Genomic DNA, 57,671 nt, shown 5'->3' with positions numbered 1-57,671 from the left:
ATCGGAGGGGCGCAGGGGCAGGCCCAGGATGTGCACATCCAGGCCCGCGAGATCATGCGCATGAAAGACCGGCTCAACGAGATCATTTCGCATCACAGCGGACAGGACGTGGAGCGGGTGGCCAAAGACACCGATCGCGATTTCTTCATGTCCGCCACCGAGTCGGTCGACTACGGGCTGGTCGACGAGGTGATCGAAGCCAAGACGGGCTCGGCGTAAGCCGGGTCCCGGGAGGTCCGAATGACCGAAGACAAGCCGACACGCTGCTCTTTCTGCGGAAAGGGCGAAGAGGAAGTGGACCGACTTATCGCCGGTCCGGGCGTATTCATCTGCAGCGACTGTGTCGAACTGTGCGAGGCCGTACTGCAGAATGAACAGGCCGCGGAACCGGGAGAGGGAGGGGAAGGAACGGAGCAGAAGGACGCCTTCTCCCTAATGAAGCCGCAGGAAATCAAGGCCGCGCTCGACGAATATGTCGTCGGCCAGGAAGAGGCCAAGCGGGTGCTCTCCGTGGCCGTCCACAACCACTACAAGCGGATGCTCCAGCGCAGGCGCGGAGGCGACGGGGTCGAACTCGAGAAGAGCAACATCCTGCTCGCCGGTCCCACCGGCTGCGGCAAGACCCTGCTCGCGCGCACGCTGGCCAACGTGCTCGACGTGCCCTACGCGGTCACCGACGCCACCACGCTCACGGAGGCCGGGTACGTCGGCGAGGACGTCGAGAATATCCTGCTGACGCTGCTGCAGGCGGCCGATTACAACGCGGAGCGCGCCCAGCGCGGCATCATCTACATCGACGAAATCGATAAGATCGGCCGCCGCACCGAGAACGTCTCGATCACGCGCGATGTGTCCGGCGAGGGCGTCCAGCAGGCGCTGCTGAAGATGCTCGAGGGCACGACCGCCCGCATCCCGCCCAAGGGCGGGCGCAAGCATCCCCACCAGGAGTACATCAAGCTCGACACGACCAACATCCTGTTCATCTGCGGCGGTGCGTTTGTCGGGATCGACGACATCATTCGTCGCCGCAGCCAGGACCGGAGCATCGGATTCACGTCCGGCGCGTCCGCGGACGGCGCGTGGAAACCGGCCAGTATGCGCATCGAACCGGAAGACCTGATCAAGTACGGCCTGATCCCCGAGTTCGTCGGCCGCATCCCCGTGACCACGCTCCTGCATCCGCTGCGCGAAGAGGAGCTGGTCCGCATCCTGACCGAGCCCCGCAACGCCATGACGCGCCAGTACCAGCACCTTCTCGAGATGGACCACATCGATCTGGAGTTCTCGGAGGACGGCCTGCACGCCCTCGCGCGCCAGGCCATACGGCGCAACACCGGCGCGCGCGGGCTGCGCGCGATTCTCGAACACCTGATGCTCGATCTGATGTACGAGGCCCCCTCCCGCGAGGATCTCGAACGGATCGTCATCGACGGCGATGTCGTGGAAGGGCGGTCCAATCCGCTCGACGGCGCATCCGGCGAGCGAAAGTCGGCATGACCCTCCGGCTGTACAACACGATGTCCCGGAGCAGGGAGGCCTTCGAGCCCCTTGAAGAGGGCGTGGTGCGCATGTACACCTGCGGCCCCACGGTCTACGACTTTGCCCACATCGGCAATTTTCGCGCGTATGTCTTCGAGGACCTGTTGCGCCGCTACCTCCGCTACCTCGGCTACCGGGTCATCCAGGTGCAGAACCTGACGGACGTCGACGACAAAACCATCCGCGGCGCGCGCGAAAAAGGCGTCCCGCTGAAGGAGTACACAAAGCCCTACATCGACGCCTTTTTCGAAGACCTGCACACCCTCAACGTCGAGCCGGCGGAGTTCTATCCCGCCGCCACCGATCACGTGCAGGACATGATCGATCTCGTGCAGACGCTCATGGATAAGGGCTACGCGTACCGCGCCGAGGACGGCTCGATTTATTTCAGCATCGACCGGTTCGAGGAGTACGGAAAACTGGCGCGGCTCGACCGCGAGGGGATGCGCAGCGGAGCCCGCGTGGCCCACGACGAGTACGAGAAGGAGAACGTCGCCGACTTCGCGCTCTGGAAGGCGTGGACCCCGGAGGACGGGGACGTGGCGTGGGAGGCCCCGTGGGGACGCGGCCGGCCGGGCTGGCATATCGAGTGTTCGGCCATGAGCATGCACTACCTCGGGCCTACGCTGGATATCCATACCGGCGGCGTAGACAACATATTTCCGCACCACGAGGACGAGACCGCCCAGAGCGAGGCGGCCACCGGCGAGCCGTTCGTCCGCTACTGGATGCACTGCGGATATCTCGTGGTCGAAGACAAGAAGATGTCGAAGTCGCTCGGCAATTTCTTCACGTTGCGCGACCTGCGCGACCGGGGTTTTTCGGGGCGCGAGATCCGGTGCGAACTGGCCTCGGCCCACTATCGCCAGTCGCTCAATTTCACCCTCCGCTCGCTCGAGGCCGGACGCAGCGCGCTCCGGCGCCTCGATGAATTCTACCGGCGCCTGGAGGAGACGGCCTCGGGCGCGTCGCCGGGCGAACTCCCCGCATGGGCGCGGGATACCGAGCCGCGGTTCCGGGAGGCGATGGACGACGATCTGAACGTGTCGGGCGCCTCGGCGGCCGTATTCGATGCCGTGCACGAGGGCAACCGCGCCCTGGATGCGGGGGAGGTGGACGAGTCCGCGGCCGCCGCGGTGCTCGACCTCTGGCGGCGTCTCGACACCGTGTTCGGCTATCTGGTGCCGCCCCGGCTGGAGGTTCCGGAGGAGATCGAGCGCATGGCGCACGAGCGTCAGGAGGCGCGCCGGAGGCGCGATTTCGACGCGGCCGACCGGATCCGCGACGAACTAGCCGCTCGGGGCTGGGTCGTGAAGGACACGCCGGAGGGGCCCAAACTGACGCGGAGCTGACATGGGTCCATTTCCCTGCTACGGTTCATCCCGCCCATGAAAACAGGTCGCTTCATCACATTCGAGGGGCCGGAGGGCGGCGGTAAGACCACGCAGGCCCGCCGGCTGGTCGCTTCGCTTCAGGATCGGGGCCTTACCGTGCGCCACGTGCGCGAACCGGGCGGGACGGAGATCGGCGAGGCCATTCGCGAACTCCTCCAGCACCGGGAGACGGAAGAGGCCATGACGGCGCGCTGCGAGGTGCTGCTCTTCGCCGCCAGTCGGGCGCAGCTGGCCGCCCGGGTGATCGGACCCGCCCTGGAGCGCGGCGAATGGGTGGTCGGCGACCGCTACCTGGATTCCACCACCGTCTATCAGGGTCCGGGGCGCGGACTCTCTGCCGATGCGCTGGACGGACTGAACCGGTTCGCCGTCGCGGGCGTGATGCCCGATCTCACCCTGCTGCTGGATCTGCCGGCGGAGACCGGTATGGCGCGGCTGGAGCCGCTGTTCGCGGACGGATCGAGCGCGCCGGACCGGATCGAGCGCGAGCCGATCGAGTTCCACCGCCGCATCCGGGAGGGATACCTCGACCTCGCCCGCGGGGAACCGGGCCGGTTTCGGGTCATCGACGCATCCGCGCCGCCGGAGGAGGTGTTCGCGACGTTGTGGCGGGAAATTTCAGACACGGGATGGCTGCCATGACCCCGGGGGCGGAGGTGACCCGACCGGATACGGCCGGTTACGATCAGGCCTGGGAGGGCGTGCTTCGGAGCCGGGAACGGGGGCGCCTCGCCCACGCCTATCTGATCGCCGGCGCACCCCGCGGCGCCGCGCTGCGTCTGGCCGAGTCCATGATTCAGATCCTCTACTGCACTGCGGACTCGCCGCCCTGCGGCGTCTGCAGCCCGTGTGTCAGGGTTGCGGAACTCGCGCACCCCGACGTGCACCGGGTCGAGCCGAAAAGCAAGTCGCGTCAGATCAGGGTGGAAGACCTCCGCGAACAGGTCCTCACCCCGATCTCCCGGACCGCCTACGAAGGCGGATGGAAGGCGGGGCTCATTCTCTCGGCCGAATGCCTGCACCCGGCCGCCCAGAACAAGTTTCTCAAGACCCTGGAAGAGCCTCCGGACAACACCCTCCTCATCCTGATCGCCGAACGTCCGGGCGCGCTGCTGTCGACCATCCGGTCGCGATGCCAGCTGCTCAAGCCGTCGGGCGGGGGGTGTGTCGAAGCCGATCCGCGCGCCGCGTCCCTGGCTGATCTGCTCGAGGCGTATCCTCCTTCCAATCCGCTCGAGGCGGAAGGACTGGCCTCCCGGGTGTGCGATCTGCTCGACGAGGCGGCGGCCGAAGCGGAGGCGGAAGTAGAGCGCGAGATCGGGGCAGAGGGGGAAGAGCCGGACCGCAAGGAGGTAGAGGCGCGCATCCGCACCCGGACGATCGAGGCGCGCAACGCCGTGCTGGCCGAATTGATCTCCTGGGTCCGGGACCTGTGGACGCTCACCGTGGCGGGCGACTGCGCCTGCCTGCATTTCGGGGGGCGGCGCGAAGCGCTCGCCCGCGGCGCCTCGCGGCTCACGCCCTCGACCGCGCTTCACCACCTCCGCACCCTGGAGCGCATGAGCGAGCGGCTCGCACGTCTCGCGCGCCGCGACCGGCTCATCTTTGAGCATACGATGAGGGAACTGAGCGGGGGAGGGTGACGGTGAGTGGGAAAGCGGAGTAAGAGAGTGAGAAACCTGAGAAAGATTTATGAGTGGGAAACCTGAGACCTGAGACCTGAGTAAGATTTATGAGTGGGAAACCTGAGACCTGAAACCTGAGTAAGAGAGTGGGAAGCTTGATGATGCGGATGGGATCTCGAAATCCGGATCGAAGCCGAAATCGGGATTCAGAGAGAACATAATTCGAGTACGATATTCCCCCGGGTGTCCCCATGTGGAACTCAGGAGCGGGGTCATAAGCTGCGACGGGAAAAGGCGGGTGAGCCTTGGAATCCGCAGCTCTTACTCAGGTCTCAGGTTTCAGGTTTCTCACTCAAACCTCTCCCCCTCTTACTCAGGTCTCAGGTTTCAGGTTTCTCACTCAAACCTCTCCCCCTCTTACTCAGGTCTCAGGTTTCAGGTTTCTCACTCAGACCTCTCCCCCTCTTACTCAGGTCTCAGGTTTCAGGTTTCTCACTCACAAAATCCTCCCCCTCATCCCCCTTCCCCCCGATGGCGTTTTTCCCAGAACGTCACTTCTTTGCCGTCGCGGTCGAACGTCTTGGCGGCGAATTTGAAATAGAGCCAGGCGTCGAGGAACTGGGGATTTCGTTCCAGCTTATGGACTCTGGACGGCGTCGTTTTACGGAAACGCGGCTGAAGGGCCATGATCCGGGCGATCCGTGCCCGGTCGTTTTTCGGGATGGCGATCCGTTCGCCGAGCTGGAGGATATGATCGTGCGTCGCCTGCTGAAGCGCGGCGGCGGGTGACAGGGACTCTTCCCGGCAGAGCGTCTCGGCCCGGCGTTCGTGGTAGGCCCCGAACAGGAGCGCGAACATGAGAGGCGTATCCACTTTCAGTCCCGCCGCGACCCAGCGGTCGAGCTGGCGGAACGTGTTTCGGATCCAGTGTACGCCCGCTTCGCCCTCGGGATCTTTCAGCCACTCCCCGAGTTCCGGGAAGAGCGGCTCGATGAAATCCAGCTCGGAGAGCAGTTCAAAGACCCGTTCCCCGTTTCCGCACAGGAACAGTTTGCGGACCTCTTCGTAGAGGCGGGCCGGCGAGGCGGCCTGCATGGTTTCTCCAAGTTCCCCGATAGACCGGCGGGCCGTCTCCTCGATATCGAATCCCAGTGTGGCGGCGAAACGGATCGCGCGGATCATGCGCACCGGGTCCTCGGTGAAGCGATCGGTGGGATCGCCGATCACGCGGATGGTGCGCCGGTCGATGTCTTCGAGCCCGCCCACGTAATCGATGATCGAAAAATCGGCGATGTTATAGAACAGGGCATTGACCGTGAAGTCGCGGCGCAGGGCGTCCTGGGCGGCGGTGCCCCAGACGTTATCCCGCACGATCACGCCGTCCTCGGTGCGGAATGCGTGGTCGGAATGCTGTTCGGCGTCTTCGGCCCTGACCCCCGCGCGGAAGGTGGAGACTTCGATAATCTCCCCGCGGAAGAGCACATGAACGAGCCGGAATCGCCGCCCGATGATGCGCGAGTTGTTGAACATGGCGCGCAGTTCTTCGGGCGTGGCGTCGGTGGCGATATCGAAATCCTTGGGAGTGCGATTGAGAAGCAGATCGCGGACGCCGCCTCCGGCGAGATAGGCGAGGTGGCCGTGGTTCTTGATTCTGTAGAGCACCTTGATCGCGGCGCTGCTGATGTTCCTGCGGCTCACCGGATGACTGCCGCGGTCGATGACCGCGGCAGATCCCTGAGGATCAGCGGGCGGGGCGGCGGGGGTCTCTGAGCGGTCGTCCATCGGATAACAAGGGGGCGGTCAGGTGGAAGGGGTGTTCATCTGATCCGCAATCCACTGGACGATCACATTCACCGCGAACGCGGCCTCGTCGTCCGTCAGCGGTCGGTCCAGTTCGATGCGATGAACTTTGGAGAGGCATTTGCGGCAGCAGGTCGCGGTCGCATGCTGGGCGATGAAAACCGGATGTCCTTTCGTCGGGGTCTGGCGTCCGTCGTTGCGCGGATTGGCGGGCCGGAGCCGCTTGCGGACAAAATCGCTTGCATGACGGCGGATGATGTCCATTCCGCGTGAGCTTACGTATTCGCGTTCGGCCTCACCGAATTGGAACTGACGACGGTGCTTCGATTTTTCGAAGCGCTGCCTGATCTCTTTCCAGTTGTCCAGCCTGGTCATCGTCGCGGTCATCGTCATGGAGTCCATCATGCCCCGGGTTTCGTTGAATCGGCGCGTTCGCTGTTGCGATCCACTCCTTCGGGCGAGCATAGAATTTAATCCGGAATCCGCTTAAAATCAAGCGATTTCAGACTTGTTTCGAGGTAGGGTTGGACAGTGCGTAAGTGCTCTGTTACAGTGCGTCCGTTTTTTTTGCGGGCCGTAATAGCGGCGGAAAAAGGCCCCCCGGAACACGATGGATCGGGGCGGCAGAGAGGGCGGTTGACGAGTGAGAGGACGCGAATGAGTGCGAGTGATTTCATAACCGGAGTGATGGAACAGGTCAGGGGCCGCGGATGCCGGATCGTCCTGCCTGAAGGCGACGACGAGAGGGTGCGCCGCGCGGCGGCCCGGTCGGCCGCGGAGGGTTTGGCGGACGTCACGCTACTGGGGCCGGAGGAGGAGATCCGGTCATGGTATCGTCAGCAGCGGATGGAAGTCGACTCCCTGAAGATCGTCGATCCCGCGCAGTCCCCGGACGCCGGACGATACGCGGAGCTTTACCATGAGGCGCGCCGGCACAAGGGCGTCACGGAGGAACAGGCGCGCGAGGCGGTGACCAAATCCAACATATACGGGATGCTGATGGTGCGCGGGGGCGAGGCCGACGGGCTCGTCTCCGGCGCGGTCCATTCGACGGCCGACACGGTCCGGCCCGCGCTGCAGCTCGTGCGGGGCAAGCGGAAGGGTTCGATGGTATCGAGCCTTTTCTTTATGGTGTGCGAAGGGGTTCCGTACATCTTTTCCGATGCCGGACTCGTGGAAAACCCGGATGCCGAACAGCTCGCAAAGATCGCCATCGAGAGTTCCCGTTCCGCGCGTCAGTTCCGCATTCCCGCCCGCGTGGCCCTGCTGTCCTACTCCACGAAAGGTTCGGCAGACAGTGTGTTGACCCGGAAGGTGGTGGAGGCGACCCGGAGGGCGCAGGAGATGCTCGCGGAGTCCGGCGAAGAGCATGAAGTGGCGCTGGACGGCGAACTCCAGGTCGACGCGGCCATCGTTCCCGGCGTGGCGGAGCGGAAGGCTCCCGGAAGCCCGCTCGGCGGCGAGGCGCGCGTGCTCATCTTTCCCGATCTAAACGCCGGAAACATCGGGTATAAGCTGGTGCAGCGCCTCGGCGGAGCCGAGGCCTACGGACCCGTGCTGCAGGGTCTCGCCCGGCCGGTCAACGACCTTTCGCGCGGCTGCAGCGTCGACGATATCATCGGCGTAGTCGCCATCACCGCCCGGCAGGCCATCGACGGGAGAAACGAGTCATCATGAAAATTCTAGTAATCAATTCCGGATCCTCATCCATCAAGTACCAGCTTTTCGAAGTCACCGACGGAAACGACGAGTACGAGGTGCTCGCCAGGGGGCAGGCCGACCGCATCGGCATCACGGGCTCGACGCTTGAGCAGAAGCGCAGCGACGGCGCCAAGCTGCACCGGTACGGGGAGATCAAGGATCATAAACAGGCGATCAACGGCATCCTGGAGATGCTTCAGGATTCTGAAAAGGGCGTGCTCCAGTCCCTGGACGACCTGTGGGGCGTGGGCCACCGCGTCGTCCACGGGGGCGAGGATTTCACCCGTTCGGTGCGGATCAACAAGGCAGTGGTCAAGGCGATCCGGAAGAACGCCGATCTCGCCCCGCTGCACAATCCTCCCAACCTGATGGGTATCCAGGCCGTCTACGAGATCCTGCCGGACATTCCGCAGGTCGCGGTCTTCGATACGGCCATTCACCAGACTATGCCCCGCAAGGCCTACATGTACGGGCTGCCGCGCGAGCAGTACAAGAATTACCGCATCCGCCGCTACGGGTTTCACGGGACGTCGCACGGATACGTCGCCGGGCAGGCCGCCGAGGCCCTGGGCCGGCCCCTGCGGGACCTGAAGATCATCACCTGCCACTTGGGGAACGGCGGATCGATCACCGCCTTCGAGGATGGGAAGTCGATCGACACGTCCATGGGCTTCACCCCGCTGGCAGGGATCGTCATGGGTACCCGCTCGGGCGACCTGGATCCCTACATTCCGCTGCACATGATGGAAAACGAGGGGCTCAGCGTCTCGCAGGTCAGCGCCATCATGAACAAACAGGGCGGACTGCTCGGGATTTGCGGCCGGCGCGACATGCGCGACATCCGCTCGGCCGTCGTCGAAGGAGACCGGGAGGCCGCGGAGGCGGTGGAGATGTACGTGTACAGTATCCAGAAGTACATCGGCGCCTACGCCGCCGCCATGAACGGAGTGGATGCTATTGTCTTTACCGCCGGAGTGGGTGAGAATGAGCACCATATCCGGGCCTCCGTGCTCGAGAATTTCGGGTTCCTCGGACTCAAGGTCGATGTCGAAGCCAACCGGAATCACGAGACCGTCATCACGACGGAGGATTCGGCGGTCGCGGGGCTGGTCATCCATACCGATGAAGAGCTGGTTATCGCGCGCGATACCTACCGGCTGATATCGGAAGTAGAATCAGAGAAGGTTTGATGCGGATGAAAACGGTACGAGTGGGGATCCTGGGATTCGGGACGGTCGGTGCGGGAGTCGTCGAAGGATTGAGGCGCAACGGCGCACGGATCGCCGAACGGACCGGCCTCAATCTTGAGGTCGGCGGCATCGCCGATCTCGATCTGGAAACGGACCGCGGCGTGGAGGTCGATCGCGCGCTGCTCACCGCCGATGCCGCTTCGCTGGTCGACGATCCCGGGATCGATGTGGTCGCCGAACTGATCGGCGGCGAGGGCGCGGCCCGGGAGCTGACCCTTCGGGCACTCAAGGCCGGTAAACCGGTCGTTACGGCCAACAAGGCCCTGCTGGCGGAGCACGGAAAAGAGATCTTCGACGCCGTGGAGCGGGCGGAGGCCGGGCTGTACTTCGAGGCGGCGGTGGGCGGCGGGATCCCGATCCTGCGCGCCCTGTGCGGGGGACTGGTCGGCGAGCGGGTGGAACGCATGTACGGCATTCTCAACGGCACCTGCAATTACATCCTCAGCCGGATGGAGTCCGATCGCCTGTCCTTCGAGCACGTGCTGGCCGAGGCCCAGAGAGCGGGCTATGCCGAGGCGGAGCCGGGACTGGACGTGGACGGATTCGATACCGCGCACAAGGCGGTGATCCTGGCCGCGCTGGCCTACGGCGCCCCGCTCCCGATGGACGGCATCAGGGTCCGCGGTATCCGGGGCATCGCCTCCGGCGAAATCGAGTACGCCGCGGAACTCGGATACCGGATCAAGCTGCTCGCCATCGTGCGGCAGCGCGAAAACGGAATCGAGCTGCGCGTGGAGCCGGCCCTGGTGCCCCGGCAGCATCCGCTGGCCTCGGTCGGCGGGGTGTTCAACGCGGTGGCCGTGGAGGGCGATCTCACGGGCGAGACGATGTACTACGGCCGGGGCGCCGGCCGCTATCCCACCGCCAGCGCGGTGATCGGCGATCTCGTTCAGGCCGCAGGCGATCGTGCCGCCGGCGCGGCGCCGCGGCCGAGGATTTCGTCTTCGCGAAGCCTCGACCTGCTTCCGGCGGGCGACGCGCCTCTGCGCTGCTATCTCCGTCTCGCGCTGATCGACCGGCCCGGCGTGCTCGCGAAAGTCGCCGAAGTGCTCGGCGCCCACGGCATCAGTATCGCCTCCGTGCTCCAGAAAGAGCGGCGGGAAGGGGAATACGCCCCGGTGATCGTCCTGACCCATAAGGCCCGGGAGTCCCGCTACGAGGCGGCCGTCGAGGCGATCCGCTCGCTCGAGGTCGTCGGCGAGGATATCGTCCGTCTTGCGATCGAGGATTTTGACGATTGAAGTCGGTGCTGCTCATATTGAACGGCGTGGCGGACCGCCCCCTTGAAGCCCTGGAGGGGCGGACGCCCCTCGACGTGGCCCGGGTTCCCCACATCGAACAGCTCGCCCGCGAGGGGCAGGGCGGGATGCTCGAGCCGGCCGGGGACGAGCCCCGCGAAGAGGCGGTGATTCTGGGGGAGCTGATGGGGATGGCGCCCGGCGATGCGGCCGGGCTGCGGAGCGGTCCGCTCGATGCGGCCGCCGCAGGGCTGGAAGGCGGCGAGGCCGACTGTGCGTTCAGCGCCAGCGCCGTGACCCTGGAGAACGACCGGCTTCACGACAGCGACCCCCTGGATCTCAGTTCCGATGAACTGCGTCTGCTGGGAGAGTCCCTGGAGAACGACGCAGGCGACTCGGTGCGCGTCATGCCGGTCGCGCGCGGCCGGGCCGCCGTGCTGCTCCGGTCCGGAGGCATGGAGATCGCCGACGGTACGCCCCCCTGGCTCTGGGGTACACGCCGTTATTCCCGCTACCTCGACCGCATGAGCCGCCGGGGCCATCCCGCCGGCGACCTCATGGAGCGTTCCCGGGAACTCTTCCGCGACCACCCGGTCAACCGGGTGCGCGTCGACCTCGGCGAGGATCCCGCCGACAGCCTCTGGCTGTGGGGCGGGGGGGCGGTCGCGGACTTCCCGTCCGGATACGACTGGGCGGATCGGACGCTTCTCACGAACGCCTCCGGCGCCCGCGGACTCGCCGGAAAAACCGGTATGCCAGGGCTCGACCTGCACGAGCCCTGGAATGCAGGGGCGCGGTCGGAGGCCTTCCGCCTGCCCGATCTGGTGGCCGCCCTGCGCAAATCGCGGCTGCTGATCCTGTTTGCGGAGGCCCCGCGGGCCGGCGGGCGATTTCCCGGCACGGCGGAAAAAATACGCGCCCTCGAGACGTTCGACCGCCGCGTGCTCGACCCGCTGCTCTCGGTGCTCGAGGCCAGCCGGCCCTATCGTATCGCGCTGACGAGCGACCGGGTGTTCAGCTCGGCGGAGGGCCGGCCGGTCGCCGACCGCGTTCCGTTCATTGCCGCCGGCGAAGGACTCGCCGCGGACGATACGATCCGGTGGAGCGAGGAGGCCTGCGCGGGGGGCTCGCTGGGCACGATCGGCCGCGGGGTGTTCCGCAATATGACGGGGGCGTGACGAAACCGCCGCGGGACTGAACTTTGCGGCGAAGGAATACAGACATCGCTTAAAAGGGGACGCCATGAAGGGATTTGAGGAACTGGACAAAGACGAGCTGGAACTTCCGCCTTATGAGCGTGAGGACGGACGGGCGGCCGACGAGCTGCGCACGGTCGCGATCGAACCCGGGTTTATCCGCTCGGCGCGCGGGTCCGTGCTGATCGCCATGGGGAATACGCGTGTCATCTGCACGGCAAGCGTCGATGAAAGCGTGCCGGGCTGGATGCGCGCTCAGAACGTTCCCGGTGGATGGCTGACCGCGGAATACGGTATGCTGCCCGCGGCGACCGCCGACCGCAATCGCCGCGAGGTCTCCGCCGGCAAACCGGGCGGACGGACCATGGAGATCCAGCGGCTGATCGGACGCGCGCTGCGGGCGGTGGTCGACCTGGAGAAACTGGGACGCCGCCAGATCTACCTCGACTGCGACGTGATCCAGGCCGACGGCGGGACGCGCACGGCTTCAATCACCGGCGCCTATGTTGCGTTGCGACTCGCCGTGAACCACATGCGCAATACGGGGCTGATCAAAGAGAACCCCATCAGTGAACCGTTGGCCGCCGTGAGCGTAGGGGTGGTCGAAAAGACCCCGCTGCTGGATCTCTGCTACGTGGAAGACTCGGCCGCGGAGGTCGATATGAACGTCGTGATGACCGCCTCCGGAAAGTTCATCGAACTTCAGGGCACCGCCGAGGAACGACCGTTCTCCCGGGACCAGCTCGACGCCATGCTCGGCCTCGCGGAGAAGGGGATCGGGGAACTGCTGGAGCTGCAGGAGTCGGTCATCTCCGCGTCGGGTTAATCATCGGGATCGCGGGGAGAGAGTGGGATTCACCATGAAGGCCATGAAGAGCATGAAGGGGTGAACATCATTCGTACTCTTATACTCGTACTCGTACGCGTACTCGGACCGCCGAAGGCGCGATCCCACTCCCCCTGTTCAAGGAACTCGAGTACGAGTACGAATTATGTTCTCTCTGAATCCCGATTTCGACTTCGATCCGGATTTCGAGATCCCATCCGTGTTCTTTCTTACGCTCGTAGTAGGCCCGCAGGCCTGCGAAGCAGGGCCAGGGCCGTTATCTTTCACGCGCCTTGGCCCTCCGGGCCTTGCGGCGCTACTACGAACGTTTGTCGTCTCCCATCCCGACTCCGGCATCCTCTGTGACCGCTGTGGTGAATCCCCATCCCGCCTCTTCCCCGAACGGCTCCACCACAAAAATCTGCGAAGAACCAAAAAAATACGTAGAGCCCGTTATTCGCGGTTCAGAAAAAGAGAACCGCGAATGGACGCCAGTCGACCCGCCTGACGCTCATTCGCCGCCCTGGGCGCCGAGATGTTCGATCATCCGGTTGATCCTTTTTCCGAATTCGGCGGGATCGGACGGCTTGAGTCCTTCCGCCAGCAGGGCCTCCTCGTAGAGCAGGTGCAGGCCGTCTTTGACCCGGTCGCTCGCGCCTTCGGTCTCGTGCAGTTTCCGCAGCGACCGGACGGCGGGATGATCGGGGTTGAGTTCGAAGATGCGTTTGGACTCCGGCGGTTCCTGCCCCATCTGCTTCATGAGCAGCTCCATCTGCGGCGTCATCGATTCGCGGTCGAGCGTAAGACAGCAGGCGCTCTCCCTGAGGCGGCTGGAAACACGCACCTCCTTGACGGCATCGAGTTCCTCGTTGAAGAGGTCCACGAGGCCGGCGTAATCCTTTTCCTTCGACTCGCGGCTCTGCTTCTCTTCTTCCGTCTCTTCGACCTCGTCGCGATTGACCGCCACGAGCTTCTTGCCCTTGTATTCGACGGACGGCATCACGAACTCGTCGACCGGATCGGTCATGAAGAGCACCTCGCGGCTGCGGGCCTTGAGCGGCTCGATGTGCGGGGAGTGTTCGAGCATCTCGCGGCTCGATCCCGCCAGGTAGTAGATCTCCTCCTGGTCGGACGGCATGCCGTCGAGGTAGGCGTCGAGCGTGGTCACATCCCCGGGATCGGTGGCGGTGGATTCGAACAGCAGCAGTTCCGCGATCTTCTCGCGATTCGAGAAGTCCTGCGCCAGCCCTTCCTTCAGCACCGCGCCGAACGAGTCGTGAAACCTGCGGTACCGGTCAAAATCCTTCTCCTTCATTTCTTTCAGCGTCTTGAGGACGCGGCCGACCAGGTTGTTGCGGATCTTGTTCAGCGCCGGCACGTGCTGGAGCATCTCGCGCGATACGTTCAGCGGAAGATCCGAGGCGTCGACCACGCCCTTGATGAACCGCAGGTACGAGGGCAGCAGTTCCTCGCACTCGTCGGTGATGAAGACGCGCTGGATGTACAGGTGAAGATTCGATTTCGGCTCCGCGTGAAACAGGTCGTAGGGACGCCTGGACGGGATGAAGAGTACCGCCCGGAACTCCAGTGCGCCTTCGGCGATGGTGTGGATCGTTTCGAGCGGATCTTCGAAGTCGTGCGCGATCGATTTGTAAAATTCGTGGTACTCCTCGTCGCCGATGTCTGACTTGGACCGCAGCCACAGGGCCTTGCGCGAGTTCACGGTCTCGCCTTCAAGTTCGATCGGATGTTCCATGAAATCGGAGAACTTCTTGATCAGCGCCTTGAGGCGGTGATCCTCCAGGAATTCCTCCTCGCCTTCATTGAGATGCAGAATGACGTCCGTTCCGCGCCGATCTTTTTCCGTGTCTTCGATGGTGTAGCTCTCGTCGCCCTTTGAGCGCCACTTGACCGCCGGCTGCTGCGGAGGGCGGGAGATCACGGTGACCTCGTCGGCTACCATGAAGGCGGAGTAGAATCCGACCCCGAACTGCCCGATCAGTTCGGGGTGCTCCTTGACGTCCTGTTCGCGGAGTTTCTCGAGAAATTCGGTCGTTCCCGAGCGGGCGATCGTGCCGAGATTTTCGGCGATTTCGTCGCGCGACATGCCGATGCCGTTATCGGAGATCGTGAGCGTGCGGTTCTCCTTGTCCGCCGTGATGGTGATGCCCCATTCGGTGTCGCCTTCGGCGAGATCGGGATTGTTGAGCGCCTCGTAGCGCATCTTGTCGATGGCGTCGCCGGCGTTGCTGATCAGTTCGCGCAGGAAGATCTCCTTGTGTGAGTAGAGCGAATGCACAATGATCTGCAGCAGTTTGCTGACTTCGGTCCTGAATTTACGCTTGCTCTGGGCCATGGTATAAACCTCCCTTTCACGGTCGCCCGCGCCGGGCGCGCCTTATGATCGAAACCGAGCATGATAGGATTTCACGGATGAGTTTCCAGTCAAAAACGAAAGAACGGAAGCGTTACAAGCTGGTGGGGTGCGAGATTTTCTTCCGCGAGCTATGCGCCGCCGCGGCGCGCACGCCGCACTGCATCGACCTCGAATTCCTGCCGAAGGGACTGCACGACCTCGAGACCGGGGAGATGCTTGAACGGGTGCAGACCGCGGTCGACCGCGCGGAGCCCGAACGGCACGACGCCGTGCTGCTCGGCTACGGGCTCTGCAACAACGGCCTGGTCGGGGTCCGCGCGAAGGAGGTGGAACTGGTGCTGCCCCGGGCGCACGACTGCATCACGCTGTTCCTGGGCAGCCGGCGGCGCTATCGTGAGTATTTCGACGCCCACCCCGGTTCCTATTACCTGACCAGCGGGTGGCTCGAACGGGGGCACGGAGGGGGAGGGGACCTCGAGGATCTCTCCATCCAGAGCAAACTCGGCCTGAATATGGCCTACGAAGAACTCGTGGAGCAGTACGGCGAGGACAACGCACAGTATCTGTGGGAGACGCTCGGTGACGCTACCCCCCATTACGAACTCTTCACCTACATCGAGACCGGTGTTCCGGACGAGAAACGCTTTGTCGAGGAAGGACGCAGGCTCGCCGAAGAGAAGGGCTGGAGCTTTGAACACCTCGAGGGCGATCCGAACCTGCTGGAACGGCTGGTCTGCGGACACTGGGACGAGGAGGATTTTCTCCGCGTCCCCCCGGGCCATAAAGTGCGCGCCACCCACGACGACCGGATCGTTGAAGCCGTGCCGGAGTGACCCTTGCTCCTACGCGAAGTTCTTCACATACGCCGGTTTCAAGTCCGGAAACATGGGATAGTGTTTCACATTCAGGGTGGCCAGCTGCGCGGACCGGGACTGCGCCGTCGCCGCGATAAGCGCATCGGCGAGTCCGACGCCGTGCGTTTTTGCGAACTTATTCCGATAGATGCCCCCCGCGATGGCGATGTCGCGCGATACGGGTATGACGGGGAAAAGGCCGGTCAATTCATCGAGCGTGCAACGCTCCTTCTCGCCTCTGACGCCCGAGTAAAGCTCTGCGACCACAATGCTCGAAAGTACCATGCGAGACCCTTCGTTTCGCAACAAAAGGTCGGCCTCGGCATACCCTCGAAGAAAATCGATCAGAACATCCGTGTCCACCAGCAGGGGAGGGGTCATCCAACCATCCCCCGGTCCCAGGAGCGCCGGATTTCATCAAAATCGGGCAAATCATCCCGGTTGCACCAGAGACCGGAGGCCTTGTTCAATGTGTGCTCTGCACGCAACTCGCGGGCCTGGTACAGGAACTGATCTACAGCTTCTCGAATCAGTTGAGATTGCTTCCGCCCCGTGAATTCCACCATTTGAGCCAGGCCGCAGCGCTCCTCTTCAGTCAAATATACTTGCGTCCGGAACATAATACGCACCCCCGTGTCATGTATATGTCCGATGTATACATTACTATACTCATTCATTCAAGAAATATCCGATCCGTTGGGATTTTTGTGGAAAGTCGTTCGGGGGAAAGGGCGGGGGTGCGGAAGATCAGGGAGAGCGTAGAATCGCGATCGTGGGGAGAGAATGGGATTCACCATGAAGGCCAGGAAGAGCATGAAGGTCGGTTGAGGGGGGGCATAATCCGTACTCGTACGCGTACTCGGAGCGCCGAAGGCGCGATCCCCCTCCCCCGGTTCAAGGAACTCGGGCACGAGTACGGATTATGTTCTCTCTGAATCCCGATTTCGACTTCGATTCGGATTTCGAGATTTCATCCGTGTCATCGGTGTAATCCGGTGCGCCAAGCAAAGCTTGGCTGTTTCTAACTGAATGAAAGGAGTCACCCATTAGAGGTTCCGGTCAAACACAAAAGTCCCCTTCGTGCCGCTGATCAAGCGGCTTCCCTTCATGCCTTGTTTTGATCGGATTCAACCGTCGCCTCAACCGTTGCGTTCCGTACCGTGGTTTTCGTTTGCGGTTGTTTCAGTCACCCATCTGGTTTTTAGGTGAGGGCGAATCTTTTCCAGATCCATGGCCGCCACCCGTTCTCGTATTGGAGCCAGAAAACCGTTTGTTCCCGCTCGTTGCCTATTCAGTCACCGTGGTTCATCTGCACGCAGACTTCCAGACCCTTGAAGGCTGACGACAGGACAGACCGCAAAAGCTGAAGCGATGCCGCCGGTTCCAATCAGTCCGCTGATTTAAGCAGACCCCTAGCCGGTTCCCGGCAGCATCGGGTTTTAAAACAACATTCCCATTACATATTCCTCCCCGTTCATGACATGCCAAACGGCTTTGGACAATTTTGCCGCCAAGGCCTTCTTCGCCACAATCGCGTTGCGCTTTTTCTTCTTCCGGTCATACCAGGATTGAATCTCCGGATAAAAGCGCGGAGCGAAGCTCGCGGCTTCAACGAAAGCCCATGCGAGAAACGGATTGCCGTTGCGCTTATTGTTCTCACCTTTCTTCCTGCTGTTGGAACTTCGCTCACTTTTGACGGCGCGGCAGTAGGAGGCGTAGCATCCCGCGTTCGGGAAGCGGGCGAAGTTGCCGCTTTCAAGCACGATGGTCATCCCAAGCGCCTTCCCGATGCCCGGCACGGTCTGAACCTGTTCAAACGATGGGTTGGGCTCAATAAACCCCAGCACCGCTGATTCGATCTGTCCGGCCAGCCGCTCACTGCACTGGACCGCCTCAAGCAACGTGCGGAGTTGAAGCTGTACGAACGGATCAAGGCCCGTCGCCTCGACATCCGCCTGCGTCCACTGCTGAAGAGCACGCGATCCCGGCGCCTTGAATCCGTAACGCTCCAGCAGGCTTTGCAGGCTGAGCATAACCTGGGTGCGCCGCCTGACAAACAGCTGTCGGCGTCGAAGCGCGTCGCGAATCGAACGAACCTCCTTCGGATAAATGTAGCTCTCCGGGAAAATATCCAATCGGAGCAGTTCGGCCAGCCAACGAGCATCCGATGCGTCATCGGCATGTTTCAACCCCTTGTACTGTTTCATCTTCGCCGGATTCCCCAATCGCACGTCCCGGTTCTGCTCACGCAAGCCGTCCACCAGCCAGTACCAGTTGAACGTGGACTCAATCCCCATCGCCTGAACCTGCGGCCAGTAGGGATCCATCGCCTCATTGACTGCATCGAGCGTGGTTCGTACCCGCCGCCGGAAGACTTCCGTGCCTTCCCGGTCGCAAATCGAGAGAAAAACATTGTTTCCATGCAGGTCGGCTCCTGCGTACAATTCCTTTGCGCTGGTCGTTTGCATATCCGGTACTCCTTTCGTTTTTGCTTAAACAAAGAGTACGTTGCATTCGACCAGCGTCTATTTCAAAGAACCTCTATATGGTTATCAGTCGTGTGAATTGATCGTTGCACATGTAGCCGACCCAGCGGTGATCGGGGGTAACCCCGGCGTCGAAGCCTGGGAAGGCGAACGCGCGAGCCATAGCGAAAGCGAACTTGATTCAGCCTCGTTACACAAGTCGAGGGCGGCCAGCCTATCGGATATGATGAAGCCAGCACTTGTCGGGAAGGAACGGTCATATGCACCGGCAAGGCCCTCCGGGGTAACAAGAGACGGCGCGCGCAGAAAGAACAGCCAGGAACTTGGGAGGCCCGCCGTGATGTCGGGTAAGCCGACAAGCCCGTGGGGGAATCAATAACCTCGGGGGTGATCGCGTGCGGGAGTCGGAGAGGCTCGTAGTAGTGATGAAGCGGGGTAATGCCCGTGGAGCGAAGGGGTCTCGGCGGAAGACGAGCTGAGTAAGAAGCGCGGGGGACTGATTGGTGAAACCTATGACAGAAGAAGCGACGGAGTACTATCGCATTGACGACAGACTCTTGCCGCCGAAACTCGCCGCGCTGAGACAGAAGCTGAGTCAGAAGGCCAAACAGGAGAAGCGGTTTCGCTTCTACAGTCTCTATGGCCACATTGGCCGGGCCGACACTCTGCTGGCGGCATGGAAACATGTACGCGCCAACGGCGGAAAAGAAGGCCCCGATGGTGTGACCATCGAGGACATCGAACAGAGTCAAGGAGGAGTCGAAGCCTTCTTGGCGGATATTGAACGCAGCCTGAAGGATCGAACCTACCGTGCTGGAAAAGTGCGGCGGGTCTACATCCAGAAGGTGAACGGGAAACTCCGTCCCTTGGGAATACCCTCGGTGCGGGATCGGGTCGTGCAGACCGCTACGGTTCTGATATTGGAACCGATCTTTGAAGCTGACTTCAAGGACTGCTCCCATGGGTTCCGGCCTGAGCGCTCGGCGCATGATGCGTTGAAGGCGATTGGGCAGGAGCTCCGGCAAGGGCGGTGTGCGGTGTATGATGCGGATCTGGCCGGCTATTTCGACAGTATTCCACACGACAAGCTCATCGCTTGTGTGCAGATGCGTGTCACCGACCGGTCCGTGCTGAAGCTGATCCGAATGTGGCTGAAAGCGCCGGTAGAGGAAACGGAGAAAGGCAAACCGCCGACCGTGAAGCGCAACGACAAGGGCACGCCGCAAGGCGGGGTCATTTCGCCGCTTCTGGCCAACATCTATCTGCACTGGTTCGATGCGGTGTTTTACCGCAAAGACGGACCGGCACGGTGGGCGAAGGCCAAACTGGTGAGGTACGCCGATGACTTCGTGGTCCTCGCCCGGTATATCGGTCCGCAACTCGAAGCGTTCATCGAAGCCAAGATAGAAGGGTGGCTCGGGCTGAAGATCAACCGGGACAAGACCCGGATACTCGATGCTCGGGAACCGGGGCAGACGCTGGACTTTCTCGGATATAGCTTCCGCTATGACCGGGACCTCGGCGGACGCCCGTGCCGGTACTGGAACCTGACACCGTCGCGGAAAGCGCTCCAACGGGAACGTGATCGGCTTCGGGAGATGACCGGACCGGAACAATGCTTCAAACCTCTGCCGACGGTGATCGACGAACTCAACATGCAAATGCGAGGATGGGCAAACTACTTTTCGCTGGGTTATCCGCGTGTGGCATTCCGCCACGTCAATGGATACGTGCGACAGCGTCTCACGCGACATGCGAAACGACGCAGTCAGCGCGGCTACTGGCCCCTGAAGGTATGAGCTACTACGCGCATTTCAAGAACATGGGACTGATCTACCTGTGAAACCATCCAACAAATGCCTTCCGCGAGAGCCGGATGCGGGAAATCCGCATGTCCGGTTCGACGAGGGGGAGGGCAGTCCGCGGTCATTGGCTATACGCCTCTCATCCCGTGGCTCCCTCTCTACTCTACTGGTCGAAAACACAAGAAAGGTCTCTCGCCAAGGCGCCGGGACCGCAAAGATGAATGGGAAGAGCACAGGCAAAGAAATCGTGCGTTCTCTCTTACGTTCGTAGTAGGCCCGCAGATCCGCGAAGCGGGGCCACCACAAAAATCTACGAAGAGCCTAATATGAACCCTGGCGTGAATTCGCGGTTCAGAAAATCCCGACAAGCGGATCCACCGGACGCTCATTCGTCGCGCCGGAGATCCCCGGCGATAGAAGTCAATCCCCGGAGCCGGTTTTAGCGCTTCTTCGGCGGGGCGTGGATGCATTCGCCGTGCGCGTCGTGCGCGGCCTCCATCCAGACTTCGGCGAAGGTCGGGTGCGCGTGGACCGTACGACCGAATGCTTTCGCGGTGAGTTCGTTGCGCACGGCCGTGGCCGCTTCGCCGATCAGGTCCGTCGCGCGCGATCCCACGCACTGCGCGCCGAGGAGCTGATCGGTCGCGGCGTCGGCGACGAGTTTGCCGAACCCTTCGGACTCGTGTCCGGCCAGTGCGCGGCCCAGCGAGCGGAACTGGAAGGTTCCGGTGCGCACCTCGTAGCCCTTTTCCTTCGCCTCACTCTCCGTGAGGCCCACGCCGGAGACCTCGGGATTGGTGAACATGGCGTAGGGGATGCAGCGTTCGCGCCGGCTCTCGGGATCGCCCAGCGCGTGATCGACCGCCGCCAGCGCCTGGTCGGTCGCCGCGTGCGCGAGCTGGATCGGGTTGCTGACGTCGCCGATCGCGTACACGCCGCGCGCCGTCGTGCGGCTGAATTCGTCGACCGGAATAAAGCCCTTCTCGTCCGGCGCAATGCCGATCGCCTCGAGCTTCAGTCCCTCCGTCACCGGATGGCGTCCCACGGAGGCCAGCAGCATATCGGCGCCGACCTCGCGCTCGCCCGCCTTGCCCCGGACGCCGTTTTTGTCCGCCGTGACCTCTGCGAGCGGCGCGCCGGTCAGGATCTCAATGCCGAGTTCCTTCTTCATGTGACGGATGACGACCTTGCGCAGATCCTTGTCGATCGTCGTCAGGATATCTTCAAGCAATTCGACGATGGTGACCTTCACGCCGAGGCGCGCGGCCATGCAGGCCAGTTCACAGCCGATATAGCCCCCGCCGAGCACGATCAGGCTTTCGGGCAGTTCGGTGCGTTCCATGAACGCGCGGCTGTCCACCACGCGGTCGCTCTCGGGCAGAAAGCCGGGCATAATCGAATTCGAGCCGGTGGCGATGATCACCTTTTCTCCGGTGAGGTGTTCTTCGCCGCCGCCGTTCAGATCGACCCTGATCTTGTTAGCCGTCTCGAACGATCCGGTGCCTTCGTACAGATCGACCCCGTTCGCTTTGAGGAGCGAGCCGATGCCGCCGGTCAGCGTCTTGATCGTCTTGTCCTTGTGCGCGACGAGGGCGGCATAGTCGATCTCGACGCCGGAGACCTTGACGCCGAGTTTATCGGCCGTCTCCACGTCGTGATAGCGGTGCGAGCCCGCGATGAGCGTCTTGGCGGGGATGCAGCCGCAGTTGAGGCAGGTGCCCCCGAGCCACTCCTTCTCGACGATGGCGGTTTTCGCGCCGCGCTGTGCGGCCCGGATGGCGGCGGGATAGCCGCCCGGTCCCGCGCCGATTACGATGATGTCATAGTCCATGGGTTGCCTCCTTCGGTTAAATGCATCGCTGGAACCCGCGGTCCTTCGCGGCCGTACGGATTCAGCCGACGAGCTGTTTCCAGAACTCCACGTCTTCCAGTTTGTCTTTGACCGCGTTCAGGAACTGCGCCCCGGTGGCGCCGTCGACGATGCGGTGATCGGCGGACAGCGTCATCTTCATCTGTTTGCGCACGGTCAGTTCGCCCTCCCGCACCGCCGGCGTGTCCTGTACCGAGGCCACCGCGAGGATCGCGCCCTCGCCGGGATTGATGATCGCATTGAACTGTTCCACGCCGAGCATGCCCATATTGGAGATCGTGAACGTGCCGCCCTGCATCTCCTCGGGCGTGAGTTTGCCGTCGCGCGCCCTGCCGGCCCGTTCGCGGGCCTGCTCGTGCAGGGCGTCCATGTCGAGTGCGCCCGCGTTGCGGATGACCGGTACCACCAGACCCTGTTCGATGGAGACCGCGAGTCCGAGGTGGACCTGCGGATGCCGCACGATGCTCCGGCCGTCGGGCGTCATGCTGTTCACATCGCCGTGCTCCTCCAGGGCGAGGATGACCGACTTCATCACGAAGTCGTTCAGCGAATAGGAGCGGCCCGCGGCCTTCAGCTCCTTGCGGTACGCCATCAGATCGGTCATGTCCGCGCCGACGGTCACGAAGAAGTGCGGGATGTCGCGGAAGCTCTGCGTGAGGCGGTCGGCGATAATCCGGCGCATCCGGCTCATCGGCTGCGGGCGGGACGCGATCGCGCGCCGGACGTCGTCGATCGTGATGGTTCCGTCGTCCCCACGGCCCTCGAGGGTGAGGATGTCGACTTCTTCCTGCCCGGCCAGCTCGCGCGCCGCCGGCGTGATGCGGAGCCGGTCGAGGCCCTGCTGTTCGAGGTACGCTTTTACGTCCCGTTCGACGATCCGTCCGTTCGGGCCCGAGGCGGGAATGGCGTCGTGCGAGAAGACCAGGTGCTCCCGGCAGAGTTTCTTCGCGCGCGGGCTGATGAAGGTGCGTTGCGGGCCGGCAGGCGCGGCCGGCTGCGGGCCGCGGCCGCGGGGGAGGGCGCGGCGGCGGGTTGTTCCGCTTTCGGCGCCTCCGCTTTCGCGGCCGGGGCCGCTCTTTTCTCCGGCTGCGGTTTCGGCGCCTCCTGCGGCGGCGCTTCGGGGATCGTGTCGCCCTCGGCGCCGACGTAGGCGACGACCGACTGTACCGGGACGGACTTGCCTTCCGGGACGACGATCTTCAGCAGCGTACCCTCGTAGAAGCTTTCCGCCTCGAGCACGGCCTTGTCGGTTTCGACCTCGAAGAGCGTCTCGCCCTTTTCGACGGCGTCGCCTTCCTTCTTGTGCCAGTTGACGATTTCGGCCTCTTCGACCGTCTGTCCCAGTTTCGGCATGCGTACGGGTTGTGCTTCAGCCATGGTGATGGACTCCCTCTGTTATCGTTGCGTCCGTGCGTCTGCGCGCGGCCTTTTCCGGTGCCGGGTTGCTGATCACAGGATCCCCTTCGCGGCGGAGAGGATATCATCCGCGTCCGGCAGGAACGCGGCCTCCAGCACGTGCGACTGCGGAGCGATCCCGTCCCGCGCGCCGACCCGCATCACCGGGGCGTCGAGGTAATCGAAGGCCTCGTGCGTGATGCGGGAGGCGACTTCGGCGGTGAAACTGCCCACCGAGACGGCGTGGCTGGCGACGACGCAGCGGCCCGTTTTGCGGACCGAGTCGAGCACCGGCTGCAGGTCCAGCGGCACGAGCGAAAGGAGGTCGATGACGTCCGCTTCGACACCCTCGCCGGACAGCGTGTCCGCCGCCTTGAGTACGTCGTGGAGCATCGGCCCCCAGGTGACGAGCGTCAGGTCGCCGCCTTCGCGTTTTACGTCCGAGCGGCCCAGCGGCAGTGTGTAATCCTCCGGCGGAACCACGCCCTTCTTCCCGTAGAGGATCTGCGACTCGACGAACATCACGGGATTGTTGTCGCGGATCGCGCTCTTCAGCAGTCCCTTGGCGTCGTAGGGCGTGGCCGGATAGACCACGTACAGGCCGGGGATATGGGCGAAGACGCTCTCGAGGGTCTGGGAGTGCTGTCCCCCGTAGCCCTTGCCGCCGCCGACCGACGCGCGGTAGACCAGCGGGACTTCCGTCTGGGCGCCGGACATGTAGTGCCACTTCGCCGCCTGGTTGGCGATCTGGTCCGAGGCCATCAGCGAGAAGTCCATATACATCAGTTCCGCCACCGGACGCAGCCCCGCCATTGCCGCGCCGACCGCCGTGCCGCAGATGCAGGCTTCGGAGATCGGCGTATTGAAGACGCGGTCGCGGCCGAACGTCTCGAGCAGGCCCTTGGTGGCCTTGAACGCGCCGCCGTAATCGGCCACGTCCTCGCCGTAGACGATCACGCGGTCGTCGCGCTTCATTTCCTCGATCAGCGCCTCCTTGATCGCATCGCGGTAGGTCGTGCGCTGATCGTCGTCGCGCTTGATCTCCGGGGGTTCGTTGACGATCTCCACCTTCGCGTGCTCGTCGGGGACCTCGTCGCAGACCGTATCGGTGTAGAGATACTTGAGCACATCGGCCGGATCGGGGTCGGCCGACTCGGCGGCGCGGACGGCGGCCCGCGCGTTGCGGTCGGCGACCTTCTTCCTGAGCGCCTCCACCTCGTCCTCGCTCATGAGCTTCTGCTCGAGGACCTGGGCGATGAAGGTATCGATCGGGTCGATGTCGCGCCACGCCTGTTCTTCTTCGCGCGTGCGGTATTCATTGCGCGGGTCCGAGAGCGAGTGGCCGTAATAGCGGTAGGTGCTGACTTCGAGCAGCACGGGGCCTTCGCCCTTGCGGCACGTCTCCGCCGCTCTCCCGACGGCGTCGCGTACGGCGAGAATGTCCATGCCGTTGACCGTTTCTGCCTTCATGTTGTCGTCCGCGAACCCGGCGCCGCGGCGGGCCAAAGTCTCCACGCCCATGACTTCGTTGTCGGTGCGGTGGGTCATGCCGTAATGGTTGTTCTGGACGACGAAGATGATCGGGAGGCCCTTGCGATCGGCCTTCGAGAGCTTGTTGGTGAACTGGTACTGCGCGGCCCAGTTGAGCGCTTCGAGCACCACGCCGTTGGCGTACGCGCCGTCGCCGGCGAAGCAGCAGACCACCTCCTCGTCGCGCAGGTAGCGCAGCGCCATCGCTGCGCCGGTCGCGATCGGGACGCCGCCGCCGACGATCGCGTTCGCGCCGAGGTGGCCGATGGAGAAGTCGGCGATGTGCATGCCGCCGCCGCGCCCCTTGCAGTAGCCGTCGTCCTTGCCGAACAGCTCGCCGATGGTGCGGTAGGCGTGGTCTTCGAGCGCGGCCTCGAGCAGTTCCTCGCGCGAGGATCCCTTCGCGTCCGGCACGCGGGCGCGCAGCTCGTCTTCATCCATCGCAAAGATCGCCGCCGTACCCTTGGCCATGCTGTCGCCGTGTCCGCGGTGCGTCGAGGTGATCTTGTCCGTCGGCGCGAGGGCGGTGCAGGCGCCCACGGCCGTGCCCTCCTGGCCGATGGAGACATGCGTCGGGCCGCGGTATTCGAAGTCCGCGGTGGCCTCGTAGGCGCCGGAGCGGAGCTTGATGATCATCTCTTCGACTTCCCGGACCATCAGCATGTTCTCGAGCAGGCGCGGGATTTCCTCTTTTTCCAATCCGTGGTCCACTTCGTGCTTCAGGTCGCCCCGGTACTGAAACCCGGGTATCTTTCCGCAGTCGATCTCGAACGGCGTGAAGTCGGGCCGGTTGTCGCTGAGGTAGTTCGGCATGGCGTCTCTTCTCCTATGGTTGCGGTTTCCGCCCGGTGATCCTTCAGGCCCGGGTCAGTTGAATTCCCTTTTTCTTCAACAGTTTCGTAAACGAGGCCGGCGCGCCGCGGTCCGTGATGACCCGGTCGAGATGCTCCATCCCGCCGGAATGCGCGAACGAGACCGCGCCGATCTTGCTGCTGTCGGCGAGCAGAATGACCTCGCGCGCCCGTGCAGTGACCTCCCGCTTGGTAAAGGCCTCGCCCGGATCGGTCGTGGTCAGTCCGGCGTCGGCATCGAGACCGATGGTCCCCATGAAGGCCTGGTCGAGATGGATCTCTTCGACCAGGCAGCGGGTCAGGGGTCCGACCATCGTCTGGCTGCGGCGGCGCAATTCGCCGCCCACAAGAATCAGCCGCGGGCCGCCCGAGGCCAGCTCGTACGCCGCGCGCAGCGAATTGGTCACCACCGTGATCTGTGTCCAGTCGCGCAGAAGCCGCGCCAGCTCCAGCAGCGTGCTGCCGCCGTCGATGTAAATCGAGGCGTCCGGATGGATCAGCTTGACCGCCTCCGATGCGATCCGCTTCTTCTCCTCGGGAGAACGGGACGTCTTGTCGTCAAACAGCGGTTCCTCCATCAGCCCGCCCGCACGGACCGCCCCGCCATGGACGCGCCGAAGCTCGTTCTTGCTCTCCAGCTCCTCCAAATCGCGCCGGATCGTCGCCGGAGAAACCGCCAGCTCCTCCGCGAGATCATCCACCCGGACCAGCCCGTCCTCGCGCAACCTCATCCGGATGCGCTCAAGACGCTGCGGCACAAGCGCTCGATGTTCCTGTCCAGCCATAACGAGCGCGACCATGCCGCAAAAAATGAACACAAACAATCAAAAAAGAGCAAAGCAATTATGGCAGGAGGCTGACTATCTGCCCGCGGTGTCCCGCTCTTCATCACCGCAGCTTGATACTGCAGCCGATCGACGGGGTCTTCTGCCGGGGCGGGGTTTCCCCTTTAAGCAGTGCGTCCAGGGCGTCCCGCAGGAAGGGCTTTTTTACCTTATCCGGGTGATTGAGGTTGTCGTCGATCGCCCCGTGATAGACGAGTTCGTCGTCTTTATTGAACAGGAACGCTTCGGGGGTGCGTCTGGCTCCGAAGGCCTTCGCCACTGCCGAGGTCAGGTCCATGACGTAGGGGAAGTGGTAACCGTTTTCTTCGGCCTGTTCCTGCATGCTTTCGAAGCGGTCCTCCGGAAAGCGTTCGGGGTCGTTGGAATTGATGAAGACGACGCCGACGTCCTTTTTGCGGTATGTGTTGCCGATCTCCACCATCCGTTGTTGCCACTTCTGCACGAAGGGGCAGTGGCGGCACGAGAAGATCACCAGCGTGCCTTTCTCGCCCCTGATTTCTTCAAGGGTCAGCATCCCTCCGTCGACGTTTTTCATCTCAACATCCATCTTCGGCATGGACGCACCGACTTCGAGAGCTTCGGCGCCCTGCGCGCCGGGCATCAGCAACGGCAGCGCGAGTATCAGCAGGCTTGCGGTGAATAAGCGTTTCATGGCGGTTACTCCTTCGACCCGGACTCGAGCAGGTCTTTAATGGTTTCTTCATAGCGTTCGCGGGAGTGCGCTCCGACCCACGATTCGAGGCGCTGCCTCTCGGGGCCGAAGAAGAACGTGGCCGGTATGGACCCGTTCCATTGTTTGGAAAACAGGCGGATCAGCTCTTCGCCGGGGTTTTCCGCGATGAGCGAACCCCACGGCGAACCGTACTTATTCAGGAACGAGCGTACTTGGTCCGGATTTCCGGCCGGGTCGACCGAGATCAGGATGACCTCCATCCGGTCCGCTTCGGGAAGGGTTCCCAGCTTGACCAGGCCCGGAAATTCAGCCCGGCAGGGCGGACACCACGTCGCCCACAGGTGAACCATCACCAGCTCCTTGTCCGATTCGTCAATCCTCCGCTCGATCTCTGCGACCCCGGCGGGCTCCACGGTGAGTTCGGCTGAAGACGCGTCGCCACGCTCCCCGGTGTCTTTTGCTCCGCACCCGACCGCCATCGCCAGAAGCAGGGCCGCCATCGCCGTAATCATTTTTTTCATGTGGACCTCCTCCCAATGCATCTGCTTTTGCCGTCCGATTAAAAGATACCTAAACAGGGGCATTATGGCAAGGGGGAATTGAAATCTGTTGCGGCCTAACTCAGCGGGGCCCGTGGGGCATCGCGGGCGCGGAGTGCACGAACATGCTGCGGTCGCCGCGGGGATCGACCCGCACGCCGACGGCGAATTCCATCCAGCTCGACCGGCCCATATTGACTCCGCTGACGCGGTACCACTGGAGAGAGGGCGCGGTCATCCATTCCATGGCCTGCGCTTCGCGGTCTCTGGAGGGTTCGATGGATTGGCCTGTCGCTATCGCGCGCAGGGTGTCGTCGAAATCGTATTCGCGCACGGGGAACACGGCCACCAGCGAGCCGGAGCGGTTGAGCTGCCGTTCGAGCGCCTCCGCGTTTTTCGACCAGTCCCAGCGGTGATCGGCATAGAATACGAGGCTGGGTTCGGTGTAGGACCACGCCGTGTACCGTGCTGTGGCGGGTGCAAGCTCGAAGAGGCGTTTCATGGTGAGGGGGTGGGCCACCGTGCGCATCTCGCGGCCGAGCATGCCGAAGGCCAGGGCGGGGATCAGTGCGGCCAGCGTCAGCGAGGGGATTTTTTTCTCCCGCGCGGCGGAGGCGAGCAGGAGCCAGGAGGCGAGCGTGACCAGTACGGTGACGGCGATTGCGCGCAGCGGGGCAAAGGCCGGAGCGTAGCGGACGGAGAGGAGGACCCAGGCCGCGCCGGCCAGCAGGGTTGCGTACAGAACGAAGGTGCCGCGGAACCACCACGAACGCCTGCCTGTTGGCGGTGACTGAAAGAGGATCAGGAAAAACGCCGGGAAGGCCGGCATGACGTAATGCGGCAGCTGCGTCGAAGCGAAGGTGAACATCACGTACGGCCCCGCCAGCCAGGCGGCCAGAAACGCGCGCTTCGCGTCCCAGTTCCGCCTGAGCGCCGAGGCCCCGTCGCCGGCCCAGGTGATCCACGGGAAGAGGCTTAGAAAAGCGGTGCCGAGATAAAAGAGCGGAGACCCATTCCGGTTGTTGAACGGTTCCGCGGCGCGGTCGATCACGTGTGTCCCGAAGCCCTGCGACCAGAACAGTCCGTCGGTGGCGATCAGGGCGGGGACCGCCCAGGCTGCGACCGGCGCGAGCACGACGGCGGCACCCGAAAAGGGCTGGAGGCGGTGCCAGGGGTATCGGATCCGGCGCGTGAAGGCGCAGAACAGCAGGATTGTCCCCGCCAGTACCGCCGGCGTGACCACCCATTTGGCGAGAATACCGGCGGCGACGGACAGGTACAGCGTCCAGAACCAGAATCCCCAGCGTCGTTGGCGCTCGCCGAACATCAGTTCATAAAACGCGCGATGCGCGAGCACGACGGTGAGGATCACCCCCATGTCGGCCGTGCAGATGCGTCCGTGGATCTGGGTCTGAAGGCAGGTCATCCATCCGAGCGCGGCCCACACACCCGCTTTTACTGAGAACAGGCGGCGGCCGAAGGCGAAGATTGCGGCGGCGGTGGCCGCGGCGGCGAGGACGGTGGGGAGGCGCGCGGTGCCCTCGTGCATCCCGAAGGCCCGGTAGAGGGGCATCATCGCCCAATACGCCAGCGGCGGCTTGTCGAACCGGTATTCCCCGTTGAAGTACGGGACGGTAAGCGTGCCGCGCTGCAGCATCTCCTGCGTGGCATGCGCAAACCGCGGTTCGTCGCGGTCGATCAGCGGAAAGGAGAACGTGCCCGGGAGCAGCAGGATCAGCGCCAGCAGCGCCGCGGCGAGAGGGCCGCGCGCGTCCGGAAGCCGTTTCGACCTTTTCGCGACCATGCCCCGCTCCGGCTCAAGGTGAAGCGGCAGACTAACAGCCGTGCAGGGGAACACCAAGCGGTTACGCCTCTCTCCTCTGCTCCGCGTTCATCCGCGGAGCGTAATCGACCGCGCCGCACCGTGCGGGACGGGTCTTCGGTCCGGCAGACAGGGCCTCCCCCTCATCCCCCGTGCCGCTTCAGCATCGCCTCGTTCCAGAACTCGATCGCCCTCCGTCGCAGCGAAGGATCCGGCGCGGGCGGGGCGGCGTCTACGGATTTAAGATACGCGGAGAGTTTCTGTTCCAGCTCGTCGGCGCGCGAGGGGAACTGGGCGGCGAGGTTGTATTCCTCGTAGGGGTCGGTGACGAGATTGAAGAGCCGTCGCTCGCCGGTGTCCCAGATTTTAATCAGTTTCCAGTCCTCCCACAGAACCGACGATTCCGCGCGCCACTTCTTGTAATTGACATGCGGGTTCGGGAAGTGCCAGACGAGGCCCTCCCGCGGCCGATTCACCGGGACCTCGCCCGGGGTCGTGCAGACCGGAAGCAGGCTTCCACCCTCGACCTCCGGCGGGACGGATGAAACGCCCGCCATGTCGAGCACCGTGGGGTAGAGGTCGTGGCCTACGGCGGGCATGTACGTGTATCCGCGCGGCACGATCCCCGGCCCTTTGATCACCAGCGGTACGCGCAGACCGCCCTCGGAGAGGTAGAGTTTGCCCCCGCTCAGGGGGCGGTTGATCTCTTCCGGCACGCCTTCGTGATCGGGTTGCAGTACCGACCCGCCGTTGTCGGAGGTGTAGATGATGTACGTGCTGTCTTCGATCCCCAGCTCGCGGACGCGGGTCAGGATGGCGCCCAGCGACAGGTCGGCTTCCTCGGTCAGGGCCGCATAAGTCGCTCCGTCGTGACAGGTGCCTCCCGGCCTCGCCTCCCATTTCTCCGCAAGGTCTTTTCGCGCGCGGATGGGCGTATGGACGGCGTATTGGGAGACCTGCAGGAAAAAGGGATGACCCGCCTCCACCTGGCGATTCATAAAGTCGACGGCCTTATTCGTGATTTCACGCACCCGTTTCGGATCGTCCTCAGGCCCCGTCTGCGATTCGTTGCCGGTGCGGCCGTCGTGCTCGTCGTAGCCCAGAGCACCCGGTTCTTCAAAGACATGCCACTTGCCGAAATGCGCGGCGCGGTACTCCGGACGCGCCGCCTTCAGGGCCTGGGCCAGACCCGTTCCTCCCCGGCAGCGGCCGGCGTCGGTGTTGCCGGTGTGCAGGAGTTTAGCCGGCGACTGGCCGTATTGAATCGATGCCCGGCTCGGACCGCACATCGGCGCGGCGGCGTAAGCAAAGCTGAAGGTCATGCCCTGACGCCCCAGCGACTCCAGGTTCGGCGTGCGGAAAAAATCGCTGTTCGACTCCGGCCGGTAGCGGTCCATCACCAGCGAGGTCCCCGCCCACGCCTGATCGTCCATCAGGAAGAGAATGATGTTCGGCGCATCCGGGCTCGATTGGGCAAGGGCCGGACCGGCGGCAGCTCCAAGGGTTCCCGCGCAGAGAGATCGAAGAAAATCCGTCCGTGTACATCCCATGACGACGCTCCTTTCATTAGGAACAGGATCGTGCCCGATCGATCGGGCCGATTCAAGATCAGGGCGTTGGAGAGACGGGTTCCACCCCGTCCTCTTTTGGGGTCGGCGTGTAAGCCGACCCTCCATGCGGTCATCGGGATCTTTCCTGGAGCCCGGGGCTACTTTCGCTGACGCTGTCTGAACGCCCGGGGGCTTACACCGACCTCACGCTGAAAGCTGCGGCAGAAGGCGGACGGGGAGCTGAAGCCGCAGGCGAAGCCGATTTCTTTGATCGAAAGAGCACTTTCCCGCAACAGGGCCTGAGCGTGATGGATGCGGGTCTGCCGGATAAAGGTGCCGAGCGGCAGATGTATTGACTCGCGGAAGACGAGACGCAGGTGACTCGGCGAATAGCCCAGGTCGCGGGCCAGATCATCGATGGAGAACGGTTCGTCAAGATGATCGTAAATATACGAATTGATCTTCTGACAGATCCGCGTTCGCGGATCGTTATCGTCGCGCACCGGCGGCGGTCCGCCCCGCGTCTTGAACTCCATCTGCCGCAGCAGTGCCGCCGTGCACAGCGCGCAGGAGCCCACACCACGCCGCGCGTAGAGATCGAAGAGCGTTCGAATCTGTATCGCTTCGGCCTCGCCCAGGGCCACCGGACGGTTGCGCAGCGGGCCATACGCGGGTTGCGGCAGATCAAAAGTAATGAACATCCATGCGAGAGGATCTCTCGGAATGAGATAGTAGTGCGGCTGATGCGGATGAATCAGCAACGCCCCGCCTTCCGGCAGATACAGGCTGTGCTCGTTAACCATCACCGTCGCCGGGGTCTTGAGCACGATCATCAGGACAAAGCGGTGATGAGCCACCGCCTTGCGATCCGCCGGTCTCAGACGCGGCGTCCGCACGAACAGCAGCAGATTCTGCGGTACGACCAGTCCGGAGTCGATCCCGTATCCCTCGAACTCATTGATCGGAAGCGATACGCGGCAACCCTCCTCCGCCAGCGTCGCCCAGAGGTTCGATGATACGTCCATGCCCCGTTCCTTTCGCAGGGATCTGCGAGATGCCTGAAAAGGCGCTGTGAAAGCGTCGTGTTCCCTACTTGAATGAAATAACGGTACTCGTGATCGATAATATCAATAGATTAGTCGCGAAGCACAACCAAATCTGTTTTGTTTGCACATATGATGGAGTTTTACTGGCCCGTAGTGGGTCTTGGCGGGAGGACGGGTATGAAGTTGGAAATGAAATTGGGCGTGGTGCTGTGTATGATCGCGTTGGTGGCGGGGGCTGAAGATTTGCCGCTTCGGTTGATCCCGTTCCCGCGAGAGGTGAAGGAAACCGGGGGGCTCTGCGATCTCGCGGCGTGCCGGTTTCTGGTCGCAGGCGAGGAGGCGACGTTGCGGGCGGGACGATCCCTGGTGCGGGAGTTCGAGCGCGAACTTGAGATGCGGCCTGCGCTGAAAACCGACGGCGCCATGCCGGCCTATACTCTGGTGGTCGGCGAGGCGGGAGCGGATCTCGCGCTCGAGCTTCCGTCACAGGGCGGTGACGAGGCGTATGCGCTGGAGGTCACGCCGTCCGGGGCGGTTGTGCGAGGCCGCGGCATGGCGGGATTGCGTCACGGGGTCCAGACGTTGCGCCAGCTACTCTACGCGAACCGCCGTGGGACCCGGATCCCCACCCTGAGCATCCGCGACTATCCGGCGCTAAAGTGGCGCGGATTCCAGGACGACATCACCCGCGGTCCCAGTCCAAAGCTGGACACCCTCACACGCGAGGTCGATCTCGCGGAGCTTACGAAACAGAACTTTTTTACCTATTATCTCGAATACCAGTACGCCTATCCGAGCCATCCGAACATCGGCCCCGAAGACGGTTCGTTCACCCCCGAAGAGTTGACGCACCTCGTCGACTACGCCGCCGAACGCGGGGTCGAGATCCTGGGCTGTCAGCAGGCGTTCGGCCACATGGGCCATATCGTGCAGTCCGAAGCGTATGCCCATCTCGCCGAAAACCACCGCGTACTGACGCCCGCGAAGGAGGAGACCTACACCTTCCTCGACGACCTGTTCGGCGATCAGATCCCGCACCTGGACTGTGAGCTGTTCAATGTCTGCTGCGATGAGGTCGGCGGCCTCGGAGAAGGCCCGGCTCAGGCCATGGTGGAGAAGCTTGGCACGGGCGCCGTCTACGCGCGCCACATGAACCGCGTGCACGAACTGGTCAGCGGGGAATACGGAAAGCGGATGATGATGTGGGGCGACATCATCCTTAAACACCCCGAGCAACTCGACAAGATCCCTCAGGACACGGTGATGCTGACCTGGGCATATAGCGCGTGGCCGAATTACGATAAGCAGATCATCCCCTTCGCGGAGTCGGGCTACGATTTCTTCGTCTGCCCCGGTGTGAGCGGCTGGCGGCGCCTGATCCCCGATCTCAGCGTGGCGACGACCAATATCCGCAATTTCGTGCGCGACGGGGTGGAACACGGTGCGATGGGCATGCTCAATACGTCGTGGGACGACACGGGCGATAACTTCAACGCCGTCACCTGGCACGGACTCCTCTGGGGCGCAGAGTGTGCATGGAACGCGTCCACTACGCCGCTCGACGCCTTCAATCGCCGCGCCGGCGGTGTGCTCTTTGGCGAACCGGGCGACCACTTCGGGCAGGCGATCGAACTCCTCGCGCAGACCCACGCCCTTGCCGGCATGGAGGGCATGAATCAGAAGCGATTCTGGAATCTGGCGCCGACGAAGTGCACGGTGAGTGAAGAGGTCACCCTCCGTCAGGCCCGGGCCCTGAAACGACTGATCGAACCGGCCCTCGATCATCTTCGTCAGGCTCAATCCGATGCGAGGCGCAACGCGGATCTGCTGGATTATTTTATCTACGAAGCGAAACGGATGCAGCTGATCGCCGATCGCGATCTGGGCTTCCTGGATGCCCTCGACGCTTATCGCCGGGCGTCGCGTCCGGGAGTACCGCGTGACCGGACGCAGAATCTCGTGGCCGCGGCGGGTGATCAGGTCAAGGCCCTGCGTGACCGGCATCAGGCCCTGAAGGATGAGTACATCGCGTTGTGGCATCGCGAAAACAAACCATACGCCCTCAGCCGTCCGCTGGGTCACTTCGACGGCCTGCTCGAGACCTGCGACGACCTCGTGGCGCGCTTTGCCCGCGCGCTCGACGGGCTGGCATCGGGCGAACCGCTTCCGTCACCCCGGGATGCCGGACTGGAGATTGAAGAACCCGGCGTCCGCAATACCGAGCCCGTCTACAAGACGGCAGCCGCGCCGTTTGCTTCGGCGACGTGGGCCGCGGAAGGATGCTCCCGTCGCTTCGGAATCGAAGTGCACAGCGGAAAGAACCCGAGGCAGGACTATGTCGTCGAAACGGAACTGCACGCCTCGATGGTCCCTCGCATGAATGGCGCCACCCTGTACGAGATCGATCCTGAGAGCGGCGCCCAGCGGCCCATCCCGCATCAGATGCTTCAGGACGATTCCGCGCGCCTTGTGTTCAGGGTGGATGGGCGTATGCCGGAAGAGAGTTGCCGAAGCTATTACCTCTACTGCGGGGAGGAGGCCATGGTTCCCGTTTCCGCACCGGGGGCGGTGTTATGCAGCGAAATCACGAAAGACCGGGTGTGGATTGAAAACGACCTGATCCGGATCCTCATCGGCGCCGAGGGCGCCCATATCTATCGCTGGGAGGTCAGGGAGCTCGACCATCTCGATCTGACGCATCCGGGCGAGTCGGCTTGGTCCGGGTTTGCCGATCTCGGCCGGCAACTGCGCGTGGAGCCGTATGACCTTGAGCTTGTGGCCGACGGTCCCTTGCTCGTCCGGGTGCGGGCGACGACGGAGAGCGGCGCGGTGAAGATCATCGATGCCTTCGCCGGCGTTCCATGGGTGCGGGTCTCGATGATCCCCGCGACCGGGTGGTACTGGAATTACGATCTCGTCGATAATTTCGCCGCCGATCGCGCGACGCCCGGCCGCTATCTATTCAGCGACGGTAAGACCGGGCCCGTAGGCCGCGCGGCGGATGCGATCCGGGCCCAGATCAAGAGCGCCGGGGTTCGCTGGTCCGCCAAGACCCGCGACGACGGCCTGCTCCTTGCTCTCATCACGCCCGGTCAGTCCGTCGAACATACCGTCGGACCCGGAGCCGGCAGCGGCGGGGTCGGGGTCCAGATCGGGAACTCCCGGGTCTCCCACGTGATCAACGTCGGCGGGATGGCGGATCGCGCGCCTCAGGCATGGCTCGACGACCTCGAGCGCACGTGGTCGCTCGAGGCGGAACCGGAGATCGTGGTCTATCGGGACGAACGTATAAACACTACGGAAACGCCCTGAACGGGCGGGAAGAGAAACGGTCATGTTGAAAGGTATGGCACTGGCTTTGTTACTCGCGGTCCATGCGGCTGTATGGGCGGACCGGCCGAATGTATTGTTTATCGCGGTCGATGATTTGCGGACCGAGCTGGGGTGTTACGGCGTACCGGAAATGCATACGCCGAACATCGACGCGCTCGCGGAGTCCGGGATGCGATTCGATCGCGCCTTCTGTCATTATTCGGTCTGTGGTCCCTCCCGTCAGTGCCTTCTGACCGGTGTGCGGCCGCAGCATCCCCCGCGTCCGGGGGGTGAGGACCTCCCCGAGTATTTCAAATCGCACGGGTACTTTTGCGAATCGATGGGCAAAGTCTACCACGGCACCTTTGCGCCGGAGATTGATCGTACCAGTTTGAACAACCCCGAGTCGTGGTCGGTCCCGGCGTGGTATCCGCCGCCGCAGATGTACTTTTCCCCCGAAGGGGTGGCGGAGGCCGAACGCATCTTTTCCACGCGGATCGCGCCGAAACTGGGCGGCCTTCCGGTCGCGCAGTGGACGAATCATATCGTCCGCGCGGCGGCGACGGATCGTCCGGAGGTCGCCGACGAGGTGCCGCGCGACGGACAGATCGCGGCGCGGGCGGTACGCCGCCTGAGCGAGATGAAGGATCGGCAGCCCTTCTTCCTCGCCGTGGGATTCATGGGCACGCACCTCCCGTTTGTCGCTCCGGATAAGTATTGGGACCTTTATCCCGAAGACGCGCTGCAGTTACCGGCGGAACGTCATCATCCCCGGAACACGGATCCGCTGACGATCATTCCGAAAAACGAGACGGGGCAGTATACGGGGATCGGCGATCTGCTCGAAAATGACCGGACGATGAAACGGCTGCTCCGGGCCTATCGCGCCTGTGTGAGTTACGACGACGCGCTGATCGGGAGGCTGCTCGAACAACTCGACCGGCTCGGACTGCGCGAAAACACCCTCGTCGTCCTCTGGAGCGATCACGGATTCAAACTCGGTGAACACCACGCCTTCAGCAAATACACCAACTACGAGATCGATACGCGCATCCCGCTGATCATCGCCCTTCCCGGAACGATCGGAGCGGGAAGCACCTGCGAGGCCCTGGTGGAATCCGCCGACCTCTATCCGACGCTCTGCGAGCTGGCGGGCCTGCCCGTGCCCGACGGGCTGCACGGGGTCAGCCTGGCTCCGCTGTTTGAAGATCCGGAGCAACCGGTCAAGGATGCGATCTTCACGTTGTGCGGACGCCAGCGCCCGGGCGTGGTCAAAGCCGATGGCACCCGGTTCAAAGGCAATGGCTATGCGATTCGAACGGATCGTTATCGTTACGTGCTGTGGATCGAACAGGACAACCTGAACCGCAACGAGCTGGCGCCCGACCTCGATCCCGAACGCATCGCGGAGGTGGAACTGTACGACCTGAAGAGCGATCCGGGCGAACACGTCAACCTGGCCGATCGGCCCGAATACGCGGAACGGTGTGCGCGGATGAGGGCGAAGCTGATCGCGGGCTGGAGGGCGGCGGTCGTGACGGGAGAAGGAGACGAAGCCGATCTCGAGGCGATGCATAAACAGGACGCGGAGAGCCCCGAGCAGCTCACGGGCGGGGAGGGGACGCTGGATCTCTCGTCGCTCGACCCCGCAGTGGATCACGAAACAGCCGGGCCGGCTCCGCTCCCACTGCCTGCCGCTGATCCCGCGCGCTGCGCGGCCGCCGCCCGCGCCCTGCTGGATCGCGTGGTCGAGAATCCCGGCGACCGCTTTCGCTTCGAAGGGTTGCCTCGGGAGGGCGGAAAGGACGTGTTTGAACTCGAGAGCGACGGCGACACCGTGGTCCTGCGCGGATCGAGCGGTGTGGCGATGGCCTCCGCGCTGAACTGGTATCTGCGCCATATCGCCCACGAAGAGACCGACTGGCGCGTCGAAACGATCACCCTGCCTGAGGTGATCCCGCCCGTGCCGGAGAAGATCCGGCACGTGAGCAACGGCGAGCTGCGCTGGTTTTTCAACTTCTGCACCTTCGGATACGACCTGCCCTGGTACGACTGGGACCGGACCGAGCGGCTGCTCGACTGGCTGGCGATGAACGGGGTGAATATGGCCCTCGCGCCCGCCGGGAACGAATGGGTCTGGCGTGAAGTGCTGATGGAGCAGGGGTACAGCGACGAGGAGGCGCGGACCTTTCTCGGCGGCCCGGCGTATCTTCCGTGGACCTTCATGATGAAGATGGACGGGTTTGGCGGTCCGATGCCGGAGGGATGGATCGAAGGGCGTGTCGAACTGCAGAAGAAGACCGTCGCGCGGATGCGCGAACTGAACATGATCCCGGTCTACCCGGCCTTCAACGGCCACGTTCCCTCCGATTTCGGCGAACGCCACGGGGTGGAGACCGGCACGGTGCAATGGTACGGCCCGACGCCGAACGTCTCGGTCCTGGATCCGACCAGCCCGCGATTCCGGGCGATGGGGGAACGGTTCGTCGAATTGCTCCACGATCAGTTCGGGCCGACCGACTACTACGCCGTCGATCTCTTTATCGAGACGATCCCGCCGACCGAGGATCCCGCATACCTGGAGTCTTTGTCGCGCAACGTCTACGGGGGGCTGAGCGCGGACAATCCCGATGCGGTCTGGGTGATCCAGGGGTGGATGTTCCACGGCAAGTGGCGTGGCGCGTTCTGGCAGGCGCCGCAGCGGGCGGCGCTGTTCGGGGGGGTGCCGCAGAACAGGATGCTCGTGCTCGATATGTCGCGCGGAAGCAAGGCCGTCGAACTCGACTGGTTTAACGGTCATCCCTGGCTGTGGAGCACGGTCCACGACTTCGGCAACAAGACCGGGTTTCACGGCCACGCGTTTAAGAATGCGCCGCGGCTTCACCAGCTTCTCGACAGTCCGGCGACGCGGGGACTGCGCGGCACGGCGTACACGGGGGAGGGGCTCAGCACGACGCCGGCGTACTTCGCGGTCATGATGGAGATGATGAACTGGCGCGACGAGGTGCCCGACCGGGATGAGACGTACCGGCAGTACGCCGACACGCGCTACGGACGAAAACTGGACAAAGCTCGCGAGGCATGGCGGCTGCTCGGCGAGACGCTCTTCGATCGCGGGGCTCCGTTCGATCCGATGGTTCACGCCCCCGACCGTGTGTGGGCCGAGGGCACGTTCTGGGGTCAGCCGCTTGAGCCTCGCGAACGCGCACTGGCCGGGACCGCCCTTTCCCTGTTGCTCGGTTGCCGCAAGGAACTCGCCGGAAACCCGCAGTATGAATTCGATCTCGTCGGCCTCATGCGCGACCTGATGTCCGCCCGCAATCACGACGTTGTCCAGGCGATGCATGCGGCGTGGGAAGACGGCGATCGGGCCGGGATGGAGGCCCGGTTTCGGGAGTTCCGGCGGCAGATGGAGGAGGTCGAACGTCTGATCGGGACGCAGGACGAGTTTCTGCTCGGACGCTGGATCGCCGCCGCCCGTGCTCGCGCCGACAACCCCGACGACGCCGATCTCTACGAATACAACGCCCGGAACATCATTACCCTCTGGGGCAGCGAAAAGAGGAATATTCGCGATTACGCCTACCGGCACTGGCAGGGGCTGATATCCGACTACTATATCCCCCGATGGGAGCGGTTTGTGGAGTATCTCCGCGCGCAGCCGGAGGGGGCCTCCTTCGATCGCGCCGCCGCAAAACGGCATATGGTCGAATTCGAGGCCGCCTGGTGTCGCAGGCGTAACCCGTTCCCGACCGAACCGTCGGGCGATCCCGTGGCCATCACGGCAGACCTTTTTCACCGTTACGCCGAGGATGCGCGCGAATAGCGCGGGAAGGGAGTCCGCCTGAATCTCTATGGGCGATGGGAACAAATCGTTCATTGTAAACCAGGTCAGGAAACCCTAATCATTCCCGTGCGATCCTGCACTCGGTACCGCAGTTCGGGAGGCGTTCCTTCTGACGTGTTCGAGTTCCGTGATTATGGAAGGAATGTCCAACGGGAGAAGCCCCCATGAAAGACGTATGGATTGCCTTCGGGTTGACGCTGCTGGCGGGCATGGCGACCTCCATCGGCAGCGTTATTGCGTTCACGGCCCGGAGAACGAACTACCGTTTCCTGTCGGTCGCGACGGGTTTCTCCGCAGGGGTCATGCTGTACGTATCCTTCGTCGAGATCTTCTTCAAGGGGGTCGAATCGCTGGTCGAGCGGTTCGGAGAAGTCGGGGCGCACTGGGTCAATGCGGGCTCCTTCTTTGGCGGCATGTTGCTGATCGGCCTGATCGACAACCTGATACCGGCTGCGGAGAATCCGCACGAGACCCACTCGGAAGTTGAGACTCGGCCCCTGCGCGATCCGTCCGCGCCCGCACCATCCTTCGAGGTGCTGTCGAAAACACAGGCGAATGATCCCGGCATACACGATCACGGTGCAAGCCCCAAACTTCTGCGCACGGGGCTCTTCACCGCGCTGGCGATCGGGATCCACAATTTTCCGGAAGGACTGGCCACCTTCCTGGCCGCGCTTCAGGATCCCGGTTTGGGTTTCGCCATTGCCGTCGCTATCGCCCTGCACAATATACCGGAAGGGATCAGTGTCTCCGTTCCCATCTACTACGCTACCGGCAACCGCAGGAAGGCCTTCCTCTACTCTACCCTCAGCGGACTGGCCGAACCGATCGGGGCGGCCATAGCGTATGTCGCCATCCGGCTCTTTCTCGGAGGCGGCACGGGCGTGGTTCCCCCGGAAATCATGGGCATCCTGTTCGGGGGCGTGGCCGGTGTCATGGTGTATATCAGCCTCGACGAATTGCTGCCCACCAGCCGGGCCTATGGCAAGGGCCACGACAGCCTTTTCGGTGTGATGGCCGGCATGCTGGTTATGGCCCTCAGCCTGCTGCTGATGAAGTAGTCTCCGGCGAAGGCATCAGGCGGACTCCCGCTCCCGGCTGGGGGGAACCGCCAATGGGCGCCAGGGAACGCGAATAGCAGAAATTTCAGTAGTTCCAAAAATCGCTTTACTCGAAACCCTGCCATGCCGGTTTGCGCGCGTATACCCAGCGGTAGTACTCGCGCCGTTCCAGCTTCTTCGCTGCGCCCTCGTCGAGAAAGACTTTGACGTGAGGATGGAGCTGGAGCGCCGAGGCGGGACACGAGGCGCTGACGGGGCCTTCGACCGCATGCGCCACGGCTGCCGCCTTGTGTTCCCCGAAGGCGAGCAGGACACACTCCCGGCTGTCGAGAATCGTCCCGATGCCCATCGTAAGCACGTGATGCGGGACCTCGGCCGCCTCGTCGAAGAAGCGCGCGTTGTCGGCGATCGTCTCCCCGGTCAGGGTTTTAATCCGTGTCCGCGAGGCGAGTGATGAGCCGGGCTCGTTGAACCCGATGTGTCCGCCGCCGCCGATGCCGAGGATCTGCAGATCGATCCCTCCCGCTGCACGGAGGCTCTCTTCATAGGCGGCGCAGTGCGCGGGGACATCCGTGGTCCGGCCGTCGGGGATGTAGGTCCGCTCGGGAGGAATATTGATGTGATCGAGCAGGTTGCGGCGCATAAAGGCGTGGTAGGACTGCGGATGATCCGGCGCCAGTCCGAGGTACTCGTCGAGATTGAACGACGTCGCCGCACCGAAATCGAGGCCTTCCTCGCGGTGCATACGAATCAGCTCGCGGTAGACTGCACGGGGCGTGTCGCCCGTGGCGAGGCCGAGCACGAGATCCGGCTTCTCGCGCAGTCGGCGCGCCACCAGCCGGGCCGCGACAAGCGAGGCTTCTTCTTTGCCGGATTGAATGATGATTTCCATCAGCGGGATCGTTTCATCCGGTCGAGCAACATCAGCGTCTCTTCCCGGAAAGCGTCGATCAGGCCGGCCACGTAGTCGCGCGGATTGAGCGCGCGATCACGCACGAGCGGCATGAGATCCATCGCCAGAGTGGCCCGTTCGATCCGGTCCACCTCGTGCGATTCCAGAAAGGTGGCCTGCGCCAGCCTGCGGCCTTCGACGGCGCGATCGTAGCGCTTGCCGCCGGCGATCTGCGAATCGTAAACGCCGTTGAGCGCGGCGGCCAGGTGTGGCCGCGCGGATACGTCCAGCACGACCTTAGAGGCCTCCGGAAGCCAGTCGAGGTCGCGCCAGACCTCACAGCCGTACACCTTTTCCGGAAGAGCATCCTCCGGGAGATCGCGCAGGGCGGAGAGCAGGGCGGTGAACACGGCGGCGTGCGTCGCGTGACGGTCGGCGGGATTGTGCGTGTAGACCACTTCCGGGCGCGTCGCCCGCAGCAGTTCGCGCAGATCGCGCCCGGGTTCACCGCAGGAGGGGTCTTTGAGGTCGTCGCTGCGGAAACCGAGCTGTGCAATGAACCCGTATTGCCCGGTATGGGCCGCCGCGATCTGTTCCCGGCGTCGCATCTCGCGGAGCACATCCCCGGATGCGCCGGCGTAAGGTCCGCTCTCCGGGCTTCCGGCCCCGTCGGTGCAGACGACCCCTCCGAACCAGCGGTCTGTGCGGCCGTAGCATGCGAGGATGCCGTGCAGCGCCATGAACTCCAGGTCGTCCTGGTGCGCGCCTACTCCCAGGTGGGTGGTTCTCTCCAGGGCCTGTTCCGCGCCGTCCGGGACGACGAATGAAGCTCCGCTTTTCGTGAAGGAAATCATCATGCCCTCCCTTGGTCCCGCGGTCCGGTCTGCGGCAGCCCGGCCGCCGCGATCGCCTGCCCGTGGCGCTTCATCCTCTCATCGGGCAGGTGAAGGGTCAAACGTTCGGCCCGCGCGGGGAATTCGTTCTCCAGCACCTCGCGTGCCCTGCGGAGAATCAGGGTTCCGGCCCGGCCGCTCATCACGCGCCCGAGCAGCAGGACGTGACGGATCGGGTAGAATTCCGCGTAGAGCGGGAGGGCGTAGCCGAGGTAGACCCCCATCGACTCGAAGACCGCCTCAGCACGGGCGTCCTGCTTTTCGGTCGCATCCTGCAGCGCGCTGAGAAGTTCGGCGGCGGGCGTATCCGATGCGTGCTCGAAACCCGCCGCGAGCGCAAGCCGCGCTGCGGCCTGCTGAGAGAGAAACTGCACACCGCAGCCCGCATCGTTTGACCACTCATCAACCGGCCCGTCCGCGCGCAGGTCGAGCGGGGCGAAGGCGAGTTCGTTCAGCCAGCTCGTGACGTGGCCTTCGGCATCGCAATACCCCGCCGCGAGGCTGGTGCCCATCGCGAGGCCGAGGACGGCGTGGATGCCGAGCGTGGAAGCGGCCGAGAGCGCCGTCACGTCGCCGTCGTTGATCACCTCGAACGGAACGTGGCCCCATTCGCGCTGAAGGTTGTGGAACAGGGGCCGGATGTGTCGCTCGAAATCGTCGGATCCGATCCCGCGGAACAGGGAAGCAAGACGCGGTTCGTTGGCGACATAGATGCCCGCCGCGCTCCCGCCGATGGCGTCGACGCGGGGCAGGTGTGCCGCCGCCCGACGGATCGAATCACGGATGCCCTCTATGTGGTAGCCCGGGTCGTCGTTGAAATACGGGTCCCACGGCACTTCTTCCGTGTGGACGACCTGTCCGTCCCTCACCGCCGCGCATTTGCGGTCGCTGCCTCCCAGGTCGAATCCGACGCGGCAGCCGTCGAAGTGTCCGCCCGTGCGTGACGTGATCTGATTGGCGCGGGGAAGATCCTTTTCGTCGCACGGGTGGATGCTGAAGGGCGTACCATAGATCGTGGGACCCATCATCTCCGCATCGAACCGGCGCGCTCCGTTTTGCGAGTACAGTCGGCCGAGATGATCCGCCAGCGCCGCCGATCCGCTCACGTGGATTTCGGGCGCGCCCTTCTGCCACAGCAGAAACTTGAAGGTGCGCTCAAGCCGGTGGAGCGCGGTTTCGTGGTCGTCGCCCGCCGGCACGCGGTCGTTCCAGTGGAAGCAGCGTCCGTCTCGACGGAGAAATGCGAACCGCACGCATCGGCGGCGGTTCTCTCCGGCCTCGGGTCCGGCTGCGGCGATCGCCAGTGAAAGCGGCCGGAACCCCGGATCCAGTGGCGGGGAAATGGCGGGCTGCTGCCTACTTCGGCCGCTCATGACGAAGCCCCCTGTTCCGCTGTGGATTTCCGCTTCCACGCGGTACCGAGTCCGGCGGCCGAACCGAGAAAGAGGACCGTCATCAGAAAAGCGGAAACGGCCTCGCCGTACATCCAGAGTCCGGCCGCGAACAGGGCTGCGTAGACCGCGAATGTGCCGAAGAGCATGCAGAGTATGCTGGAGGGCAGGTGCACCGCGGCGTGTTGTGCCCGGATAGGATCGCCCTCGCGCTCCGCCTCTGCGTAGATGGTCTTCCATCCCGGACCGCCGGCGTTAACCCTGGCGCAGAATCTCCGCAGCGTGGCGCGGTCCGCGGGCCGCCCCAGCCATGCCGCCGTGAGCCAGCAGGCGGTGGTGACGGTGACCCCGATGAGGAGGCGCTGCCAGTCTTCGAGCGGCACGGCCGGGAAGAGATGCGCGTGAACGAACTGAAAATAGCACGCGATCAGAAACGAGACCGCCATCGCCACCATCTCACTGAGTGCGTTCACCCGCCACCAGAACCAGCGCAGGATAAAGATCAGTCCCGTCCCGGCGCCGATCTGGAGGAGGATATGGAAGGCCTGTAGCGCATTGCGCAGTTCCAGCGCGATGAGGCCGGCCGCCAGCATCATCAGGACCGTGGAGAGGCGTCCCACGCGCACCAGCTCGCGCTCGGAGGCCTGCGGTCGCAGGAAACGGCGGTAGAAATCGTTGACCACATACGAGGAACCCCAGTTCAGGTGGGTAGAGATCGTGGACATGTACGCCGCGACAAGCGAGGCCAGCACGAGGCCCAGCAGCCCCCGCGGAAGAAAGGTGAGCATGGCCGGATAGGCGAGATCGTCTTCCACCACGGAAGGATCGACCTGCGGGAAGGCCTCCCGGATCGACGCCAGATCGGGAAAGACGACCAGGGAGGCGAGGCCGACGATAATCCACGGCCACGGCCGCAGGGCGTAGTGGGCGATATTAAAGAAGAAGACTGCGCCTGTGGCGTGCCGTTCGTCCTTTGCAGCCAGCATGCGCTGGGCGAGATAGCCTCCTCCTCCGGGCTCGGCGCCGGGATACCAGACGCTCCACCACTGCACGGCGAGAGGAATGATCATGACCGATACGAGCAGATTGACGCTCTCCGGCGAGAAGCCGCCGTCCGCCGCGCGCTCGAGATGGGGCACGAGATTCAGCTTGCCCGCGACGGCGGGATGACTGAAGAGGCCCTGAAGGCCCTGGACATCAGCATGCTGCACGGCCACGCCCGCCGCGGCGACCGCGCCGGTCATGGCGATGATGAAGAGCACGAAGTCCGTGAGGAGGACGCCGGTCAGTCCGCCCATGCTCGAAAAGAGAACGGTCACGATCGAGGCGTACAGGATCGATTCCCAGGGTTGGAGACCGAGCATGATACCGCCCAGCTTGATCGCGGCCAGCGAGACGGTGGCCATGATCATGATGTTGAAGAAGACGCCGAGATAGAGCGCCCGGAATCCGCGCAGGAACGCGGCCAGCCTCCCGCTGTAGCGCAGTTCGTAGAACTCGATGTCGGTCATGACCTTTGAACGGCGCCAGAGGCGGGCGTAGACGAAAACCGTAAGCATGCCGGTAAGCAGAAAGGCCCACCAGACCCAGTTGCCCGCGACCCCGGTCTTGCGTACGATGTCCGTGACGAGGTTGGGCGTATCCGTAGAAAAGGTCGTGGCCACCATCGAAAATCCCAGCAGCCACCAGGGCATGTTGCGTCCCGAGACGAAGAAGTCGGACGAGCTGCGCCCGGCCCGCTTCGATACCACCGCCCCGATGATCAGCGCGAGCGCGAAGAAGCCCAGAATGATAATCCAGTCTATGGTGCCCAATTGCATGCCGGCGTCGCCTTTCCGCGGTTCGGTCCGGTTCCTGCTCCTTATGTCCCGTATTGTGTCTGCCGGGGTGCCCTTGTGAAACCCGGAATCGTTGCCTGATCCGACCGCGCCGTTGTCAAAAGCGAGTACAGGAGACGCAGGCCGAACCCGTGCGTGAAGGTAGGGACGGACCTCCGGGCCGTCCGCTGTTTAAGAATCCTGTGGATCCAATTTTTCCCGCCGGGACACCCTGATTCAAAGCTCACTTCAATGTTCACAGGGGGGCGAGCGCGTTTTCGGGCAATGTTGAAGTCAGGAGGAGGGGCGCGCACCCCGGCCCCTCAGGAGTCTTCGCGCGGGATTTTCCGGACGAGCGCCGCATACGATCCGTCGCTGTGCGAGCGCGGCGGGAAGTTCTTGCGCGCTTTGGCGAAATGCGCATCGGGATGTCCGCTGACCCATCCCCGCAGCAGTTTCTCGTTTTCCTCCTCTTCCAGGCTGCAGGTGCTGTAGACCAGGCGCCCCCCCGGACGGAGCCGGGGCAGGGCGGCGTCGAGCAGCGCGGTCTGGAGGCGGTTGAGCTTCTTGAGGCGCGCGGGCGAGAAGCGCCAGCGCGCGTCCGCGCGGCGGCGGAGTACGCCGGTGTTGGTGCAGGGCACATCGAGCAGGATGGCGTCAAACGTCTCCTGCTCTTCGGGCGACGGCGGCTCTGTGGCGTCGGCGATGCGCAGTTCGACCCAGCCGTCCCGGGTCCGCTCGAGATTCTCGCGGAGACGGTCGACGCGGTCCGCGTGTTTCTCCATGGCCACCAGCCGTCCCTCGCCGTTCATCCGCGCGGCCATCACCTGCAGTTTTCCGCCCGGCGCCGCGCAGGCGTCCAGCACCGTTTCGCCGGGCTGCGGATCGAGCAGATCCACCGCCGTGAGGGTGGAGGGATCCTGGATGGTGAAGAGGCCCTCTCTGTAGCCGGGCACGTCGGGGACGGCCACGCCGCGGGGAAGGACGAAGCATCGGTCCCGCGCACGGAAGGGGTGCGGGACGAGTTCGATGCCCGCCTCCCGGCACCGCGCCTCGAAGGCCGGCGCATCGATGCGGCGCGGGTCGGGCCGGACGCATGTCTGCGGCGGCTCGTTGTGCCACTCGCAGAGCCGGGCGGTATCTGTCTCCCCGTAGTGGCGCGTCCACCGGCGCACCAGTTCGTCCGGAAAAGAATAGCGCGCCGTCAGTTCCGCGCGCGACAGCCGACGCAGTACGAAGGTGCGTTCCCGCTGAACCCGGCGCAGGACGGCGTTGATGAGTCCCCGCCAGCCCTCCTCGGCGAGTCCGACGGATTCGTGCACCGCCGCGTACTCTTCCACGTCGTCCATGAAAATCAACTGGTAGACGCCGATGTGGAGGATGGCCTGCACGGGGCGGGGCGGCGAATGGCTCATGAACTGGTTTTCGATCCACTCCAGGGTGAGCAGGCGTCGGACGACGCCGTAGACCAGTTCGGTGACAAAAGCGCGGTTCCGCTTCACACGGGACAGGCTTCGTTCCGGAAAATGGTCCGGCTCCGCGAGCCATTCGGTAATGATTCCGGCCGCTACGGCCCGCGGGTCGTCCCGGTCGTCGCTCTTGAATCGGGTTCGGTTCATGGCCGGGGTCCTTCCGGTCTGAAGTGTTCCCATGCCCGGTCTTCGAGGGGCGCCCGGGCGCCCGACGCATCGACGAGCGACAGGGTTCTCTCTTCCGTAATCACGCCGATCTCCACGGGGGCGGATTCCCCGGGCCAGCCGACGCGGATTTCTTCGAGTGCTTCGGCGGGGCAGCAGAACAGCAGCTCGTAGTCTTCGCCTTCGAAGAGCGCCGCGTTGAGATCGACGCCGGCGTGCAGGGGTACACGCTCTGAAAAGAGAGTCGCGCCGGTTCCGCTCGCCGCGGCGATATGGCGCAGATCCGTGCCGAGTCCGTCACTGAGATCGATCATGGCATGGGCCAGGCCGCTTTCGCGGAGAAAGCGGCCTTCGTCGACCCGGGGCGTGAAATTCAGGTGTCGGCCGGAGGCGAAGCTTCCGCCGAGCGGGCCGGTCACGGCGATGCGGTCGCCGGGCCGGGCCCCGCTCCTCAGTACTGCGCTGCCGCGGGGCAGGGTTCCGACGGCGAAGACGTGCAGCGCGAGCGCGTCGCCCTCCGCCAGATCGCCCCCCGCGAGCACCGCGCCGTGGGTGCGGGCGAGATCGGTGATCCCGCGGCACACGGCCTCGAGCGTTTCAATCGGCACGTCGGCCGGCGCCACCGTATTGACGAAAATATATTTCGGATCCGCGCCCATCGCCGCGAGATCGCTCAGGGCGCGTCCCGCCGCCTTGTGTCCGATCGACGCCGGCGGGGTGTCCGATGCGAAATGACGGTCTTCTATGAGGGGATCGGTCGTGAAGACCCAGTCGGAGCTTTCATCGCCCCGGGCCACCGCCGCATCGTCGCCCGGTCCGGTCACCAGTTCCGCCGCAGCGGGTAGATGGGCGGTCAGGCGGCGGATGGCTTCCCGTTCGCCGAGATCTTTGAGGGTACGTGCCATCCCGCCTTTATAAGAGGGTAGGGCGACTGAAGCAAACCCTGCGTTCCTGAGTTCAACATTGGGACACGGGGGAATATCGTACTCTTACTCGTACTCGTACGCGAACTCGGAGCGCCGAAGGCGCGATCCTTTTTACAACCCGGGAACTCGAGTACGAGTACCGCTTCGCTGAGTACGAGTACGCGTACGTTGTGACGCGAGCGGATTTCTAATCCAGCCGCTACGATTTCAGTAGTTCCGCAGCGGGCTGAACAGACGGAACAGACGGGGGGGATTACACAAATGCGGGCGGGGTTCAGTCGTTCCGAGATCGCGGGATCGATCGGGCCGTATGGCCGGGATCAGGCGGGTTCGGCCGCCTCGGGATTTCCAAACGGTCCCTTTTCGCGGACCATTTTATCCAGCGCGTCGCGCAGAAGTGGCAGACCGCTGGCCGGAATGATGATCGTGTCGCGACGACCCTTCACATCTTCCGTGATCCGGAGGAAACTCCCCCTCTGATTCTCCTTGAGGTCGAGGAAAAACTGTTTCCGTTCAACCTGAAGATGCTCACTCATCAACGTCTGTTCCATGCGACGCCCCCTCCCGTAAACCATTCTCTCTCTGCCCGTAAGAATAATCACCGGCGGTTGACGGTGTCAAGAAGAGCGGCAGATCAGGACATCCCCCATATTTCCTGAGTTCCACAGGGAGAGTGTCGTACTCTTACGCTTACTCGTACTCAGCGAAGCGGTACTCGTACTCGAGATCCTGGATTGTAAAAAGGATCGCGCCTGCGGCGCTCCGAGTACGAGTACGAGTAAGAGTACGAGTACGCATACGAATTATGTTCATCCCCCCTCTCAACCAACCTTCATGCTCTTCATGGTTAATCCCTGTCCCGCGGTCCGGGAGAGGTCAGCCGACATGAAGGGACAAACTGACACAGCCCGCGGTACGGGTGCGCCATTTGCGCTCGGATCACGGGGCGATTGAACGCGTTAGGAAAGGGAGAACTAAAAATACAAAATAGCGTAAGATACTGATAATAAGCAATTAGAAAAACATGTATCCCTGGGATTATCCTTCGATGGCATGGGGGTTGCTTACTTTGTGGCGCGAACATGGCGGTAAGAAGAATTTTGAACCGGAGAGTTATTTCCATGGCGGACGAAAAAAAGAAGCAACAGGCGGGCAAGGTTCTGGGGATTGACCTCGGGACGACGAACTCGTGTATGGCGGTAATGGAGGGTGGAGAGGCCACGGTGATTCCGAATGCGGAGGGGGGTCGCACTACGCCTTCGATCGTGGCCTTCACCAAGGACGGCGAGCGGCTGGTCGGGCAGGCGGCCAAGCGGCAGGCGGTCACCAATCCGAATAACACGGTGTTCTCGATCAAGCGCTTCATGGGCCGTAAATTCAGCGAGGTCAAACACGAGATCGAGCTGGTGCCTTACGAGGTGGTCGAGGCGAAGAACGGCGACGCGAACGTGAAGATCGGCGACAAGACGTATGCGCCGCCGGAGATTTCGGCAATGATTCTGCAGAAGCTCAAGATGGACGCCGAGGCCTATCTCGGAGAGTCGATCAGCCAGGCGGTCATTACGGTTCCCGCTTATTTCAACGACAGTCAGCGTCAGGCCACCAAGGACGCCGGAAAGATCGCCGGTCTCGAGGTGCTGCGGATCATCAACGAGCCGACGGCGGCCTCGCTCGCGTACGGACTGGACAAGAAGAGCGACGAGAAGATCGCGGTCTACGACCTCGGGGGCGGGACGTTCGACATTTCCATCCTCGACATCGGGGACGGCGTATTCGAAGTGGCGGCCACCAACGGCGACGGGCATCTCGGCGGCGACGATTTCGACCAGCGGGTGATCGACTGGATGGTCGAGGAATTCAAGCGGGAGCAGGGCATCGATCTCGGCAGGGACGCGATGGCGCTGCAGCGCCTGAAAGAGGCTTCGGAAAAAGCCAAGTGTGAACTGTCGAGTTCGCAGTCCACGGACATCAACCTGCCGTTCATCACGGCGGATCAGAGCGGGCCGAAGCACCTCAATCTCTCGCTCACGCGGTCAAAGCTCGAGCAGCTCGTCGACCAGGAGATCTCGCGTGCGGAGACGCCGGTGCGCCAGTGTCTGAAGGACGCGAGCATCGACACCGCCGAAATCCGGGAGGTCATCCTGGTGGGCGGATCGACCCGCATGCCGCGCATTCAGCAGATCGTGAAGGACATGTTCGGCCGCGACCCGCACAAGGGCGTGAATCCGGACGAGGTGGTCTCGGTCGGCGCCGCCATCCAGGGCGGGGTGCTCAAGGGCGAGGTCAAGGACGTGCTCCTGCTCGACGTGACGCCGCTGACGCTCGGCATCGAGACGCTCGGCGGGGTGTTCACGCCGCTCATCGAGCGCAATACCACCATCCCGACGCGCAAGAGCGAGATCTTCAGCACCGCCGCCGACAACCAGACGCAGGTGGATATCCACGTGCTGCAGGGCGAGCGCAAGATGGCCGGCGACAACAAGAGCATCGGCCGCTTCCGGCTCGACGGCATTCCGCCCGCGCCGCGCGGAGTACCGCAGGTCGAGGTGACCTTCGATATCGATGCCAACGGCATTCTCAACGTGAGCGCCAAGGATCTGGGCACCGGCAAGGAACAGAAGATCACCATCACCGCCTCCAGCGGGCTCTCCCAGGAGGAGATCAATCAGATGGTCAACGATGCCGAGGCGCATGCGGAGGAAGACGAGAAGAAGCGCGAACAGGTCGAACTGCACAACCAGGCCGACGCCACCGTCTTCCAGACCGAGAAGTTCCTCGAGGAGAACGGGGACAAGATTCCGGACGACAAGAAGCAGGAGCTTCAGCAGGCGCTGGAGCCGCTGCGCGAGGCGCTGAAGAACGAGGATCAGGACGGTATGCGGTCCGGCGTGGATAACGTCAACCGGATCATGCAGGCCGTCTCGCAGGACCTCTATCAGCAGGCGCAGCAGCAACAGCAGCAGGCATCCGGGGCCGAGGGCGCCGGGGACGCGTCGCAGGGCGGCGCGGAAGGGTCGCAAGACCGGAGCGGAGGAGGCTCGGACGAAGACGTGATCGATGCCGACTTCGAGATGAAGGACGATTCGAATAAATCGTCGTAATTTGCCGGAACGCGGGACGGGGGAGTGTACGAGGGGGATCGCCCGCGTTTAAGGCAAGAGAACAAAGAACAAGGAGAGGGCAATGAACATCAAACCGTTGGGTGACCGGGTACTCGTGGAACCGGTCCAGGCGAAAGAAGAGAAAAAGGGCGGTATCATTATTCCGGACACCGCCAAGGAAAAGCCTCAGGAAGGCAAGGTCATCGCCGTCGGCACCGGGAAGATCGACGACGAAGGCAAGAAGGTTCCCTTCAATGTGAAGAAGGGGGACAAAGTCCTGATGCCGAAATACGGCGGGACGGAAGTCAAAGTCGAAGACAAGACCTACCAGATTCTGCGCGAGGACGACATTCTCGCCATCATCGGGTAAGGCAGCGGACGTAACAAAGGAGAGAACTCATGGCTGCGAAACAGATGAAATTCGATGTGCGGGCGCGTGAAGCGATCCTGCGCGGGGTCGAAAAGCTCAGCAGTGCCGTAAAGGTCACGCTGGGACCGCGCGGACGCAATGTCGTGCTCGATAAGAAATACGGCTCGCCCACGGTCACCAAGGACGGGGTGACGGTCGCGAAGGAGATCGAACTCGAGGACGCCTTCGAGAATATGGGCGCCCAGATGGTGCGCGAAGTCGCCAGCAAGACCAGCGACGTCGCCGGTGACGGTACGACGACCGCGACGGTACTCGCCGAGGCGATCTATCGCGAAGGTCTCAAGAACGTCACGGCCGGCGCCAATCCGATGAGCCTCAAGCGCGGCATCGATCAGGCCGTGGAGGCGCTGACCGAACAGCTCGAGAAGCTGAGCAAGAAGGTCCGCGAGCGCGAAGAGATCGCCCAGGTCGGTTCCATTTCGGCCAACGGCGATACGACCATCGGCGATATCATCGCCGACGCGATGGACAAGGTCGGCAAGGACGGCACGATCACCGTCGAGGAAGCCAAGGGCATCGAGACCACCCTGGACGTAGTCGAAGGGATGCAGTTCGACAAGGGCTACCTCTCGCCGTACTTCATCACCGACGGCGGATCGCAGGAAGCCGTGCTTGAAGACGCCTATATCCTGCTCTTCGAGAAGAAGCTCTCGAACCTGCAGGACATGCTGCCCCTGCTGCAGAATGTCTCCAAGACCGGCAAGCCGCTCCTCGTGATCGCCGAAGACGTCGAAGGCGAAGCCCTCGCGACGATGGTGGTCAACAAGCTCCGCGGCACCCTGAACATCTGCGCGGTGAAGGCGCCGGGCTTCGGCGACCGCCGCAAGGCGATGATGCAGGATATCGCGACGCTGACCGGCGGCAAGTTCATCACCGAGGATCTCGGCATCAAGCTCGAGAACGTCACGCTCGACGACCTCGGCAACGCGAAGCGCGTCACGATCGACAAGGAGAACACGACGATCGTGGAGGGCGCCGGAAAGCAGACCGACATCAAGTCGCGCATCGATCAGATTCGCACGCAGATCGAGGAGACCACCTCGGACTACGACCGCGAGAAGCTCCAGGAACGCCTGGCGAAGCTCGCCGGCGGCGTGGCGGTGATCAACGTCGGTGCGGCCACGGAAACCGAGATGAAGGAGCGCAAGGCCCGGGTGGAAGACGCGCTGCACGCGACCCGCGCGGCCGTGGAGGAAGGCATCGTCCCCGGCGGGGGCGTGGCCCTGATCCGCGTCCAGAAGGCGCTCGACAAGCTCGAGGCCGAAGACGACGAGGCCGTCGGGGTCGACATCGTCCGTAAGGCCTGCGAAGCCCCGCTGCGTCAGCTCGTCAATAACGCCGGTATGGAAGGCGCCATTGTCGTGCAGGACGTCAAGAAGGGCAAGCAGACCTACGGCTTCAACGTGGCAACCGGCGAGTACGTCGATATGATCCAGAAGGGCATCATCGACCCGACGAAGGTCTGCCGCACTGCGCTGCAGAATTCTTCGAGTATCGCCGGCCTGCTGCTCACGACCGAGTGCATGGTCGCCGACGTGCCGGAAGACGACAACGAGCCGGCCGAAGGCGGCGGCATGGGCGGCATGGGCGGAATGGGCGGCATGGGCGGAATGATGTAAGTCATTCCTCTCAAGTCGCGTTTGACAACGGAAACGGGGCGCAGTACACTGCGCCCCGTTTCTTTTCAACCACTCTCCGGGAGGTGCTCACTTGAATTCCAGATATCTCGAACAGGCGCGTGAACGGGTCGATAACGAAGAAATCCTTGTCAACCTGGTGGCCCGGCGTGTACGGCAGCTTCACCGTGGAGCGCGCCCGATGGTCAAGCCGGACTCGGCGCTGATGGAGGCGGACGATGTCGCGCTCAAAGAGATCGCGGAAGGTCTGCTCGCCGCCGAGATGACGCTCGCCCCCGAAGGCGAACCGGAACTCGCGGGCGAAGAGGAATCGTCCCACGAGCCGAAAATCACGCTCTGATCCGCGGGCCGGACGATCGTCCGGCCCCTTCCCTCCCGATGCGCCATGAGCAAGGGATCCCGCAAAACAGCGCCGGCCGGCGACGTGCTGGCGAATCATCGGCGCGCCCGGCGCGATTACGAGATCCTCGATCGGTTCGAGGCGGGCCTCGAATTGCGCGGAACGGAGGTCAAGGCCATCCGCGACGGCCGGCTGAGTATCGAAGAGGCCTTTGCGACCGTCGAGGGCGATGAGCTGTTCCTGCGCGACATGCGCGTGGAACCCTATTCCCACGGCAATGTCCATAACCACGAACCGCGCCGTCCGCGCAAGCTCCTCCTCCATCGCGCGGAAATCAATCGGCTGATCGGCCGCATCCGGGAGAAGGGTTTGACCCTCATCCCCCTCAAGGTGTATCTGAAGAGAGGGAAGGTCAAAGTCGAACTCGGTCTCGGCAAGGGCCGCAATGTAGTGGACAAGCGGGAAACCATGAAACGCCGCGATCAGGACCGTGAGATGCGCCGCGCGATGGCGCACCATCTGAAACGCGGGTGAACGGACGGTCATGCGCACATCGTCACCCGGCAAAAAAAGGCGCGCCTTCACGCGTGGTGCTCTGATCGCAGCCGCACTGGCCGCACTGGCCGCGGCCGGGGCCCTTCGCCTGTATCCCTTTCTCGCCTGCGAACGTCCCGCGCAGGACGCCGAAATCCTGGTCATCGAAGGCTGGCTGTCGGATCACGCGCTGGATCGCGCCGTGGACGTCTGGCGTGAAGGCGGATACGATCGGATCGTGACCGCCGGCGGCCCGCACCGCTACGGATCCTCGCTGATGCCCTGGCCCACCTACGCGCAGGCGACCCGCGCGCGGCTGATCGAACGCGGCGTGCCGGCCTCCCGGATCCTGGCGGCCCCCGCGCGGAAAGTCCGCCGCAACCGCACCTACGCGGCGGCATGCCGGGTCGGCGAAACCCTGGCCGGCCTCTGTCCGGCGGGCGCGGCGGTGGATGTCCTTTCCGTGGGCGCCCACGCACGACGCAGCCGGTACCTGTACCGCCTGGCCCTCGCCGACCGGCATCCGGTCGGCGTGCGCAGTATTGTTCCCGAAGCCTATGAGCCCGCCCGCTGGCACACCTGCAGCGAGGGCGTGCGCGAGGTGATCGGGGAAATGCTGGCCTACGGCTATGCACGCCTTTTCTTCCGCCCGCCCGCCGCGTGCAGGGAGGGGCTCGCCGAAGCCCCGGCCGCCGGGACGGATACCGCTCAGACCGGAGGAGGAGTCCCGCATGGAGAGCGCTGACGCCGCCAAACGGAGCCCGATGCTCCTCCACGTCTGCTGCGCGCCGTGCGCCTGCGTCCCGGTGGAACGGCTGCGCGCGGACGGATACGAGCCGGTGTTCTTCTTTGCGAACTCGAACATCTGGCCCCGCCCGGAATACCATCACCGCCGCGATGAGGCCCACCGCCTGGCCGGGATCGTGAGGGCACGCTGGGAGGAAGATGCCTACCACCACCTCTCCTGGCAGAGGGCGGTGGAGGGGCTGGAAGACGAACCCGAAGGGGGAGGCCGCTGCGCCCGCTGTTTCGCGTTCAACCTCGAACGCTGCGCGCGGAAAGCGGAGGAACTCGGCATTTCGTCCTTTACGACCACCCTGACCGTCAGCCCGCATAAGTACGCCCCGCTGATCTTCGATATCGGAAGCCGGTTCGAGGGGTTCGTCCCGTACGATTTCAAGAAGCGGGACGGCTACCGCCTGAGCGTCGAACGCAGCCGCGAACTGGGCCTCTACCGGCAGAACTACTGCGGATGTGAATTCAGCATCCCCTGAAGAGAAGCGATTCGCGGATCACAAGGAAAACCACCCCATGAAGGAATTACGGAACATCTTCTCCTGGTCGTACAGCGCGGCGATGGATTTCGAGGAGTGCCGGAGACGGCACTACTGGAAGAAGTACGGAAAGTGGGGCGGCTGGAACCGCGACGCTGACCCTACGGCCCGGAAGGCCTATCAGCTCGACAAGATGGAGAATTGTTTCACGCTGACCGGTCACGCGGCGGAACAGGCGGTGGAGTGGCTGCTGGCGGAGGCCCAGTCCGGACGGGACCACGGCGCGGAGGAGGCGTGGGAACACATCGCGCGCCCCTTCCTGCGCAGGGCGTGGAAGGAGTCCCGCGACGGCGAGTGGCGTCGTGCTCCCAAAAAGTACTGCTGCCTGCGGGAGCACTATTACGGGACGCTCGAGGACGAGAAGTCGCGCGCCGCGGAAATGAAGGAGCAGATCCTCCGCTGCCTCGCCCATTTCCTGGACCGGACACTCCCGCGGCTGCGCGACATCCGGCCCGAGGACCGGATCGAGGTCGCCGTGCCCGGCGCCGGCGGGGATGCCGAGCACTTTGTCTTCAACGGCATCAAGGTCTACGCCATCCCGGACTACGCGTGGCGCGAGGCAGACCGGATCCATATCATCGACTGGAAGGCGGGTCGCATGAAGGCCGAACACGCCCGCCAGGTGGGGGTGTACGGTCTCTGGGCCCGCGAGAAACACGCCACGCCGCCCGAACAGGTGACCGTCTACGTGGAATACCTGAACGAGGGGCGCGTGGCGGTCGACCAGCTTACGCCGGAGAGGCTCGATGAGGTGGTCGCCTACATGTCGCGCACCGTAGGCGAGATGACCGAGTATCTGGTCGACGCCGATCGCGAACGTAATATCCCGGTCCCCAGAGACGAATGGGAACTCGCCTCCGACCCCCGCATCTGCGGCCGCTGTAACTTCTACGAACTGTGCCGCGAGGAGCTGGAGCGATAAGGGGAGAGATGGGCCGGCGGTCCGGACTTTATGTTCACCCCTTCATGGCCTTCATGGTGAATCCCATTTTCTCTCCCCCTCCGATCTCCCGCATCCCACTAACCGAAAAAGAGGCGCGTCGAAACGCGCCTCTTTCGCTCATTCATGCGATAACTCGCATCTCAAGCTTTTACCACCGGTTGCGCTTTCCGCCGCCGTCCCGGCCTCCGCCACCGCCCCCGCCTCTCGGCTTGGGCTGGGATTCATTGACACGCAGGTTGCGCCCCATGAAATCCTGGTCGTTCGTGGCGCTGATGGCGGCTTCCGCCTCCGCTTTGTCCGGCATCTCTACGAAACCGAATCCCTTGGACTGTCCGGAGAACTTATCGGTAATGACGCGGGCCGAAGTTACGTTCCCGTGCTGCGCGAAGAGTTCCTGGAGCTGCTGATCATCCACCTGGTACGGCAGATTCCCGACGTAGATATCCATAATGATATCTCCTTATCTGTGTCATTATGCCTTTATCCAATACTGCACGATGACACCTGGTGCGGATCGGGATCGATCTGAATTGATCGAGCGGGACGGACTCTGCGGTCCGACGAAGGTAAAGGCAAGCGCTATTCCGTTTTTTTTGAAAACAGATTCAGGACTCGCGCCCGGACGCGTTCAGGAGGTCGTTCATTGTGCAGACGGTCACGCCGTGCTGTTCAAGCTCTCTACGGTTCTCCTCGTCCTTCTCGGGAACGACCGCGCGCGTGAGATCCCAGAGGAACCAGGTGTGGAATCCCGCGGCCACGGCGTCCATCGCGCTCCAGTAGACGCACACATCGCGGGCCAGCCCGCAGAGCACCACGCTGTCCACCCCGCGCTCGCGAAGGTATCCCGCCAGCCCGGTCGGGGGACGATTGCCGTGCCGATCCCAGTTGTTCCGGAAGGTGCTGTAGGAATCCGATTCGGGGTCCATGCCCTTGCGCAGCACGGCGCAGGCGCGGTCCCATGGCAGGTCCGCGCAGAGCTCCGCCCCCCGGGTTCCCTGAACACAGTGGTCCGGCCAGGCGGTGTCCTCATGCCCGTGGATCGAAAGGGTGTCGAACGGCGATACCCCCTCGTGCTGGCTGGCGAACGAGATGTGTCCGGCCGGATGCCAGTCCTGGGTGGCGACCACGAACGGGAAACCCCCGGAGGTCATCAGCCGCGAAACGCCGGGAAGGATCGCATCGCCGTCTCCTACGGCCAGCGCGCCGCCCGGCATGAAGTCGTACTGGATATCGGTCACGATCAGCGCAGAGGAACTGCGGCGCGGCAGGGGAATCTCGGCCATGTTAACCTCCCCGGCTCGCAGGGAAAAAACGGGATCCCGGAGCCTGAATCTTTCAAGCGGTGAATAAATCCTTCGCTCAAT

The 57,671-nt window shown here is 63.5% G+C and carries 48 protein-coding genes (1 of these 48 only partly in view); 23 read left to right on the top strand and 25 right to left on the bottom strand.

The genetic code is table 11. The features are described from left to right. The 5 genes in view from clpP to L21SP4_RS07085 are tightly spaced (at most 36 nt apart) and all read left to right on the top strand, a layout consistent with a single transcriptional unit that may run on beyond the window. On the top strand, positions 1–219 hold the final stretch of the coding sequence (gene clpP / locus L21SP4_RS07105; RefSeq protein ID WP_074041412.1) for an ATP-dependent Clp endopeptidase proteolytic subunit ClpP. The gene continues 390 nt to the left of window position 1, outside the view; the window shows 219 of its 609 coding nt (coding positions 391–609); its start codon lies off the left edge, out of view; the stop codon is at positions 217–219. 21 nt (positions 220–240) lie between these two features. Beyond that, a complete protein-coding gene (gene clpX / locus L21SP4_RS07100; protein WP_052882001.1) occupies positions 241–1,497 on the top strand; it encodes an ATP-dependent Clp protease ATP-binding subunit ClpX in 1,257 nt (418 codons plus the stop codon). Beyond that, positions 1,494–2,891, top strand: a complete 1,398-nt coding sequence (gene cysS / locus L21SP4_RS07095; RefSeq protein ID WP_052882000.1) for a cysteine--tRNA ligase — start codon at positions 1,494–1,496, stop codon at positions 2,889–2,891. Before clpX ends, cysS begins: the two co-directional genes overlap by 4 nt. Before the next feature lie 36 nt (positions 2,892–2,927). After that, positions 2,928–3,575: a dTMP kinase gene (gene tmk / locus L21SP4_RS07090; RefSeq protein ID WP_052881999.1), complete on the top strand. Its 648-nt coding sequence runs from the start codon at positions 2,928–2,930 to the stop codon at positions 3,573–3,575. Then, on the top strand, positions 3,572–4,576 hold the full coding sequence (locus L21SP4_RS07085) for a hypothetical protein (RefSeq protein WP_052881998.1): 1,005 nt from the start codon (positions 3,572–3,574) through the stop codon (positions 4,574–4,576). The genes tmk and L21SP4_RS07085 overlap by 4 nt, the downstream gene beginning before the upstream one ends. Before the next feature lie 495 nt (positions 4,577–5,071). On the opposite strand, the gene pcnB is transcribed toward L21SP4_RS07085, so the two are convergent. Both pcnB and L21SP4_RS07075 read right to left on the bottom strand, forming a co-directional pair. Beyond that, on the bottom strand, positions 5,072–6,340 hold the full coding sequence (pcnB, locus tag L21SP4_RS07080) for a polynucleotide adenylyltransferase PcnB (protein WP_052881997.1): 1,269 nt from the start codon (positions 6,338–6,340) through the stop codon (positions 5,072–5,074). 18 nt (positions 6,341–6,358) lie between these two features. Further along, the gene (locus tag L21SP4_RS07075) at positions 6,359–6,751 is read right to left on the bottom strand and encodes a DUF4186 domain-containing protein (RefSeq protein WP_201774607.1); all 393 of its coding nucleotides are present in this window, start codon (positions 6,749–6,751) and stop codon (positions 6,359–6,361) included. 264 nt (positions 6,752–7,015) lie between these two features. On the opposite strand from L21SP4_RS07075, the gene pta reads away from it, so the two are divergent. The 5 genes from pta (at position 7,016) to rph (ending at position 12,569) form a co-directional block, all read left to right on the top strand. Next, a complete protein-coding gene (gene pta, locus L21SP4_RS07070) occupies positions 7,016–8,035 on the top strand; it encodes a phosphate acetyltransferase (RefSeq protein WP_052881996.1) in 1,020 nt (339 codons plus the stop codon). Then, entirely contained in the window at positions 8,032–9,249 is a 1,218-nt protein-coding gene (locus tag L21SP4_RS07065) for an acetate/propionate family kinase (protein WP_052881995.1), read from the top strand. The genes pta and L21SP4_RS07065 overlap by 4 nt, the downstream gene beginning before the upstream one ends. A 5-nt stretch (positions 9,250–9,254) precedes the next feature. Continuing rightward, positions 9,255–10,550 carry a homoserine dehydrogenase gene (locus L21SP4_RS07060; protein WP_074041563.1) on the top strand — a complete coding sequence of 432 codons (1,296 nt, stop codon included), beginning with the start codon at positions 9,255–9,257 and terminating at the stop codon, positions 10,548–10,550. A 5-nt stretch (positions 10,551–10,555) separates the two neighbouring features. Continuing rightward, on the top strand, positions 10,556–11,725 hold the full coding sequence (locus L21SP4_RS07055) for a hypothetical protein (RefSeq protein ID WP_236682506.1): 1,170 nt from the start codon (positions 10,556–10,558) through the stop codon (positions 11,723–11,725). Positions 11,726–11,789: 64 nt separating this feature from the next. Next, complete coding sequence (gene rph / locus L21SP4_RS07050; protein WP_052881992.1) at positions 11,790–12,569, top strand: ribonuclease PH; 780 nt, start codon at positions 11,790–11,792, stop codon at positions 12,567–12,569. 511 nt (positions 12,570–13,080) lie between these two features. On the opposite strand, the gene htpG is transcribed toward rph, so the two are convergent. After that, positions 13,081–14,925, bottom strand: coding sequence for a molecular chaperone HtpG (gene htpG, locus L21SP4_RS07045; RefSeq protein ID WP_052881991.1), 1,845 nt, complete (start codon positions 14,923–14,925; stop codon positions 13,081–13,083). A 77-nt stretch (positions 14,926–15,002) separates the two neighbouring features. Between htpG and L21SP4_RS07040 the strand changes: the two genes are divergently transcribed. Continuing rightward, positions 15,003–15,779 (top strand): DUF1638 domain-containing protein, encoded by a 777-nt coding sequence (locus tag L21SP4_RS07040; RefSeq protein WP_160300737.1) that lies wholly within the window; start codon positions 15,003–15,005, stop codon positions 15,777–15,779. A 9-nt stretch (positions 15,780–15,788) separates the two neighbouring features. Here the strand turns inward: L21SP4_RS07040 and L21SP4_RS07035 are convergent, their stop codons facing one another. The 3 genes from L21SP4_RS07035 to L21SP4_RS07025 form a co-directional block, all read right to left on the bottom strand. After that, a complete protein-coding gene (locus tag L21SP4_RS07035; protein ID WP_052881989.1) occupies positions 15,789–16,181 on the bottom strand; it encodes a type II toxin-antitoxin system VapC family toxin in 393 nt (130 codons plus the stop codon). Then, positions 16,178–16,477 (bottom strand): ribbon-helix-helix domain-containing protein, encoded by a 300-nt coding sequence (locus L21SP4_RS07030; protein ID WP_201774606.1) that lies wholly within the window; start codon positions 16,475–16,477, stop codon positions 16,178–16,180. Before L21SP4_RS07030 ends, L21SP4_RS07035 begins: the two co-directional genes overlap by 4 nt. A 762-nt stretch (positions 16,478–17,239) precedes the next feature. Then, entirely contained in the window at positions 17,240–18,268 is a 1,029-nt protein-coding gene (locus L21SP4_RS07025) for an IS110 family RNA-guided transposase (RefSeq protein WP_052881618.1), read from the bottom strand. A gap of 530 nt (positions 18,269–18,798) precedes the next feature. On the opposite strand from L21SP4_RS07025, the gene ltrA reads away from it, so the two are divergent. Beyond that, a complete protein-coding gene (gene ltrA / locus L21SP4_RS07020; RefSeq protein WP_201774605.1) occupies positions 18,799–20,085 on the top strand; it encodes a group II intron reverse transcriptase/maturase in 1,287 nt (428 codons plus the stop codon). 445 nt (positions 20,086–20,530) lie between these two features. Here ltrA and lpdA read toward each other — a convergent pair whose 3' ends face one another. The 10 genes from lpdA to L21SP4_RS06970 all read right to left on the bottom strand — a co-directional run bounded on the left by lpdA (position 20,531) and on the right by L21SP4_RS06970 (position 32,191). Then, a complete protein-coding gene (lpdA, locus tag L21SP4_RS07015) occupies positions 20,531–21,922 on the bottom strand; it encodes a dihydrolipoyl dehydrogenase (protein ID WP_052881988.1) in 1,392 nt (463 codons plus the stop codon). Positions 21,923–21,983: 61 nt separating this feature from the next. After that, positions 21,984–22,886: a dihydrolipoamide acetyltransferase family protein gene (locus L21SP4_RS12725; RefSeq protein WP_417999897.1), complete on the bottom strand. Its 903-nt coding sequence runs from the start codon at positions 22,884–22,886 to the stop codon at positions 21,984–21,986. Further along, positions 22,820–23,338 carry a biotin/lipoyl-containing protein gene (locus tag L21SP4_RS12720; RefSeq protein ID WP_082116603.1) on the bottom strand — a complete coding sequence of 173 codons (519 nt, stop codon included), beginning with the start codon at positions 23,336–23,338 and terminating at the stop codon, positions 22,820–22,822. Before L21SP4_RS12720 ends, L21SP4_RS12725 begins: the two co-directional genes overlap by 67 nt. Positions 23,339–23,410: 72 nt before the next feature. Then, a complete protein-coding gene (locus tag L21SP4_RS07000; RefSeq protein ID WP_052881985.1) occupies positions 23,411–25,699 on the bottom strand; it encodes an alpha-ketoacid dehydrogenase subunit alpha/beta in 2,289 nt (762 codons plus the stop codon). Between the two features lie 43 nt (positions 25,700–25,742). Beyond that, entirely contained in the window at positions 25,743–26,495 is a 753-nt protein-coding gene (locus L21SP4_RS06995) for a DeoR/GlpR family DNA-binding transcription regulator (protein WP_052881984.1), read from the bottom strand. A 130-nt stretch (positions 26,496–26,625) separates the two neighbouring features. Beyond that, complete coding sequence (locus tag L21SP4_RS06990; protein ID WP_052881983.1) at positions 26,626–27,234, bottom strand: thioredoxin family protein; 609 nt, start codon at positions 27,232–27,234, stop codon at positions 26,626–26,628. 5 nt (positions 27,235–27,239) lie between these two features. Beyond that, complete coding sequence (locus L21SP4_RS06985; protein ID WP_052881982.1) at positions 27,240–27,776, bottom strand: TlpA family protein disulfide reductase; 537 nt, start codon at positions 27,774–27,776, stop codon at positions 27,240–27,242. Between the two features lie 100 nt (positions 27,777–27,876). Next, the gene (locus tag L21SP4_RS06980) at positions 27,877–29,598 is read right to left on the bottom strand and encodes an ArnT family glycosyltransferase (RefSeq protein WP_052881981.1); all 1,722 of its coding nucleotides are present in this window, start codon (positions 29,596–29,598) and stop codon (positions 27,877–27,879) included. Between the two features lie 161 nt (positions 29,599–29,759). Then, the gene (locus tag L21SP4_RS06975) at positions 29,760–31,166 is read right to left on the bottom strand and encodes a sulfatase-like hydrolase/transferase (protein ID WP_160300735.1); all 1,407 of its coding nucleotides are present in this window, start codon (positions 31,164–31,166) and stop codon (positions 29,760–29,762) included. Between the two features lie 158 nt (positions 31,167–31,324). Continuing rightward, a complete protein-coding gene (locus L21SP4_RS06970) occupies positions 31,325–32,191 on the bottom strand; it encodes a helix-turn-helix transcriptional regulator (protein ID WP_052881979.1) in 867 nt (288 codons plus the stop codon). Between the two features lie 198 nt (positions 32,192–32,389). Between L21SP4_RS06970 and L21SP4_RS06965 the strand changes: the two genes are divergently transcribed. From L21SP4_RS06965 to zupT, 3 genes are all read left to right on the top strand, one after another. Further along, entirely contained in the window at positions 32,390–35,524 is a 3,135-nt protein-coding gene (locus L21SP4_RS06965) for a glycoside hydrolase family 20 zincin-like fold domain-containing protein (protein WP_052881978.1), read from the top strand. 22 nt (positions 35,525–35,546) lie between these two features. Continuing rightward, the gene (locus L21SP4_RS06960; RefSeq protein ID WP_052881977.1) at positions 35,547–39,350 is read left to right on the top strand and encodes an alpha-N-acetylglucosaminidase TIM-barrel domain-containing protein; all 3,804 of its coding nucleotides are present in this window, start codon (positions 35,547–35,549) and stop codon (positions 39,348–39,350) included. Between the two features lie 185 nt (positions 39,351–39,535). After that, positions 39,536–40,432 (top strand): zinc transporter ZupT, encoded by an 897-nt coding sequence (gene zupT, locus L21SP4_RS06955; protein WP_052881976.1) that lies wholly within the window; start codon positions 39,536–39,538, stop codon positions 40,430–40,432. Between the two features lie 106 nt (positions 40,433–40,538). Here the strand turns inward: zupT and nagB are convergent, their stop codons facing one another. The 7 genes from nagB to L21SP4_RS06920 all read right to left on the bottom strand — a co-directional run bounded on the left by nagB (position 40,539) and on the right by L21SP4_RS06920 (position 48,539). Then, positions 40,539–41,324: a glucosamine-6-phosphate deaminase gene (nagB, locus tag L21SP4_RS06950; RefSeq protein WP_052881975.1), complete on the bottom strand. Its 786-nt coding sequence runs from the start codon at positions 41,322–41,324 to the stop codon at positions 40,539–40,541. Then, complete coding sequence (locus L21SP4_RS06945; protein ID WP_201774604.1) at positions 41,324–42,181, bottom strand: PIG-L deacetylase family protein; 858 nt, start codon at positions 42,179–42,181, stop codon at positions 41,324–41,326. The genes nagB and L21SP4_RS06945 overlap by 1 nt, the downstream gene beginning before the upstream one ends. Further along, on the bottom strand, positions 42,178–43,590 hold the full coding sequence (locus L21SP4_RS06940; protein ID WP_052881973.1) for an ROK family protein: 1,413 nt from the start codon (positions 43,588–43,590) through the stop codon (positions 42,178–42,180). Before L21SP4_RS06940 ends, L21SP4_RS06945 begins: the two co-directional genes overlap by 4 nt. Next, positions 43,587–45,428, bottom strand: a complete 1,842-nt coding sequence (locus L21SP4_RS06935) for a sodium:solute symporter family protein (protein WP_052881972.1) — start codon at positions 45,426–45,428, stop codon at positions 43,587–43,589. The genes L21SP4_RS06940 and L21SP4_RS06935 overlap by 4 nt, the downstream gene beginning before the upstream one ends. Positions 45,429–45,748: 320 nt before the next feature. Continuing rightward, positions 45,749–47,044: a 16S rRNA (cytosine(967)-C(5))-methyltransferase RsmB gene (gene rsmB, locus L21SP4_RS06930; RefSeq protein ID WP_052881971.1), complete on the bottom strand. Its 1,296-nt coding sequence runs from the start codon at positions 47,042–47,044 to the stop codon at positions 45,749–45,751. Continuing rightward, positions 47,041–47,967, bottom strand: a complete 927-nt coding sequence (gene thiL, locus L21SP4_RS06925) for a thiamine-phosphate kinase (protein WP_052881970.1) — start codon at positions 47,965–47,967, stop codon at positions 47,041–47,043. Before thiL ends, rsmB begins: the two co-directional genes overlap by 4 nt. 341 nt (positions 47,968–48,308) lie before the next feature. Continuing rightward, complete coding sequence (locus L21SP4_RS06920; protein WP_052881969.1) at positions 48,309–48,539, bottom strand: PUR family DNA/RNA-binding protein; 231 nt, start codon at positions 48,537–48,539, stop codon at positions 48,309–48,311. A gap of 570 nt (positions 48,540–49,109) precedes the next feature. Between L21SP4_RS06920 and dnaK the strand changes: the two genes are divergently transcribed. The 8 genes from dnaK (at position 49,110) to L21SP4_RS06880 (ending at position 56,286) form a co-directional block, all read left to right on the top strand. After that, positions 49,110–51,089, top strand: coding sequence for a molecular chaperone DnaK (dnaK, locus tag L21SP4_RS06915; protein ID WP_052881968.1), 1,980 nt, complete (start codon positions 49,110–49,112; stop codon positions 51,087–51,089). A gap of 82 nt (positions 51,090–51,171) precedes the next feature. Continuing rightward, entirely contained in the window at positions 51,172–51,459 is a 288-nt protein-coding gene (groES, locus tag L21SP4_RS06910) for a co-chaperone GroES (RefSeq protein WP_052881967.1), read from the top strand. A gap of 29 nt (positions 51,460–51,488) precedes the next feature. Continuing rightward, positions 51,489–53,138, top strand: coding sequence for a chaperonin GroEL (groL, locus tag L21SP4_RS06905; protein ID WP_052881966.1), 1,650 nt, complete (start codon positions 51,489–51,491; stop codon positions 53,136–53,138). Between the two features lie 91 nt (positions 53,139–53,229). After that, complete coding sequence (gene rpoZ, locus L21SP4_RS06900; protein WP_052881965.1) at positions 53,230–53,496, top strand: DNA-directed RNA polymerase subunit omega; 267 nt, start codon at positions 53,230–53,232, stop codon at positions 53,494–53,496. A gap of 45 nt (positions 53,497–53,541) precedes the next feature. Continuing rightward, complete coding sequence (gene smpB, locus L21SP4_RS06895) at positions 53,542–54,030, top strand: SsrA-binding protein SmpB (protein ID WP_052881964.1); 489 nt, start codon at positions 53,542–53,544, stop codon at positions 54,028–54,030. Between the two features lie 10 nt (positions 54,031–54,040). Beyond that, entirely contained in the window at positions 54,041–54,775 is a 735-nt protein-coding gene (locus tag L21SP4_RS06890; RefSeq protein WP_052881963.1) for a YdcF family protein, read from the top strand. Next, positions 54,762–55,304 carry an epoxyqueuosine reductase QueH gene (locus L21SP4_RS06885; RefSeq protein WP_074041410.1) on the top strand — a complete coding sequence of 181 codons (543 nt, stop codon included), beginning with the start codon at positions 54,762–54,764 and terminating at the stop codon, positions 55,302–55,304. The genes L21SP4_RS06890 and L21SP4_RS06885 overlap by 14 nt, the downstream gene beginning before the upstream one ends. Positions 55,305–55,341: 37 nt before the next feature. Continuing rightward, complete coding sequence (locus L21SP4_RS06880) at positions 55,342–56,286, top strand: PD-(D/E)XK nuclease family protein (RefSeq protein WP_052881962.1); 945 nt, start codon at positions 55,342–55,344, stop codon at positions 56,284–56,286. Between the two features lie 169 nt (positions 56,287–56,455). Here the strand turns inward: L21SP4_RS06880 and L21SP4_RS06875 are convergent, their stop codons facing one another. Further along, positions 56,456–56,755 (bottom strand): RNA recognition motif domain-containing protein, encoded by a 300-nt coding sequence (locus tag L21SP4_RS06875; RefSeq protein ID WP_052881961.1) that lies wholly within the window; start codon positions 56,753–56,755, stop codon positions 56,456–56,458. A gap of 157 nt (positions 56,756–56,912) precedes the next feature. Beyond that, positions 56,913–57,590 (bottom strand): nicotinamidase, encoded by a 678-nt coding sequence (locus tag L21SP4_RS06870; RefSeq protein WP_052881960.1) that lies wholly within the window; start codon positions 57,588–57,590, stop codon positions 56,913–56,915. Positions 57,591–57,671 lie beyond the last annotated feature (81 nt).

The organism is Kiritimatiella glycovorans, assembly GCF_001017655.1.
Lineage (GTDB): Bacteria > Verrucomicrobiota > Kiritimatiellia > Kiritimatiellales > Kiritimatiellaceae > Kiritimatiella > Kiritimatiella glycovorans.
Note: the sequence above shows the minus strand (reverse complement) of the source record. Positions and strands in the feature narration are given on the sequence as shown.

What these genes read in the sequence shown, in the direction of transcription:
- L21SP4_RS07035 (WP_052881989.1), bottom strand. Translation starts at nt 16,181, where the DNA reads ATGACCCCTCCCCTGCTGGTGGACACGGATGTTCTGATCGATTTTCTT.
- L21SP4_RS06945 (WP_201774604.1), bottom strand. Translation starts at nt 42,181, where the DNA reads ATGATGATTTCCTTCACGAAAAGCGGAGCTTCATTCGTCGTCCCGGAC.
- L21SP4_RS06980 (WP_052881981.1), bottom strand. Translation starts at nt 29,598, where the DNA reads ATGGTCGCGAAAAGGTCGAAACGGCTTCCGGACGCGCGCGGCCCTCTC.
- nagB (WP_052881975.1), bottom strand. Translation starts at nt 41,324, where the DNA reads ATGGAAATCATCATTCAATCCGGCAAAGAAGAAGCCTCGCTTGTCGCG.
- L21SP4_RS06940 (WP_052881973.1), bottom strand. Translation starts at nt 43,590, where the DNA reads ATGAGCGGCCGAAGTAGGCAGCAGCCCGCCATTTCCCCGCCACTGGAT.
- L21SP4_RS06885 (WP_074041410.1), top strand. Translation starts at nt 54,762, where the DNA reads ATGGAGAGCGCTGACGCCGCCAAACGGAGCCCGATGCTCCTCCACGTC.
- zupT (WP_052881976.1), top strand. Translation starts at nt 39,536, where the DNA reads ATGAAAGACGTATGGATTGCCTTCGGGTTGACGCTGCTGGCGGGCATG.
- clpX (WP_052882001.1), top strand. Translation starts at nt 241, where the DNA reads ATGACCGAAGACAAGCCGACACGCTGCTCTTTCTGCGGAAAGGGCGAA.
- L21SP4_RS06880 (WP_052881962.1), top strand. Translation starts at nt 55,342, where the DNA reads ATGAAGGAATTACGGAACATCTTCTCCTGGTCGTACAGCGCGGCGATG.
- L21SP4_RS06935 (WP_052881972.1), bottom strand. Translation starts at nt 45,428, where the DNA reads ATGCAATTGGGCACCATAGACTGGATTATCATTCTGGGCTTCTTCGCG.
- L21SP4_RS07030 (WP_201774606.1), bottom strand. Translation starts at nt 16,477, where the DNA reads ATGAATGAGTATAGTAATGTATACATCGGACATATACATGACACGGGG.
- L21SP4_RS06975 (WP_160300735.1), bottom strand. Translation starts at nt 31,166, where the DNA reads ATGGGATGTACACGGACGGATTTTCTTCGATCTCTCTGCGCGGGAACC.
- L21SP4_RS06970 (WP_052881979.1), bottom strand. Translation starts at nt 32,191, where the DNA reads ATGGACGTATCATCGAACCTCTGGGCGACGCTGGCGGAGGAGGGTTGC.
- htpG (WP_052881991.1), bottom strand. Translation starts at nt 14,925, where the DNA reads ATGGCCCAGAGCAAGCGTAAATTCAGGACCGAAGTCAGCAAACTGCTG.
- L21SP4_RS07040 (WP_160300737.1), top strand. Translation starts at nt 15,003, where the DNA reads ATGAGTTTCCAGTCAAAAACGAAAGAACGGAAGCGTTACAAGCTGGTG.
- ltrA (WP_201774605.1), top strand. Translation starts at nt 18,799, where the DNA reads ATGACAGAAGAAGCGACGGAGTACTATCGCATTGACGACAGACTCTTG.
- lpdA (WP_052881988.1), bottom strand. Translation starts at nt 21,922, where the DNA reads ATGGACTATGACATCATCGTAATCGGCGCGGGACCGGGCGGCTATCCC.
- L21SP4_RS06965 (WP_052881978.1), top strand. Translation starts at nt 32,390, where the DNA reads ATGAAGTTGGAAATGAAATTGGGCGTGGTGCTGTGTATGATCGCGTTG.
- cysS (WP_052882000.1), top strand. Translation starts at nt 1,494, where the DNA reads ATGACCCTCCGGCTGTACAACACGATGTCCCGGAGCAGGGAGGCCTTC.
- L21SP4_RS06870 (WP_052881960.1), bottom strand. Translation starts at nt 57,590, where the DNA reads ATGGCCGAGATTCCCCTGCCGCGCCGCAGTTCCTCTGCGCTGATCGTG.
- L21SP4_RS06890 (WP_052881963.1), top strand. Translation starts at nt 54,041, where the DNA reads ATGCGCACATCGTCACCCGGCAAAAAAAGGCGCGCCTTCACGCGTGGT.
- L21SP4_RS12720 (WP_082116603.1), bottom strand. Translation starts at nt 23,338, where the DNA reads ATGGCTGAAGCACAACCCGTACGCATGCCGAAACTGGGACAGACGGTC.
- pta (WP_052881996.1), top strand. Translation starts at nt 7,016, where the DNA reads ATGAGTGCGAGTGATTTCATAACCGGAGTGATGGAACAGGTCAGGGGC.
- tmk (WP_052881999.1), top strand. Translation starts at nt 2,928, where the DNA reads ATGAAAACAGGTCGCTTCATCACATTCGAGGGGCCGGAGGGCGGCGGT.
- rph (WP_052881992.1), top strand. Translation starts at nt 11,790, where the DNA reads ATGAAGGGATTTGAGGAACTGGACAAAGACGAGCTGGAACTTCCGCCT.
- groES (WP_052881967.1), top strand. Translation starts at nt 51,172, where the DNA reads ATGAACATCAAACCGTTGGGTGACCGGGTACTCGTGGAACCGGTCCAG.
- L21SP4_RS06960 (WP_052881977.1), top strand. Translation starts at nt 35,547, where the DNA reads ATGTTGAAAGGTATGGCACTGGCTTTGTTACTCGCGGTCCATGCGGCT.
- rsmB (WP_052881971.1), bottom strand. Translation starts at nt 47,044, where the DNA reads ATGAACCGAACCCGATTCAAGAGCGACGACCGGGACGACCCGCGGGCC.
- L21SP4_RS07025 (WP_052881618.1), bottom strand. Translation starts at nt 18,268, where the DNA reads ATGCAAACGACCAGCGCAAAGGAATTGTACGCAGGAGCCGACCTGCAT.
- smpB (WP_052881964.1), top strand. Translation starts at nt 53,542, where the DNA reads ATGAGCAAGGGATCCCGCAAAACAGCGCCGGCCGGCGACGTGCTGGCG.
- L21SP4_RS06985 (WP_052881982.1), bottom strand. Translation starts at nt 27,776, where the DNA reads ATGAAAAAAATGATTACGGCGATGGCGGCCCTGCTTCTGGCGATGGCG.
- L21SP4_RS06920 (WP_052881969.1), bottom strand. Translation starts at nt 48,539, where the DNA reads ATGGAACAGACGTTGATGAGTGAGCATCTTCAGGTTGAACGGAAACAG.
- L21SP4_RS07000 (WP_052881985.1), bottom strand. Translation starts at nt 25,699, where the DNA reads ATGCCGAACTACCTCAGCGACAACCGGCCCGACTTCACGCCGTTCGAG.
- L21SP4_RS06990 (WP_052881983.1), bottom strand. Translation starts at nt 27,234, where the DNA reads ATGAAACGCTTATTCACCGCAAGCCTGCTGATACTCGCGCTGCCGTTG.
- pcnB (WP_052881997.1), bottom strand. Translation starts at nt 6,340, where the DNA reads ATGGACGACCGCTCAGAGACCCCCGCCGCCCCGCCCGCTGATCCTCAG.
- dnaK (WP_052881968.1), top strand. Translation starts at nt 49,110, where the DNA reads ATGGCGGACGAAAAAAAGAAGCAACAGGCGGGCAAGGTTCTGGGGATT.
- thiL (WP_052881970.1), bottom strand. Translation starts at nt 47,967, where the DNA reads ATGGCACGTACCCTCAAAGATCTCGGCGAACGGGAAGCCATCCGCCGC.
- L21SP4_RS07085 (WP_052881998.1), top strand. Translation starts at nt 3,572, where the DNA reads ATGACCCCGGGGGCGGAGGTGACCCGACCGGATACGGCCGGTTACGAT.
- L21SP4_RS07075 (WP_201774607.1), bottom strand. Translation starts at nt 6,751, where the DNA reads ATGACGATGACCGCGACGATGACCAGGCTGGACAACTGGAAAGAGATC.
- L21SP4_RS07065 (WP_052881995.1), top strand. Translation starts at nt 8,032, where the DNA reads ATGAAAATTCTAGTAATCAATTCCGGATCCTCATCCATCAAGTACCAG.
- groL (WP_052881966.1), top strand. Translation starts at nt 51,489, where the DNA reads ATGGCTGCGAAACAGATGAAATTCGATGTGCGGGCGCGTGAAGCGATC.
- L21SP4_RS06875 (WP_052881961.1), bottom strand. Translation starts at nt 56,755, where the DNA reads ATGGATATCTACGTCGGGAATCTGCCGTACCAGGTGGATGATCAGCAG.
- L21SP4_RS07060 (WP_074041563.1), top strand. Translation starts at nt 9,255, where the DNA reads ATGAAAACGGTACGAGTGGGGATCCTGGGATTCGGGACGGTCGGTGCG.